The organism is Streptomyces sp. NPDC005820 (assembly GCF_040630255.1).
Taxonomy (GTDB): Bacteria; Actinomycetota; Actinomycetes; order Streptomycetales; family Streptomycetaceae; genus Streptomyces.
In genome coordinates, this window is record NZ_JBEXXE010000016.1 from 1 (window position 1) to 54,925 (window position 54,925).

Below are 54,925 nucleotides of genomic sequence, written 5' to 3' on the forward strand. Positions count from 1 at the left end.
TCGAGCGCAGCCGAGAGTGGGGGAGTCGTCAACCGACGACAACGCCGCAGACGCGCGTGCCACACCCCGCGACGCGCGGCATGATCCAAACGACAGGCCCTAGGCTGCGAGCGGGCATCTGCGCCCTGTCCCGAGGGTGCGGTCCGGCTGTCCTGGCAGTCCGCCCGCTACCTTCCTCCCATGGATCGGGCCACCATGATGAGCAGCCTCGTCGCGAGCGGAAACGACACGCCCTCGCAGCAGGTCGCCGAACTTGCCGCCGAACTGGGCCTGCCGGCCGCCGACCTTCTCGTTGTCGCAGGCCACCCCGTGCCGGCACAGCTCCTTCCCCCGGAGCGCGACGCCAGGGTCATGAGGCAGTTCGCCTACCGGGTCAGCTACTGCGACCACGCGCAGCTCGCCGCGCTGGAGGCCTTCGTCCGCTCGCTGCCCCGCCTCGCCGCCCCGGAGCCGCCCTCCGTGCCGCCGGCGTGGCCGGGCCGACGGCCCGCCGAGACCAGGCTGGCCGCTGTGCTCGGCGCGCTGATCCGCAATCGCGGCTTCGGTATCCGCGAACTGCCGTTCATGGGGCTGTCCCTCAGCACCCTGTACGGGATGGTGTGGCGCTGTGATCCGGGTCCGCACCGTCGGCAGCAGCTGTCCGCCCTGGCAGGCCCGCTGGGCTGGCCGCTGCCCGATCTCTTCGCGGTGGCCGGTGAGCCGTACTCGCAGGCCCGATGCTGCACTGCCACCACCTCGGGCGGGTCTTCACCGCGGCCGTCCCCCTGACCACCGCTCAGCTGATCGAGATTGCGGAGGAAGCGGATCGGCTGAGCGTGCGGGAGGACCACGGCATATGGCAGCCCGTCTCGCAGGGCTTTGCCGGACAGTGCCCGGATTTCCCCTGACGGCAGGCCGCCTCGGTGCCGGCCGGCACGGCCGGGGGCCTTCGCGCGGCGTGCGGTGCCCGACCGGTCGGGCGGGGCGGCGCCGTCATGCCGGGCATGGGTGTACCCCGGTGTCAGTCCACCGCCAGGCGGCGCGACAGGCGGCCCGCGCCGAGAGTGACCGCCGCCGCGACGGTCAGGACGACGACGCCCACCAGCGCGAAGTAGACGGACAGCGGCAGCACCGCGGTGAGGCGGTAGAGCTGGCCGCCGATCACCACGCCCACCGCGCCGAACAGGCCGTTCACGGCCAGGAAGCGGCTGGTGCTGCCGGGCGGGGCGACCGCGGCGGCGAGTGCGAGACCGGCCGGGGCGAGCGCGATCTCGCCGCAGGAGTAGAGCAGGTAGACCAGGACCAGCCACGAGGGGCCGACCGGTCCGTCCTCGGCCAGCCGGGCGGCCACGGCCATCAGTACGAAGCTGGTGCCCGCGGCGGCCAGCGCCCCCGCGAACTTCGCCGGCGTCCCGACGCGTTGCCAGGCGCCCGCCCGCAGGCGCGCGAGGAACGGGGCGACCAGCAGCACGAACAGCGGGTGCAGCGACTGGAACCAGCTCGCCGGGACCTCGAAGCCGAACAGATCGCGGTCGGTGTGACGGTCGGCGAAGAGGCTCAGCGCCGAGCCGCCCTGCGCGAAGATCATCCAGAAGGCGGCGGAGGCCGCCATCATGGCGGTGAACGCCCCGAGCCGGGCGCGCGGCCCGGGATCCGTCGGCCCTCCGTCACCGGCCGCCGCGCCGGTCTTCCCCGGCGCGGTCCCGCCACGGCGGCCGGGCTCGTCCCGGACGTCCTGCGCGGCCCCGGTGAGGTGGCCGTCCGCCGGGAGGCGTCGCAGCGCGCGGAGGTAGGCGAACGGCAGGCCGACCGTGGCCAGTCCCAGGACGGCGAGCACCGCGTTGACGGGCAGGACGCCGAGCACCGCAGGCGGGACCGTGACCGCGCCGGCCGCGGCGGCGACGACGCAGACCCGGCGCAGCACCGCCCGGAGCTCGGCCCGGTCGACGGGACGGGGCGGACGTACGCCCACGTCCCCAAAGGCGCGCATCCCCAGCGTGAACTGGAGGAGTCCGGCCAGCATGCCGGCGGCGGCCGCCGCGAAGCCGAGATGCCAGGCGATGCGCTCCGCGAGCAGACCGGTGACGACGGGCGCCACCAGCGCGCTCACCTGGATGCACACGTAGAAGAGCGAGAAGGCCGCCTCCCTGCGGCCCGGTCCGGCACCGCTGATCTCGGCCACCATCGCCGCCATCGCCGGTTTGACCAGGCCGGTGCCCGCCACGACCAGCAGGAGGCCGGGGTAGAGCGTGCCCGCCCAGGGCGCCGCCAGCACCAGGTGCCCGCAGCCGATGAGCGATCCGCCGAGCAGCACGGCGCGGCGGGCGCCCAGCACCCGGTCGGCGAGCCAGCCGCCGGGCAGCCCGGCCATGAAGCTCAGCGACATGTACGCCGCGAAGACCGCGGCCGCCGACTGGGGCGCCATGTCCATGCCGCCGCGGGCACGGGGCGCGGTCAGGTACAGGACGAGGATCGCCGCCATGCCGAAGAAGCTGAAACGCTCCCACAGGTCGACCGCGAGCAGCGTGCCGAAACCGCGGCGCCCGCCGGGACCCGTGGTGCGGGTCCCGGCCGGCGCCGACGGCGCCGTGAGCGAGGTGTCCATCCGGCTCACCCAGCCGGCTTGATCGCCACTCCGGCCAGCATGGCGAGTTCCGGATCGGGCTGCTCCCCCGGCTCGGGGCGCCACAGCGGGGCGCGCAGCACCCCGGGCGGAAGCAGGTCGAAGCCCTCGAACAGCGCGTCGACCTCGTCCCTGCTGCGCCAGATGACCTGGCTGACCGCGCCCCGGTACTGCTCGGCCGCCTCCGGGGCCGCCTGCGGCACCTCGTCCGCCCCGGCGTGGGAGACGACCAGCGCGCTGCCCGGCGCCAGCGGCTCGGTGTACTGCCGGATCAGCTCGCGCGGATCGTCGCCGTCCGGTACGAAGTGCAGGACGGCGGCGAGGATCAGCGCCACCGGGCGGTCGAAGTCGATGAGCCGGCGGGTGTCGTCCGCGGTCAGGATCTCCCGCGACTTGTACAGGTCTCCCTGGAACACGGCGGCCCGGGGCTCGTCCGCGAGCAGGGCCCGGCCGTGCGCGACCGCGACGGGATCGATGTCGACGTACACCACCGTGCTGTCGGGGTGGGCGCCGAGCGCGACGTCGTGCACATTGCCCTCGGCGGGGATGCCGGAGCCGATGTCCAGGAACTGGCGTATGCCGAGCGCCGACAGTTCCCGTACCGCGCGGCGCAGGAAGGCGCGGTTCGCGCGCAGGGTGGCGACGATGTCGGGGTTGCCCGCCGAGACCCGGTGGGCGAGTTCCCGGTCGACGGGGAAGTTGTGGGTGCCGCCGATCCAGTAGTCGTACACCCGGGCGATGCTCGGGGTGTCGATGTCCACTTCCGGCGGCGCCCAGCCGGGGCGTTCGGTGTCCAGTCGTTCCACGTGTCTCTCCTGAGGTCTCGGATGGCGTGCGGCGGGGGGTGTCGCGGCGTTCGGCGGTCTCAGGCCGGGTGGTCCCCGGTGGTCACCGGGAGCCGTTCCAGACCGCGCATCATCAGGCTGCTGCGCCAGCGCAGTTCGGCGGGGTCCACGGCGAGCCGCAGCCCGGGGAAGCGGGCGAAGAGACGGCTCAGGACGAGCTGTCCCTCCAGGCGGGCGAGCGGGGCGCCCAGGCAGTGGTGGATGCCGTGGCCGAAGGCGACCGAGGCGCTGTGGGCACGGGTGATGTCGAGCCGGTCGGGGTCGGGGTAGCGCGCCGGGTCGCGGCCCGCCGCGCCGAGCGAGATCGTCACGAACTCCCCCTGCGGGATGACCACCGAGCCGACCTCGACGGGCTCGGTGGTGAAGCGCCAGGTGGCGTTGGTGACGGGCCCGTCGTAGCGCAGGAACTCCTCGACGGCCGCGGGCCACAGCGAGGGGTCGGCGTCGAGCTGCTTGCGCACCTCGGTGTGGCCGAGGACCGCGAGCGTGCCGTTGCCGATGAGGTTGACCGTCGTCTCATGGCCGGCGACCAGCAGCAGGAACGCCATGGAGATCAGCTCGTCGGCCGACAGCTGGTCGCCCTGCTCGCCGGCGTGGACGAGATCACTCAGCAGATCGTCGGCGGGCTCGGCGCGCTTGGCGTCGATCAGCGCCCGTAGATAGGCGATCATCTCGACGCTGGCGTCCCGTACCTCGTCGGTGCCCGCTCCCGAGACCAGCAGATTGGACCAGCCGCGGAACCGGGCCCGGTCGTCCGGCGGCACGCCGAGCAGCCAGCAGATGACGGTGAACGGCACGGGGAAGGCCAGTTCCTCCATCAGGTCCAGCGGCTCGCCGGCGGCCGCGATGCCGTCCAGGAGCTCGTCGGTGAGCCCGATGATCCTCGGCCGCAGCGATTCCACCCGGCGGGCGGTGAACGCCCGCCCGACCAGGCGGCGCAGCCGGGTGTGGTCCGGCGGGTCGCTGTCCAGCATGTGCACGCTGAGCACGTGCGGGAACTGGCTGCGCTCCCCCGACTCGGCGAGGAACGCCCGCTGCTTCTCGGGGTCGGCGAAGTTTTGCGGGATGAGGTCCTTGCCCACCCGCATGTCCTTGCTGAGGCGGGCGTCGGCGAGCAGTGCCCTGGCGTGCTCGTACCCGGTGACCAGCCAGGTGCGCAGGCCGTTCGGGGTGATGACGGCGACGGCCGGGGCCTGCTCGCGCAGTTCGGCCAGCGCCCGGTGCGGGTCCTGCTGGAAGGCCGGGGTGAACAGGTCGACCGGCGGCGTGGCCGCGGGGCGGGCGGCGCTCATCGTCGGGCTCCTTCCGCGGCGGGCGCCGGGTGGCCGCTCTCGTAGTGGGCGACTTCCCGGTAGATCTCGAACGGCCGGTCCCGCTCCAGGTCGCGGAACGGCCTCAGCGGGGCGGTCTGCTCCTTGTGGGCGGCGCCGCGCTCCCAGGCCTCGAAGGCCTCCCAGTCGCTCCACCGGCTCACCACGACCAGCGCGCGCGGGTCGCCCACGGCGTGCAGCAGCCGGTTGCCGAGGAGTCCCGGCGTACCCGCCATCCGGCGGCTGGCCTCGTGGTAGGCGCGCTCCACCTGCCGGACGTCGTCGCTGAGGTGGTGCAGCACCACTTCGACGGGGGCGGCGCTCACCGTGCGGCTCCGGCCGCGCCGCTGAGGGCGGCGACGACGTGCATCGTCGTCATGGAGCCCCCGCTGCGGTACGGGTGGAGTTTGCGGCGGTGCTGGACATGGCTCTCGCCCGTCTCGAACGCGCGGAACAGCGGCTCGCTCACCCAGTCGCTGACGATGTAGTAGATGCCGTTCTCGTCGATGCTGCGGGACAGCCACTGGCCCAGGTTGGCCGGGTGGCCGGTGACCGAGTCGCCGACCTCCAGCCAGACCTTTTCGAACTCTTCCTCCATGCCGGGCTTGATCTCCATCCGGAGCATGACGCGGAAGACGCTGTCGGCCATGTCAGATACCTCCGTCGACGTTGAGCGTCTCGCCCGTGATGTACGCGGAGTGCTCGCTGAGCAGGAAGAGGACGGGGCCGGCCAGTTCGTCGACGGTGCCGAGCCGGGCGAGCGCCGTCTTCTGCGCGTAGGTGGCACGCAGGCCGGCGGCGCGCTCGGCGGGCATGGCGTCGAAGGCCTCGGTCTCGATGACGCCGGGCGCGACGACGTTCACCCGGACTCCGCGCGGGCCGAGTTCCTTGGCGAGGGAACGGGTCAGGCCGGTCATCGCGGCCTTAGCGGCGGTGTAGTGGGCACGCAGCGGGATGCCCGCGGCGGCGCCGCGCGAGCCGACGTTGACGACCGACGAGCCGGCGCCGAGCAGGGGCAGCGCCTGGTGGATGACCCGGTAGGCGGCGGTGAGGTTGGTGTCGATGATCCTCGACCACTCGTCCGCGGGCAGTTCACCGAACGGGATGTGGCTGATCACACCCGCGTTGTTGACGACGCCGTGCAGCTGCCCGAAGCGGTCGGCGGCCTCCTGGACCAGCCGGTCGACCTCGGCGATCTCGCCGACGTCGGCGCGCACCACGTGATGGTCGCCCGCGGTCTCCTTCAGCGCCGCGGTCAGGGTGTCGACCGCCTCGCTCTCCTGCCGGTAGCAGGTGAGGACGTCGGCGCCGGCGCGGGCGGCGGCGAGCACGATGCCGCGCCCGATGCCCCGGGTGCCGCCGGTGACGAGCAGCTTCTTGCCGTGCAGTGCGAATTCCACTGGGTGTCCCTCCGTTGCTGGGCTGCGGGTCACACGCAGCCGTCGACGTGGATGTTCTGGCCGGTGATGTATGCGGCGTGGTCGCTGACGAGGAACAGCACGGTGCGGGCGATGTCGTCGACGGTGCCGAGCCGGCCGAGCGCGGTGAACGACGAGAACATGCGGCGCTCGCGCTCGGCCGCCTCCGCGGGCTGTTCGTCGAGTGCCTCGGTGGCGATCCGGCCGGGCGAGACGGTGTTGACGCGGATGCCCTGCGGGCCCAGTTCACGGGCCAGCGACCGGGTCATGCCGACCAGCGCCGACTTCACCGCGGTGTAGTGGACCCCGCCCGCCATGCCGAGGAAGGCCACCGTGGAGCCGATGTTGACGATGCTGGAGCCCGCGCCGAGCAGCGGCAGGGTGCGCCGGGTCACCAGGTGCGCGGCGGTGAGGTTGCCCCGCAGCGTGGCGTCCCACTCCTCGGGCTCCAGCTCCGCGTACGGCCTGGGCAGGAAGGAGCCCGCGTTGTTGACCACCGCGTCCAGCCCGTCGAGGCTGGCCTCGCACTCGGCGACCAGCCGGTTCACCTCCGCCGGATCGGCGGCGTCGGCCCGCACCACCTGGTGCTTGCCCGGGGTCCGGGCCAGCTCCTGCTCCAGGGAGGCGACGGCCTCGCCGGGCGTGCGGTAGCAGGTGACGACGTCGGCGCCGGCCCGGGCGGCGGCGAGCACGATGCCGCGCCCGATGCCCCGGCTGCCGCCGGTGACCAGCAGCCGCTTGCCGAGCAGCGTCCGCCCGGCCCGGGCCGCCTCCTCCACCTTGGCCTTGATCAGCCGCATCTGGACGGCGGTGTTGCGGTTGAGGCGCTCGGTCATCGCCGCGTCGTCGACCGGGGCGTCCGGTTTCATCGCGAAGTCCTGGATCCAGCGCATCCGTACCCCGCCGGGCTGCTCCTCGTACTCCCAGCGGATGTTCATGTGCGCGAAGGGCCCGGTCTCCACCCGCCGGGCCCGCACGGTACGGGTGGCGGCATCCGGTGTGCGCTCGGAGACCCAGCTCCAGACCGTGCCGTTCTCGTCGGGGTGCAGCGCGAGCCGGAAGGTGACGGTGTCCCCGTCGCGGCCGAGGATCTCCGCGGACGCGTACTCGCTGAACAGCGTGGGCCAGGAGGCCACGTCGTTGGTCATCGACCACACCAGGTCCATGGGGGCGTCGATGACGATCGCGTTGTCGGTGTGCCCGGCCATCAGACGCGGGCCTCCGTGAGTCGGGCCTGGACGTAGGCGAGGACCTCGCGGGGCGTCTGGGTGTGCGTCAGGTCGCCGTCGGGGATCTGGATGCCGTACTCGCGCTCGAGGCGGTTGACGAGCTCCAGCAGGGCGAGGGAGTCGTATCCGTGGTCGGCGAACGCGGTGGTGGCGAAGTCCTCGCCGTCCAGGTCCGACTGTTCGTCGACGCCCCCGCTCGCGCGCAGCAGCCGTTTGATGTCGTCGAGGGTGAACTCTGCCATGGTGTACCGCCTTTCGGTCGTCGTGCGGTCGTCGTGCGGTGGTGGTGCGGTGGTGGTCGGCCGGTCATGGGTCTGCGGCTAGGCGCCGAGCGGGCTCCGGTCGCCGGCGCCGACCACCAGCGCGGAGGTGAATCCGCCGTGTCCGCGGGCCAGGACCAGGGCGGTGCGCGGATCGGTCTGGCGCGGACGGTCGAGTACGAGGTCGATCTCGCAGCCGTCGGCGGTGCGTCCGAGGCCCGCGGTGTGCGGGACGACGCCGGCCTGCAGGGCGAGCAGCGCGGTCGCCACGTCCAGCGCGGCCCCGCCCGCGTACAGCCGGCCGGTGAGCGTCTTCGGCGCGGTCACCGGGACCTTGCCCGCGCCGAAGACGTCGGTGATCGCCCGGGCCTCGGCGAGGTCCTCGGCGGGCACCCCGGAGGCGTCCGCGAAGACCGCGTCGATCCCGCCGGGGTCCAGCCGGGCGTCGGCGAGCGCCCGCCGGATGACGTTCACCAGCACGGGGGGCCTTCCGGCGCGCTCCTGCTCGGGTGTGTCCGGGTCGAAGCCGGCCGCGTAGCCCAGCAGTTCGCCGTAGTACGGGACACCGCGCCCCTGTGCCGACTCGGCGCTCTCCACGACGAGCATGGCGCCGCCCTCGCCGGGGACGAAGCCGGAGGCGGCCGCGTCGAAGGGCAGATAGGCGCGGGCCGGGTCGTCCTCGGTGGACAGCTTCCCCGAGGACAGCTGGGCGACCAGCCCGTACGGGCACAGGGAGGCGTCGGTGCCGCCGCTGAGCACCAGCCGGGAGCCGCTGTTCAGCAGCCGGCGGGACTGGCCGAGGGCGTCGAGGCCGCCGGCCTGCTCGCAGCAGATCACCCCGCAGGGACCGCGCATGCCGTGCCGGATGGAGACCTGGCCGGTGGTGGCCGCGTAGAACCAGGCGATCGACTGGTAGGCGCCCACCCAGGACGAGCCCTGCCGGTAGAGGTTCTCCATCTCGTGCTGCCCGAACTCGGTGCCGCCGGAGGAGGCGGCGGTGACCACCGCCATCTCGTACTCGGGCAGCGTCGCCGGGTCGGCCGCCGCGTCGGCCAGGGCCGCCTGGGCGGCGGCCAGGGCGAAGTGCGTGAAGCGGTCGGTCTGCGGGACCAGCCGCCCGGGTACCTGCTCCTCGGCCCGGAAGCCCGGCACCTCGCCCGCGATCCGGACGGGGTAGCCGGTGGGGTCGAAGCGGGTGATACGGCCGAGGCCGCTCTTGCCCGCGAGGACCGACTCCCAGTGCCGGTGCGCGCCGATGCCGGTCGGCGCGACGACGCCCAGCCCGGTGACCACCGCCCGGCCCGGGTTCCCCGGACGGATCCCGGAGGCGCTCATGCCGCCTTCTTCCGGGCGGGCGCGCCGGGTCCGGCCGGCCGGGAGGCCTTCGTGGCCCGGCGGGGGCCGGACCTCACCTCCGTGGGCAGGCCCAGCACCATCGCCGTCTGGAAGCCGCCGAAGCCGCTGCCCACGCTGAGCACCCGGTCCATACGGTGCTCACGCGCCGTCACCGGCACATAGTCGAGGTCGCACTCGGGGTCGGCGACGGACAGGTTGGCGGTGGGCGGGACGACCTGGTGGCGCAGGGCGAGCGCGCAGGCCGCGATCTCCAGCGAGCCGATCGCGCCCAGGGAGTGACCGATCATCGACTTGATCGAGCTGACGGGCACCTCGTGGGCGCGCTGCCCGAGGCTGCGCTTGAACGCGGCGGTCTCGTGCCGGTCGTTCTGCTTGGTGCCGGAGCCGTGCGCGTTGATGTAGTCGATGTCCCCGGGGTCGGTCCGGGCGCGGTCGAGGGCGACCCTGATGGCCTCCGCCATCTCCCGGCCGTCGGGCTTGAGTCCGGTCATGTGGAAGGCGTTGCTGCGTCCGGCGAAGCCGAGGATCTCGGCGTAGACCCGGGCGCCGCGACGCCTCGCGGACTCGGCCTCCTCGATCACCAGCACGGCGGAGCCCTCACCGAGGACGAACCCGTCGCGCCGGCCGTCGAAGGGGCGCGAGGCGTGCTCGGGGTCGTCGTTGTTGGCCGTGGTGGCCTTGATGGCGTCGAAGCAGGCGGAGGTGATCGGTGACAGGGGTGCGTCGGTCGCGCCGGCGAGGACGGCGTCGACGCTGCCCTCCTCGATCAGCTGGACTCCGTGCCCGATGGCGTCGAGGCCCGAGGTGCAGCCGGTGGAGATCAGCGCGACCGGTCCCTCCGCGCCGGCCTGCCGGGCCACCTCGACGGCGAGGGTGCTGGGCACCATGTGGCCGTACAGGTGGGGCACTCCGTAGCTGTGGTCGACCAGCCAGTGCCGGCCGGCGTCGGAGAGCACCGCGTACTCCTCCTCGAGGCCCATCGTGCAGCCGACGGCGCTGCCGATGCTCACCCCGACCCGGCCGGGGTCGGCCCCCGGCAGGTCGAGGCCGCTGTCCTCGACCGCCTCGCGGGCGGCGACGACCGCGAACTGACCGGCCCGGTCCATCCGGCGGACCTCCTGCGGCGTCAGCCCCGCGGCGAGCGGGTCGAAGTCGCACTCGGCGGCCACCCGGGAGCGGAACCCGGAGGAGTCGAACAGGCTGATCCGGCGGGTGGCCGTGCGCCCGGCCGTGAGGAGTTCCCAGTAGGCGTCGCGGCCGTGGCCGCCGGGGGCGACGGCCCCCACTCCGGTGATGACCGCCCGGCGTCGTGGTCCGCTCATCGGGCCTCTCCGACGTCCGGGTTGCCGGCCGCGGCGTTGAGCGGCTGCTCCGTGTCGATGTGGCCGAGCTCGGGGCGCGGGGCCAGCGGCGAGAGGTGGAAGACCACCTCCGCGGGCACGGTTCCGGTGTTCACCAGGCGGTGGCGCACCCCGATCGGCACCAGCAGCGCGTCTCCCGGGCCGAGCTCGACGGGGGCTCCGTCCAGGCTCATCTCCAGCCGTCCCTGCACCACGTGCAGGAACTCCTCGGAGTACGGGTGGAGGTGCTCGGTGACGTACTCGCCGGGCGCCAGCCGCAGGGTCCCGCCGAAACCGGAGGTGCAGCCCACCGTCTTCGGACTGAGCGTGACGCGGATGTCGCCGCCGCGCTTGGTGTTGGCGGCGACCGCGTCCACGTGCACCTTGGGGGTCGTGGGGGCGCTCATCGGCCACCGCCGAGGTTCGCGGCGGTCGGCGCGGTGACGGTGGGGCCCTGCTGCGGGGTCCAGGAGTAGAAGGGCACGGCCATCGCGTCCTTCGGCTCCCGCCAGTTCGGGTCGTAGGGCGAGATGAACTCGCCGAGGCGGGTGTTGATCTCGTTGTAGAGGGGGTGGCTGCGCGCCTTGTACAGGTTCGGCGCGATGTCCTGCTCCGCCTCCACCAGGTGGAAGTAGAGGTTGTGGAACGCGAACAGCGTCCGCCTCGACACCCCGACCAGGTGGGGGAGTTCGGTGCTGTCGGAGTCGGCGAAGACCTGCGCGACGCCCTCGGCGTCGGCGAGGTCCATCCTCGCCACGATCAGCGTTCGGTGCACGATGTCCTCCCGGGCTTGTCGCTTGTGCGCTCACCCTGTTCGGCACGGGTCGAGGCCGTCTCGAAGGCCCCTGGAGAACCACTGACGCGCCGGCCCTGCCGGCAATTCGGGGGGACGGAATCCAGGGTTCCGAAATGCACCGAGCCCCGGAACCCACCGGGCCGAGAGGCGTCGGCCAGGTGGGTTCCGGGGTCGGATGTTCGGGGAGAGTGCGTCGGTCGCGTGGTCGTCGGTGGCTGGGGTGCGCAGTCGGCCGGGATCGGCGGACGTCCCGGCCGGGACGAGGGGCGGTGTGGGGGCGCGCGGCCGGGCCCGGTCGCCGTGGGGTGGAGGCGGCGTCACGGGAGTGCGGGCGGGTTCTGGTCGCCGGGGAGGCCGTCCGGGGCGACCGTGCGTCGTCCCGGGGCCGTGGGGGCCGGGCCGTGCGGACGGGTGCGGTCGGGTGGAGACGGCTGACCGCTCCGGCCCGGTGAACAAGGTGAGCTTTCGCCTCGTTCACCGGGCCGGAGCGGTCCGGGGTGTCGGGGACCTCGGCCGCCTCCGCACAGGCGGCGGACGTCCGCGACGGGCTCGGCGTCCCGCGACGGGCTCGGCGTCCCGGGGCTGGGTCAGGAGGCCCGGCGCGGGGCCTTGATCTTCACCAGCACCACGTCTCCCCGGGGGCGGTCGACGGTGTCGTCCGGACGGTCCGCGTGGACGCCGTCGGGCAGCAGCTGGAGCAGCGCCTGCCGGGTGAGCGTCGGGACCGTGTAGACCGGATCGGTGCCCGACGGGGTGGTCTCCTCCACCAGGTGGACGTCCACCAGGTACTCCAGGAGCGTCTCCATGTCTCCGGCGCGCCCGCGCATCAGCGCCCGCAGCTCGCCGATGCGCCAGCGTGGCCTGCTCAGCCCGAGCAGGGTGTGCAGCAAGTCCCTGGAGGGCTTGGGCAGATGCCGGTAGCTGGAGGCCACCGTGCTCATCAGCGACTGGGTTCCGGCGGGGAGTTCCAGCAGCAGCCGCTGGTTGCCCCGGAGCCGGTCGACCAGACGCCCGGCCGACCAGGAGGGCCTGGCGGCCACCCGTCCGGCCACCGCCCGCACCGCCAGCGGAAGCCCCTCGCACATGTGGATCAGTTCCCGCACGGCCGCCCGGTCCTTCGCCGACGAACTGTCGTCGGCGACCCGGTCGTACAGCTGGAGGGCCTCGTCGGCGGAGAGGGTGGGCAGGGTGATCTTGCGTCCGGTGGACAGGCTGTGCGCCCGGTAGCGGTTGGTGGCGACCACCGCGCAGCCCGCGCCGCCCGGCATGACGGCGCGCAGCTGGGAGGCGGTGAGTACGTCGTCGACCACCACGAGCACCCTGCGGTCCGCGGTCCAGCTGCGGAACAGCCGGCTGAGCTCGTCGAGGCCCGTGGGCTGCTTCTCCCGTTCGATCCCGCAGGCGCTGAGGCAGGCGGACAGCACGTCGGTGAGCTGTTGCGAGCCGTCGCCGACCGTGGAGAGGTCGATGAACAGCTGCCCGTCGGGGAACCGGGGGCGCAGCCGGTGCGCGGCGCGGATGGCGAAGGCGCTCTTGCCGACGCCGGGCGGGCCGTGCACCTCCACGACCCGCATGCCCGTGCAGGCCCGGTTGCCGCCGAGGAAGGCCTCGAGTTGGGCCAGTTCGTCCTCCCGTCCGACGAAGTCGCCTATGTCGGCCGGGAGTTGGGCGGGCGCCGGTGAGTTGGGCCGAACGCCGGGGCCGGCCGGCCCGCCGGTCCTGGCCGTCCGTGCGACGGCCGCCGTGGGCGGGCGGCGGTCCGCCAGCACCTCCTGGTGGAGCCGCTGCAGCTGGAGCGACGGCTCCAGGCCGAGCTCGTCCACCAGATGGCCGCGCAGGGTGCGGAAGACCTCGAGCGCGTCGGGCCTGCGGCCGCACCGGTGCAGGGCCTTCATCAGCTGTCCGGCGAATGCCTCGTGGGTCGGATGGTCGCGGAACGCCCCCGCGAGCTCGTCCAGGACGGCGTGGTGCCGGCCGAGTTCGAGCTCCAAGGAGAATCGTTGCTCCTGAACGTTCTTGCGGCGTCCCTCCAGTTGCGTCGACCAGGCCGAGAGACGGCGGCCGGCGCTGACGTCGACCAGGGCCGGGCCCCGCCACACGTCGAGGGCCTCCGCCAGGGTGCGCGCCGCCTCCTCGCGGGCGCCGCCCCGTTCCTCCGCCTTGCCACGCTCGACCAGTCGCTCGAAACGGTAGGCGTCCACCGCCTGCTTGTCCTGCAGTCGGAGTTCGTAACCGCTGACGCGGGTGAGCAGGGCGGGGGTTCCGTGCGGCGGACGGGACCCGAAGGGGGCACCCTGTTGTCCGGTGGCCAGAAGCAGTCTGCGCCGCAGCTGATAAATGTAGGTTTGCAGGGTGGTCAATGCGCTGAACGGCGGGTGGTCCTCCCACAGCTCTTCACACAACTGGTCGACGCTGACCAGCGAATTCGCATTGAGCACCAGTAGGGCCAGCACCCGACGCAGCTTCGGGGCGGACGGGGTGACGTCCTCTCCGTTCCTGCGTACGCGCAGTGAACCCAGCAGACCGATCTCAATCACTAAGTCCCCCTGATTTAGCCGCGGTATGAGCGGCGGCCATCGTCGAGCTCGGTACCCGCGGAAGTCTGCCAGCCATTCACCTCCCTGGGCCAGAATGCTTTCGGCAAATGCACCCCGCGAAATCCGGTCGACCTGCGACGATCGTAAAATGCGGGCAAAACTTCCGCCATCCCATCGGGTCGAATGGAAATCCAGCGCGGCAAGCGCTTCATTCAATTCGCGGACGACAGCGGAAAGCTAAAGGAGGGGTGAGGGATTTCAGCGCGAAAGCGCTTGAAGCGTCTACGGGCTCGAGCCGTGACGCGGACCGGATACCGCCAAACTGTGTACCCAGGCGCATCGTATTGCCACGCACACATGGATGACAAGTGACACACGTCTCAGCCCCTGTCGACCCCGCGCACGGGTTCTCACAACCGCAGCTCGACCCCGTACTCGGTCAGCCAGGTGTCGAGCTGGAGCACCATCTCCATGCTGGCCCGCTCCACCCACGCGAAGGCGCCGCTGGGGGCTCCCGCGGTGTCCAGCGCCGCGCTCGTCGCCTCGGTGTCCAGCAGCGGGGCGACCGCCGCCGTGCCGTCCTTCGCCAGCTCGGCGAAGCGGCGCCGCACGAACTCCCCGTAGGCCGCCTCCTGCACGGTCGGGTAGGCGCTCTTGGGCCGCTTCAGCACCTGCTCCGGCAGCAGATCGGCCACCGCCGCCCGCAGCAGGCTCTTCTCCTGGCCGTTCACCCGCTTCAGCTCGGCCGGCACGTTGTACACGTACTCCACCAGCGCCCGGTCGCAGAACGGCGGACGCAGCTGGACGCCGTGCGCCATGCTCATCCGGTCCGCCCGGTCGAGATGGGTGGGCGCCCAACGGGTCAGCGCCAGATAGGTGATCTCCCGCGCCCTGCGCTCCGCGGGCCCCTCCCCCGCCACCTGCGGAACCTCCGCCAGCGCGTCACGGTAGTGCTGGTCGGCGTACTCCATGAAGTCCAGTTCGAGGCGCAGGCCCCGGTCCACCAGCGAGCAGCCGAGGCCCCCGGCTGCGGCGTCGTGACCGCGCTCGAAGGAGACCCAGGGGAACGTCGTGGAGTTGCTGTGGCGGGGGTCGTACGACCAGAAATAGCCGTTGAACACCTCGTCGGCGGTCTCTCCCGAGAGGACGGCCGTGGCTCCCGCGCCGCGCAGCGCCTCGAAGAACAGCAGCAGCGAGACGTCCATGTCGCCGAGCGGGGACGGCGCGTCCTGGCTGCGCAGGGCGGCGGCGTGCGCCCGCGGATCGGCGAGCGCCGCGGTGTCCAGCAGGATCTCCGTGTGGTCGGTGCCGATGTGCCGGGACGCCAGAGCCGCGTACGGCGCGTCGGGGGTGGCGCGCATGGTGGGGTGCGGTTCGAAGTTCTCCGCGTACCCGGTGAAGTTGACCGAGAACGACCGCAGCCGGCCCCGGCCCGACTCGGACACCGACCGCGCGGCGAGCGCCGTGAGCGCGCTGGAGTCGATGCCCCCGGAGAGCATCGCGCCGACCGGGACGTCCGCCCGCAGATGCGAGGCGACCGCCTCGGCCAGCAGCCGGCGCACCGTGGCCACGGTGGTCTCCGGCGTGTCCTCGTGCGGCCGGGCGGGCAGGGACCAGTAGCGCCGCAGGCCGGTGCCTGCCCGGCGCACGGTCATCGCATGGCCCGGCAGCACCTCGCGCATCCCGTGGAACACGCCCGTGCCGGGCTTGCGGCTGTGCGCGAACAGCTCGCGCAGCCCGTCGGCGTCCACCACCGGCCGCACGGCGGGGTGCGCCAGCAGGGCCTTCGGCTCGGAGCCGAACAGCACGCCCGAGGGGGTCAGGACGTAGGCCAGCGGCTTGACCCCGAGCCGGTCACGGACCAGGAGCAGCTCCTGGCGCCTGACGTCCCACACCGCGAGGGCGAACAGTCCCTCCAGCCGCGCCGGGAAGTCCGCGCCCCACTCCAGGAACGCCCGCACCACGACCTCGGCGTCGCCGTGACCGGTGAACCGGTGTCCCCGGCCCACCAGTTCGCGCCGGAGCTCCGCGGAGTTCGTGACCGCGCCGTCGAGGACGGCCACGGCCGCCGGACGGCCGCCGTCCGCCGCGCCCACCGCGGGCTGCTGCCCGTGCTCGGGGTCGAGCAGCGCGAGCCGCCGGTGGGCCAGCGCCGCATGGCCCTCGATCCACTCGCCCGAGCCGTCCGGCCCGCGGTGGGACAGGGTGTCCGCCATGGCCCGTACCGTGGGGGCCTCGGGCACCAGATCCCGCTCGAAGTCCACCCAGCCGACCAGTCCGCTCATCGTGGAGTCCTCTCGTTCGCCGTGTCGTTCGCCTCGGACGGTCCGGGCGAGACCGTCACCAGGGACAGGCCGTGCCGCGCCACCGCGTCACGGAAATCGGCGAGGCCGGGATTCCCCTCGCCGCGCACCGCGATGCCCAGCCGACGGGGCGCCGCGTCCTCGTACCGCCGGTACAGCTCCAGGTAGCCGCGGGCCACCCGCGCCTCGTCGGTCACCAGCTCGAAGCGGACCGGGCGGTGTTCGCCGCGCCAGGTCAGGGCGCCGTCCGCGCCGCCCGCGAAATTCAGCCGCCAGGTGCTGCCGGTCGCGACGACCAGCTCCCCGTCGAGGGTGTGCACCCCGGCCGGCACCGTGTAGGCCCGTCGGCTGCGGCGTCCCGTGAAATGCAGCAGCGCGACCCGGGCGGCCACGGGTCCGGGGTCGGGCCGGGAGAGCAGCTCCCGCATCCGGGCGTCGGCGGCCGTGCGCTCCTCGCCGTCCGGCAGGTCGCGTACGACGACCGGGCTCACGACAGCACCACCGCGGCCGCCGTGAGCGCGCAGCCGGCCACCGCGCAGCAGGTGCGCACCAGGTGCCAGTCCCGCCAGGCCGGCCGCGGGTCCCGCCAGTCGGGGCCCAGGTCCTGCGGGCGGGTCCGCTTGACGATTCTGTTCATGGGGACGTTCCGCGTCTGCGACACCACCGCCACCGCGGCCATGCACAGCGCGGCGATCGCGAACAGCAGCCGGTCCGTGCCCGTGGCGCGGATCGCGAAGCCCACGTCGATGGCGATGGAACCGGTGACGATGAACGGCATGATCCGGTCGTAGCGCCGGCCCAGCAGCCGGTGCGTGTCCACATACCGTTCCGGGGTCATCGCGATCAGCGCGGGCATCACGCTCAGCGCGACCGCGAACAGCACTCCCGCCACCAGGCCGGTGCCCAGCAGCACCAGCACACTCAACGCCTCCACCATGTCCGGTCCTCCCTCCTGATGAACCCTTGGGCCGTCGCGTCGGGCTCGGCCGGCTCGAACCTCGCAGCCGGGCCTCGGACACCACTCGAATCCGCCTGGGAGCATTCCGTCTCCCGGCCGCCCGGCTCGGGCGGGGCACGAGTCCACCTCGAGGAGAGGGGTGTTGCATCGGCCCGCTCCGTGTCCGAGCACATCCGCACTCATCCGGGAGCCGGAATGGCAGAAGAGACGACCGACGTACTGATCGTGGGCGGCAGCATGGTGGGACTGGCCCAGGCGCTGTTCCTGGCCCGGCAGGGCATCCGTGCGGTCCTGGTGGAACGCCACCCGGAGATATCGGCCCATCCGCGCGCCCAGGCGGCCAGCCCGCGCACCATGGAGCTGATGCGGGCGCTGGGGCTCGAGGACGCCGTACGCGCCCAGGAGAACCCGTACGCGCAGTACGGGGACATCCTCCAGGCGGAGTCGCTCGCGGGCGCCGAACTGGGCCGGTTCGACGGGCCGTTCCGGCACGACCCGAACGAGGTGGGCACCACCGGCTGGACCCTGATCGGGCAGGACCGCTTCGAGCCGGTGCTGCGGGCGCGGGCCGAGGAGCTGGGGGCGGACGTACGCTTCGCCACCGAGATGACCGGGTTCGAGCAGGACGAGGACGGGGTCACCGCCGTCCTGCGCGACCTGCGGCCGGACGGCGGGCGGGGCGAGTACCGGGTGCGCGCCCGCTACCTGGTCGCCGCGGACGGCTCACGTGCGCCGGTGCGGGAGACGCTGGGCATCGGCCGGCATGGGCAGGGCGTCTTCGGCGGCCAGATGAACGTGATCTTCCACGCCGATCTCGACCCGTATGTCGCGGGACGCACCTTCTTCCTCTGCTTCGTCAACAACGACCGTGTCAAGGGGGTGCTCGGCAAGCTGGGCGGCGACGACTCCGACCGGTGGGTGCTGGCGCCGAGCCTGCCGCCCGGGGCCAGCCACCGGGAGTTCGCCGCCGAGGACTGCGTGCGGCTGGTGCGGGACGCGGTCGGCGTGGCCGATCTGCCGGTCGAGGTGGAGACGGCGACGAGCTGGGAGATCGCCGCGTGGGTCGCCGACCGCTTCCGCTCCGGCCGGGTGCTGCTGGCCGGCGACAGCGCGCACGTCATGCCGCCCACCGGCGGCTTCGGCGGCAACATGGGCGTCCAGGACGCGCACAACCTGGCGTGGAAGCTCGCCCTGGTGCTGCGCGGGCACGCCGGGCCGGAGCTGCTGGACAGTTACGAGCTCGAGCGGGCGCCGGTCGCCGAGTTCACCGTCGACCAGGGCGTGATCCGCTACCTGCAGCGCAGTGGTCTGGACGAGGCGGCAGCCGCCCGGCACCGGCCGGAGACGACCGTGCTCTTCGGCCATGTGTACCGCTCGGGGGCCGTACTCGGTGAGGGCGGCCCCGACGACGGCGCGCCCGTCGAGGACCCCACCGTCCCGTCGGGGCGGCCGGGCACCCGCGCTCCCCACCTGCCGCTGGTCCGGGCGGGCAAGGAGACGCCGCTGCACGATCTGCTCGACGGCGACTTCTGGCTGCTGGCCGGGCCGGAGGGCGCGCAGTGGGAGGCGGCCTGCACGGCGGCGGGCGGTGCGCCCGCCGTCTCCTTCCACCGCGTCGGCGCCGACGAACCGCGCGGGACGGCCGAGGCCTTCCTCTCCCGGTACGGGGTCGAAGCCTCCGGCGCCGTGCTGATCCGCCCCGACGGCTTCATCGCCTGGCGCGCGCGGGAACTCCCGTCCCAGCCGGCCACGGCCCTGTCGACCGCCCTCGACACGATCCTCTCCCGCACCCGGGCCTGAACCCACCCTGCCCCGGCATACGTCCGCGGTGTGATCCTCTTCGGGGATCACACCGCGGTGGTGTGTAGGGGTGCCGGGCGCAGGGGTACTGGGACGTCGGTGTGCAGGGGCGCCGGACGGCCGGGGGGCAGGCGGCGCTCGTCAGCAGGGCGAACGCTGCTCGATGCTAGGAACGGTCGACGGCGTCGACGGCGTGTTCCTTGAGGAAAGCCCCCGCGTGGGCTGCTGCTTCTTCCGCGGTCGCGTGGCGCGTCCCATCGGTGACCGCGGCGGACGCTCCATCAGCGCCCACGCCTGTCCAACTCCAGTCGCCGGAAGGCGCCTGCACCAGTTCGGCAGTCCCCCCGAAGAGCGCGAGCGTGCGCCTGCCCGCGGGCGCTGAGCGGCTGACGGCGTCGGGCCATTTCTTACGAGCACCCTGCCGGGTGATGCCCCAGACAGCCCCCATCTGCTCGTAACTGGCGCCGTAGGAGCCGGCGGTGGCTGCCGCGTGCGCGGTCAACCGCCTGACCTCGGCATCCATCACCTTCCAAGCAGCCAGGACGGACAGTGCCACGTCGATGGGATCCGCCTCCCACATACGGTCCGCGGGCAGCCCGGTCTGTCGGGAACGAATCGCCGAGGCCAGCGGATTCAAGGCGTCGTACAGCGCCTTGTCGAGTTCTGCCTGCTCTTCCGGGGGGATCTGAGAGACCATCATGCGACAACTATAGTTTCCGAATCGGCAGATGGAAACTAAAGTTTCCACATCTGGCTGTTGGCCGCCCCCTTTGGGGGGGCGAGCCGGAACAGTCGTTCTCAGGGCCTTGTTGGCCGGGGGGTGGCTACAGGCGGTCCAGGAGGGTTCGGAGGGCCTGGGATGCCTTGCGGTCGTGTGGGACCGGGGACTCGTCGGTGGTGCGCCAGGCGACGAATCCGTCGGGGCGGACCAGCACGGCGCCGCCGGGGCGGACACCGTAGCGCCGCTGGAACGCGCCCTCGGGGTCCCGCAGATGCCCGTCGGGGCCGACACGGACCACCTTGAGGCTGACACCGAGCGCCTCGGCCTCGCCCTCGACGGCCGCCGGCCAGGCGTCCGCCGTCCCGTCGACGAGGAGCGTGAACCCGTCGCCGTAGAGGTCGATCACGGACTGCGGGCCGTCGCGGCCGTCCAGGACCAGGTGCGGGGCGCGGGCGCCGGGGCGGGCGCTCGGCTGTTCCGGGTCCTCGACCAGCGCGCCCGGCTCGCCGTCCTCGGCCGTGAACGCGCCGGACGGATAACGGTAGCCGAACGTCATGGCCGCCTCGCTGAGCAGATCGGCGGCGACGTCCTGGTACTGCTTGCCGTCGCGTACGGCGAACCGCAGCATCGCCTGTCGTACGGTCTCCTCCGCCACCGGACGCCGTTCCGCGTCATAGCTCGCCAGCAGCCCGGGGCCGGCCGCGCCGGACAGCACCAGGGCCAGCTTCCACGCCAGGTTGTACGCGTCCTGGATGCCGGTGCTGGCACCGAACGCGCCGGTCGGCGGCATCACGTGCGCGGCGTCCCCGGCGACGAAGACCCGGCGGGTGGCGAAGGAGTCCGCCACCCGTGCGGAGATGTCCCACGCGGGCATGTCCACCGACTCGATCTTCAGCTGGAGGTCCGGGACACCGACCGCCGCCCGGACCAGCGCGACGCAGCGCTCCTCGGTGAAGTCCTCGGCGCTCTGCCCCTGTTCCGGGAAGAAGGACACGTTGATGACCCAGCGCCGGTCGTTGTCGATGGGGATGATCGTGCCGCGCACCTCGGGGTTGTTCACATACGCGGCGATGATCTTCCGCCCGCGCAGCGCCTCGTCGAGGTCGGCCTCGAAGAAGAAGCTGATCAGGTTGGTGATGGTGCCGCGACCGTGGCCGCCGATGCCGAGCATCTCGCGCAGCGGGCTGCGGCTGCCGTCCGCCGCGATCACGTACGCGGCACGGATCTCCGTCTCGGTGTCCGAGGCCAGGTCCCTGACCCGCACCAGGACGCCCTCGTCGTCCTCCTGGACCGCTTCGACCCGGGAGCGGAAGCGGACGTCCGCGCCGGCCTCCACAGCCCGTTCGCGCAGGATCGGCTCCAGCTGGTTCTGGTCGATGAGCGTCCACTGGGTCGGGCTGATGCGGCCGATGTCCTCGGGCGAGGCGTTCGGCATCCGCACCCGCTCCTGGCCCGCCAGTGTCTCCACGTGCACCAGGTCGGTGTTGCCGGAGATGGGCGACCGTCCGGCCCGTACCCGCTCCTCCATGCCGACCGCGCGGTACAGCTCCATGGTGCGCGGGTTGATCGCGCGCGCCTTGGGGTGGGAGGAGGTGTCGGCGTGCCGCTCCACGAGCGTGGCGCGCACCCCGTGCCGGGCCAGGAAGACGGCGGCCGAGAGTCCGGTCAGCCCGCCGCCGACGATGAGGACGGGCGTCTGCTCCTGCTTCATGCTGCTGCCTCCTTGTGAGCCGTCACGAGTGTGTGGGTGCCGAGAAGCGGCTCGGCGGCGCCGTCGGTGAACCCGGCCTCGCGCAGCCAGTCCCGGCAGTCGGCGACCCGGTACTCGGACCCGTCGGGGCTGACGAGCCGCATGTGCAGGCTGCTCAGGAGCCGCTCGGGGTCGCTGCGGTCGTCGTCGATCATGCGGTCGTAGACGACGACGGTGCCCCCCGGGTTGAGCGCGTCGAAGACCCGGCGGAGGAGGGTGCGCCGCCGTTCGGTGTCGAAGCCGTGCAGGATGTGCCCGAGCACGAACACGTCCGACTGGGGCAGCTCGTCGGCGAAGAAGTCCCCGCCGACGAAGGCCACGCGGTCGCCGAGCGCCAGGCCCGAGATGTGCTCGGTGAACAGCGGCCGGGTGCGCTCCAGGTCGAAGCAGGTGGCCCGCAGGTGGGGGTGCGCCTGGGCGAGGACGGCGGCGAGGTTGCCGCGGGCGCCGCCGAGGTCGGTGAACGAGGTGTGCCGGCGCCAGTCGACGCGGCGGGCGAGCTCGGCGCCCATGCGGTCGCTGTAGGCGTCGAGACCGGCCAGGAAGCGCTTCATCTTCGCGGGGTCCTGGTGCCGGTCCCCGACGAATCCGCCCTTGTCGGGGTCCAGGTGCTGGGGTTCGCCGGTGCGCAGCGCCTCGGTGAGGCGGCCCCAGGTTCCGTACAGGGTCTCGTTGGTGAGTTCGACGAATCCGCCGAGGTAGGAGGTCGAGTCCGGCACGAGATAGGCCTGCGCGAGGAGGGAGTTGCGGTAGCGGCCGTCCGTGCGCTCCAGGAGGCCCAGCCCGGCCAGGGCGTCCAGGAAGTCGGGGGCCATACGGGAGTGGATGCCGGTGCGCCGGGACACGTGGGCGGCGTCGCGGGGGCCCTCGGCGAGCGCGGCGAAGACGCCGAGCGTCACGGCGCTGTGCAGCACCTTGGCAGCGCAGTCGGCGATGGTCAGTTTGATGAGCGGGCCCGGGTCGACCGCCGCTGCCGTGGTGGTGGGGTCTTCGGTCGTCGTCACACAAGCCTCCTGGTCGCCCTTGGTGTCTGCGTGGGTGCGGTGCTGCCGACGATGTCCTCGGCGGGTCCAGCGGGGCTCGAAGAGCGCTGAAGCCCTCCGGGCCGGGGCGCCGACGACCTCGCCCAGGGCGGGTTGTGGCGGGCGGCCGAGGAACGACGGGCGGCGGACGGCGGACGGTGAGCGGCCGCCGCACGGGGAGCGGCGGCCGCAGGCCCGGCGGCAAGCGGGGCGTGGCGAGTGACGAGTGCGCAGAACTGACGGACGAGCCGTCGACGCACGGGAGACGGTGAACGCAGGCCTGGCGGCAAGCCGCGCGTGGCGAGCAGCGAGCGCCTGAACTGACGGACGAGGCTCCGACTGACGGCGAACGGCGTCCGCGAAACCGGCGGTTGACGGCGGTCGCGGGCGCCGTCGCGGAACGGCAGGCCGGAACGGGTCTGGATAGGGGAAATCACGTGTGCCATGGAAGCGACGCGCGCCGAGGCCGGGACCGGCACTCCGCGTGGATGCGCCGCGGTCGGCGCCTCCCTGGCCGACAGGGCCCGTGGTACGAGCCTGCGGCCGGAGCCGGGCGGACGGCGGACGGCGGACGGCGGACGGCGGACGGCGGACGGCGGGCGGCGGGCGGCGGACGGCTGAAGTCGAAGATCTGCGGCCCGGTGTCGGCCGGGTGTCGGCCACCGACATCAGAACGTGCTGCCGGCGGCCCGCACCACACAACCGCCGCCGACATCAGGAACGAGTGCCGGCAGCCCGCACCACGGATCCGCCGCCGACATCAGGAACGAGTGCCGGCAGCCCGCACCACACAACCTCCGTCAGCGTCGGGGTCGGGGGCAGGCGGGCGGGGCCGAGGGCGGATCGGCGGGCCACGGTGGGTCGGGGAGCATGGGAAGGCCGCCCTGCCCCGTCGCGTTGGCGCGTTCGGGTAGGGCGGCCGGTGGAAGGGGTGGGTCAGTGGTCCGCGGGCTGGTGCTCGCGGGCCTGCTCGCCGCCGGCGTCCCCGTGGTCGCCGTGGCCCCCGTGGTCCCACGTCTTCAGCGCCAGGTTCTTCATCCGCAGGGCGAGGGCGAGGCCGACGATCAGCACCGGCACCGCGGCGAGGAAGACGGGGTTGAGGGCGGCCACATAGGCCTGTTCGACCGCGTCGCGCACGGGTGCGGCGAGGCTGTCGAGGACCTCGTGCGAGGAGAGCGCGTCCTGGTCGATGCCGGTGAGGGCGCCGGCCGGGACGCGGTCGGCGAGTTCGCCGGTGAGACGGTCGTAGAAGAGGGAGGCGAACACCGAGATGCCGAGGGTGCTGCCGAGCTGGCGGGAGAAGGAGACCGTGGCGTGGACGGCGCCGATGTCGTCGCGAGGGGCGGTGTTCTGCGCGGCCATCGTGAGGACCTGCATGTTGAGGCCCGCGGCGATGCCGAACAGCAGCATGTACGCGATGACGACGGCCCGCGGGGTGTCGACGTCCATGGTGGAGAAGAGCAGCGCGCCGACGATGCCCAGGGCCATGCTGAGCACCGGGTACCACTTGTAGCGGCCGGTCTGGGTGATGATGCGGCCGCTCACCACCGAGGAGGCGACGAGTCCGAACATCATGGGCAGCAGCACCACCCCGGACATGGTGGGCGTGGCGCCGGTGACCACCTGCACGTACAGGGCGAGGAAGTTGACCGCGCCGAGGAAGACGACGCCCGCCACGAAGCTGACGGCCGCGCTGATGCTGAAGGTGGAGTCGCGGAACAGGTGCAGCGGGATGACCGGTTCGGCGGCCCGCCGCTCCGCGGCCACGAACAGCACGCCCATGACGACGGCCACCGCGCCGAGTCCGAGGGTCTGCGGCGAGATCCAGTCGTACTTCACCCCGCCCCAGCTGCCGAGCAGCGTCAGGGCGACGATGGCGAGGCTCAGGGAGATGAACCCCGGATAGTCGATCTGCGCACGCCGTGCCTTGGGCGGCAGGTGCAGGAAGCCGACGATCAGGACCAGGACGACCAGGCCCAGGGGCAGGTTGATCAGGAAGACCCAGTGCCAGCTGAGGAGGTCGGTGAGGAGTCCGCCGACCGCCGGTCCGGCGAGGGCGGCCGCGGCGAAGACGATACCGAAGAGGTTGAAGTACTTGGCGCCCTCGCGCGGGCTGAACAGCTCGCCGATGATGGCGAGCACGGAGACGAACAGGCCGCCTGCTCCGATGCCCTGGAAGACGCGGAAGACGATGAGCTGTTCCATGGACTGTGCGGCGCCGGCGGCGACGGAGCCCGCCAGGAACAGCACGATGGCGACCACGAAGACCTTCTTGCGGCCGTACAGGTCGCCGAGTTTGCCGTAGATCGGTGTGGTCACGCTGCTGGCGATGATGTACGCCGTGGTCACCCAGGCGAACAGGTCGAGGTCGCCCAGGTCGCCGACGATGCGGGGCAGGGCGGTGGCGATGATCTGTGCGTCGAGCATCGCGAGGAAGATCGTGAGCATGCAGGCGGCGATCACGATCTTGATGCGGGTGTCGGGCGCGGCGCCCGCTCCCGGGTGGTGCGATTCGGTCGGCGGCGATGACATGGCAGTGGCCTTTCGGGTGAGGGATCAGGTGTCCCGCGTGGGGCGCGCGCCCCTACGTGTGGTGTTCCGTCCCCGTCCCACCGGCTCCTTCGGGAGGGCCGGCGTCATGCGCTGTCCGAAAAGGGGATCTTCACGTCGTGGTGCGGGTGGAGGTGGGGTGGCCGGCCGCAGCGGGGGATGATGCGGCCGGCCACGTCCGGCGGGAGGTGGCCGATGGCGCGGCCGGTCAGGGAACCAGGACGACCTTGCCGAGCTGGGCCCGTGCCTCCATCAGTTCGTGCGCCTTGACGGCGTCGACGAGGGGGAGCCGCTCGTGCACGACCGGCCGCACCTTGCCGGTGCCGATCATGTCGAGCAGGTCCCGCTGACCCGCGGCGATGGCCTCGGGCCTGTTGTAGAGCATCGCGTAGAGCGCGAAGCCGGCGATGGTCTTCATCCGGCTGAGCATCAGCGGGTTGACCGACTGGATGTCGCCGCTGGCCGACCCGTAGAAGACCAGCCGCCCGAACTGCGCGGTCAGGGCGACGCTCTTGATGAGGATGTCGCCGCCGACCGTCTCCAGGACGACGTCCGCGCCACGGCCGTCGGTGGCGGCCATGACCTGGTCGGCCCAGTCCTCGTCGGTGTAGTTGACGGTGACGTCCGCGCCCAGTCCCCGGACGAAGTCCAGCTTGGCCTGGGTGCTGGCGGTCGCGATGACCTTGCCGGCGCCCATCGCCTTGGCGATCTGCACGGCGAGGTGGCCGACGCCACCGGATGCGGCGTCGATCAACACGGTCTCGCCGGGCTGGAGTTGGCCGGACTCCTTCAGCGCGTGGTACGCGGTCTGAGCCGGGCTGGGCAGCAGGGTCGCCTCGGCGGCGTCCATCGAGTCGGGGATGCGGATGGCCCAGGCGGCGTCGGCGACGACGTAGTCGGCGTAGGCACTGTGGTCCACGTCGACGACGACACGCTGGCCGACGGCGAGGTCGGTGACGCCCTCGCCGAGGGCCTCGACGGTACCGGCGACATCGCCGCCGGGAGCGCCGGGCAGATTGGCGTGGCCGCCGATCGGGATGCCCTGGCGCCGCTGGACCTCGGCGAAGGTGACGCCGACGGCCTCGGTGCGGATCAGCACTTCGCCCGGTCCGGGCTGCGGCTTCTCCGCCTCTTCGACACGCAGCACCGAAGGGCCGCCGTGCTCGTAGTGGCGGATGATTCGCATGGTTTTCTCCCAACTAGGAAGTGTGTCGAGCCGCGGAGGACCGCGGCTCCGCCCAGGAGTCCGGGTTACTACTTACATGATGTCACACATTTACATGCTGGTCCACACATTATTCGGAGCGATGTGAGTGCCCGTCAGGGGACGAGGACGACCCGTCCGAGCTGGGAGCGCGCCTCCATCAACTCGTGGGCGGCGGCGGCCTCCTCGAGCGGCAGCTCGGCGTGCACGACGGGCCGGACGGTGCCGGCGGCCACCATGTCCAGCAGCTCCCGTGCGCCCCGGGCCATGGCGTCGGGCCGGTGGCGCATCACGCCCCACATGCTGAACCCGACGACGGCGCGGTTGTCGAAGATGTCGCCGACCTCGATCGCGGGAACGTCGCCGCCGGCCGTGCCGTAGACCACGGTCCGGCCGAAGGCGGCGGTGAGGTTGACGCTCTTGGTGAGGACGTCGCCGCCGACCGTTTCCAGGACGAGGTCGACGCCCTGGCCACCGGTGGCGGCCCGCACCTTCTCCTCCCAGCCGTCCTGGCTGTAGTCGACCGTGAAGTCGGCGCCGAGGGAGGCGGCGAAGTCCAGCTTGGCCTGGCTGCTCGCGGCGGCCAGCACCTGGCCGGCGCCCAGCGCCCGTGCCATCTGGACCAGCAGGTGACCGATGCCGCCCGCCGCCGCCGTGACGAGGACCGACTCCCCCTTCTGCAGCCGGCCGGCCGTGACGATCACGTGGTAGGCGGTCTGCGCGGGGATCGGCAGTGAGGTGGCCTGTCCGGCGTCGATCCCCTCGGGGATGGCGAACAGCCAGTCGGCGCGGGTGACGACGTACTCGGCGTACCCGTCGGTGCCGACGCCGGTGACCACCCGGTCCCCGATTCGCACTCCGGTGACGCCCTCGCCGAACGCCTCGACGGTGCCGGCCACGTCGCCGCCCGGGGAGCCGGGGAGGGTGGCGGGGCCGCCGACCGGGATGCCCTGACGGCGTTGGCACTCGGCGAAGTTGACGCCGATCGCCTCGGCCCGGATCAGTACCTCACCGGGCCCCGGCGAGGGTTTCTCCGCCTCTTCGACGCGCAGTACCGAGGGGGCGCCGAACTCGTGATGACGGACGATACGCATGGAACTTGCTCCTCTTGCTGGTGTGGGGGGTTGCTGATGTGTGCGATGTGCCGGTGCGTGGGGCTTGGTGATCGACGAGCCCGGCACGGCGTGGGCCGAGCCGGGAGTGTCGGTCGGGTCGGACCGAGTCGGGGGTGTCAGGGCTTGGTGAACTCGGCCAGGGAGCGGACCGGGCCCAGGGGGACCACCCGGCGCAGGGACAGGCCCGCCTCGGCCGCGAGTCGGGCCAGTTCGTCGGTGGTGCGCATCTGTCCGCCGAGGTAGACGAGCATCCGCAGGTCGAGATCGGTCTGGTCGGTCTGCACGTCGAGCAGGCCTTCCACGACCATGACCCGTCCGCCCTCGGCGACGGCCTCGGCACAGCGGCGCAGGATGGCGGTGGCCTGCTCGTCCGGCCAGTTGAGCAGGACGTTGGCCAGCAGATGGACGTCGGCCCCGGCCGGCAGCGGGTCGAAGAAGCTGCCGACGACCGCCTCGCAGCGGTCCGCCAGGCCCGCCGAGGCGAACTCCGGTCCCGCCGCCGCGACGGGCCGTTCGAGGTCGACGAGCGTGCCCCGGGCGCCGGGGGTCGCGGCGACGACGGCTGCGAGCAGCGCTCCGCTGCCGCCGCCGACGTCGACGACATGCCGTACGCCCTGCCACTCCCCCCGTGCGAGGAGCGTGGGAAGAACCCACCGCATGCTCGCCGCCATCCGCGCGGCGAAGGCCTCCGCGAGCGCCGGGTGCGCCTCGACGTCCTCCCAGAAGTCCCTTCCGTGCAGGGAGGAGTAGACGGGGCTGTTGTCGCGGACGGCGTCGAGCAGCCGGAGGAAGGCGAGTTCGCCCCGGCCGGTCGGCCCGTCCAGGCCGAGCCAGTCACGGCCCGACCCCTCGACGTCGCCGCGCAGCATGTCGCCGAGCGGGGTCGGCTCGTACTCGCCCTCGGCCACGACCCGGTAGAGCCCCGCCGTCACGAGGTGGTTGAGGAGGCGGCGCAGCGCCGCGGGGTGCACGTCGGCCGCCTTGGCCAGGACTTCGACGGTGCCCGCGCCGTCCGCCATGTGGTCGGACAGCCGCAGGGTGGCGGCCACCCGGATGGCCATCGGCGTGATCAGGTCGCTCTTCGCCAGCAGTTCTCGGGACCAGGGTGGTGCGCTCACGCGTCTCCTCGCATCAAGTGGGGGGCGGGGCCGTTCGCCGGGCGGCCGGTCAGACGGTGCCGAACCAGGTGGCGAGCGCGGTGGCCAGGGACTCGCGGACCTCCGGTTCCGAGGCGTCCCGGTCCACGGCCCAGGCGACGTAGCCGTCGGGGCGGACCAGCAGGCCGGCCAGCTCGGGTTCGCCGGCGCACCGCGCCCGCACGTGACGGACCCGCCCGGCCCAGGAGACGCCCGCGCCCCACTTCTCGTAGGTCTGGGCGATCTCCGGGCGGCCGGCCAGGTCCAGCAGCACGCCGGTGCCCCGCTTCAGGTAGCCGGGGAGGGTCTTCTCGCCCTCCTCCGTGTCGAGGACGAGGTCGCGGGCGAAGTCGCCCAGCATGCGGTGGGCGGGGCCGTCGAGCGCGTAGCGGACGGTGACGCCGCTGAGCATCTCGGCGAGGTACAGGTTCACCTGGTCCCTGCGCATCAGGTCGGTGAAGAGCTCGCGCAGCGGGGTGACGTACGGGTCCGGGTTCATCAGCGCGATCTGGGCGCGGGTGTTGGCCAGCACCTTGCGGGCCGGTGCCTGGCGCTCCGCGTCATAGGTGTCGAGCAGCCCGTCGGGCGCCCAGCCGTGGACGGAGGCGGCGAGCTTCCAGCCGAGGTTGAAGGCGTCCTGGAGGCCGAGGTTGACGCCCTGGCCGCCCACGGGGAAGTGGGTGTGGGCGGCGTCGCCCGCGATGAGGACGCGGCCCTCGCGGTAGCGGTCGGCCTGGCAGGCGGAGTCGGTGAAGACGGACAGCCAGCGCGGGTCGTGGGCGCCGAGGTCGCTGCCCCAGATCTCGCGCAGGCTCGTGAGGAACTCGTCCAGGGTGAGCTCGGCGCCGGCCTCGCGCTCGGCGGCGAAGTCGAAGGTGGACACCCGGTGGTAGGTGTCGTCGAGCGGCACGCAGAAGAGCAGGCCGCGCTCGGTGCGCTCCATGCCCATCGGGGCGTTCTCCCGGTCGGCGAGCTTCACGTCGGCGAGGCGGGCGGTGACCCGGCCGCCGGTGCCGGGGAAGTCGATGCCGGCCTCCCGGCGGACCAGGCTGCGGCCGCCGTCGCATCCCACGACGTACCGGGCGCGCAGGGTGTAGGCGCCGTCGGGGCCGGTGACGTCGGCCTCGACGCCGTCGGCGTCCTGGCGGATCGCCGTCACCTCGTGGCCGCGCCGGATCTCGGTGCCCACCTCGGCGGCGCGCTCCTCCAGCAGGCGCTCGGTCCGGGTCTGCTCGGACAGCAGGGCGTAGGCGTGGCTGCTGTCCAGGGCGGAGAAGTCGACCCATTCGTCGAGTCCCGCGAAGTGGCCGTTGTTCCAGGACCGGGCCCCGGCGCGGAACCGCTCGACCAGGCCGCGCCGGTCGAGGGACTCCAGCGAGCGGGCGTGCAGCCCGAAGGCCTTGGAGTGCGGGGTGCGCTCGGGCAGGCGCTCGAGCACCACCGCGCGGACGCGGGAGATGCGCAGCTCCGCGGCGAGCAGCATGCCGACGGGGCCACCGCCGACGATGAGCACGTCTATTTCTTCCGGTCCGATGTCGTCCGGTCCGGTCGTCCCGGGTGTCTGCTGGGTTGTCATGGCAGGTTCCTCCGCGTCCGTGTCCACGTCCTCCCCGTGAGCGAAGGACAATTATGTGTCGGCTGACAGATATGTGTTTGATTGCATGCAGTGGATTGACAGCATACAGATGCTCGTCTGCCGTAATCAACTCGCCTAGACTGTGGTCATGGAGACTTCGACCCAGAGCCAGCCGCGAGCGGCCGAATTGCTCGATGCCGTCGGCCCCGCCTTCTCGCGACTGCGGCGCACCCAGGCGCTGAGTGTCGAGCAGCAGGTGTCCCGTAAGGACATGACCCGCACGCTGGTGCTCAACCTCGTCCAGGACGGACCGGAGCACGAGGGGCAGGAGATCACCGTCGGCGTGGTCGGCGAGCGGCTCGCCGTGGACCCGTCGGTGGCGAGCCGCATGGTCACCGACTGCATCGGCGCCGGCTATCTGGTGCGGGCCGCCTCGCAGCGCGACGGCCGCAGGACGATCCTCCAGCTCACCCCGGAGGGCGAGGAGATGCTGGTCCGCTTCCGCAGCCACCAGCGCTCGGCGTTCGAGCGCATCACCCAGAGCTGGCCCGAGGAGGACCGGCTGGAGTTCGCGCGGCTGCTCATCAAGTACGTCGACTCCATCGGCGAGTTGCAGCACGAGGCCGCCGACCCGTCCTGACCGGCGGCGCCCCGGCGTCCGGGCCGGGAGCCGCGGTTGTCCTGCCGCGGATCCCGGCCCGTCCCGTCAGCCGCGGGCGAGCACCGTGCGCAGCACCGCCGTCAGAGCGGTCCGCTCCCGGCCGGCGGGTTCCGCCCCGCGCGCTCGCCAGGCGACGACCCCGTCGGGCCGTACCAGCACCGCGCCCTCGGCCGTGAGACCGCCGTACCGCTCGGCCCAGCGGCCGTCCGGGTCGGCCAGGGTGCCCGCCCCGCCGCCCGCGCCCGGCACCACGCGCCGCGCGGTGAGCTGCACGCCCAGCTCGGCGGCGGCCCCGACGGCCGCCGACATCCACTCCCCGCCCCGCTCCCCGGCCAGCAGGACGAAGCCGCCGCCGAACAGGTCGAGGGTGGACAGGGGACCACCGTCCCGCGACAGCACCGCGTAGGGCGCGCGGGTGCCCGGCGCGCCGCGCAGCGTCCGCGGATCGGCCGGGGCGGGAAGCGCCTCGTCGCCCGGCTCCGGGACCACCGCGGCCGACCGGTAGGCCTGCCCCATGGTGACCGTCAGCGCGTCCGCGGCGGCCGCCCGCTGCTCGTCGGTGGCGCTGCCGGAGCGCACCGCGAGCTGGAGGGAGCCCTGTCCGGCCGTGTACGCGGCCACCGGACGGCGCTCCGCGTCGTACGTCTCGAGCAGCCCCTCCCCCGCGACCCCGCCGACCACCAGCGCCAGCTTCCAGGCCAGGTTGTGCGCGTCGGCGATCCCGGTGTTCGCGCCGTAGCCGCCGGTCGGCGGGATCACGTGCGCCGCGTCGCCGGCCAGCAGCACCCGCCCGTGGACGAAGCCCTCGGCGACCTGCTCCGCCATGTCCCAGGGGAAGCGGGAGCGGACGGTGACCTCGGTGCCGGGCGAGCCGATCGCCGCGCTCACCAGCTCGGCGCAGCGGGCGTCGGTGAAGTCGTCGAGGCTCTCGCCGTCCTCGGGGCGGTAGCCGACGATGAGGGTGCCGCCGGTCAGCGTGTCGTCGTGCACGAGGATCCCGGTGACCTCGGGGTTCTTCACGTGGACCACGCTGTAGCGGCGGGCGCCGAGCACCGGGCGCAGATCCGCGGCGAAGGCGATGCTGACGTGGTGCGACAGCACGCCACGCCCGTGACGGGGCACCTTGAGCGCCTCTCGGACGGTGCTGCGCGGCCCGTCGCAGGCCACCAGGTGGCCGCTGCGGAAGGTGCTGGTGCCGTCGCCGTCCCCGAGTACGGCGGTGACCCCTTCCGGATCCTCCGCGAAGGAGAGGAGTTCGGTGCCGAAGCGCAGATCGGCGCCCAGCTGTTCGGCCCGGGCGCGCAGCAGCGGCTCCAGCCGGTCCTGCGGCAGCAGGAGCAGCCGGGACGGGGTGAGGTCGCCGAGTTCGTCGTCGCCCTCCAGCTCCTCCTTGCTGAACAGCACCTCCCCCGCCAGGGAGGTCACCCCGGCCCGCGTGCGGTGGGTCTCGAAGCCCGCGGCCTCCCGCAGGGCGGCGTCCTCGACGCCCGCCTGGCGCAGCAGTTCGGCGGTGCGCGGGTAGTAGCCGACCGCCCTCGGATGGACGGAGGTGCTCGGGTGGCGCTCCACCAGGGTGCAGCGCACCCCGTGGTGGGCGAGGAACACGGCGGCGGACAGCCCGACCAGGCTGCCGCCGACGATCAGTACGGGTGCGTCACCGGAACGCGTCGAGGACATCGCGTAACCCCTCTCTCGTGGAATGGACGGCGGCGGCGCTCACGGGGTGGGCAGTCCGGCCCGGCGCAGCGCCAGGTAGTCGACGACCTCCCAGTGCTCGGCCACCTTGCCGTGCTCGATGCGGAACTGGTCGCAGGTACGCATCCGCAGCGGGCGGTCCGAGGGGCCGCCGCCGCTCCACGCGCCGGTGAGGGTGCCGGTCCAGGTCACGAAGACCATCACCCGGTCCCCGGCGGCGACGATGTGGTCGACGGTGGTCACCAGGTCGGGGAAGGCCGCGATGTTGTCCGCGAAGAACGCCTTGAACGCCTCGAGTCCGTCCGGCACCGCGTCGGTGCGCATGTTGTGGTGGCGGTAGTCCTGGTGGTAGTAGGCGTCGGCGCGGTCCAGCTTGTGCTCGCTGAAGACCTCGCGGTAGGCGCCGAGCACCAGGTCGGCGTTGGCCTTCTCGGCCGCGCTGTGCGGGCCGTGCAGTCCGGGCGCGGCCGGCTGCTCGCCGTCGCCCTCCAGCCCGCCCACGCCGTGCGCGTCGAGCACGTCCCGGTCGGTCACGTTCCAGTGCTCGGCGATCCGGCCGTCGTGGGTGCGGTACAGCTCGGCGGTGTGCAGGCGGAGGTCCTCGCCCGAGCGGGTGCGTCCGGTCCAGGTGACGAACAGCATCACCCGGTCGTGGTCGGCGACCAGGTGGTCGATGTCCGCGCGCAGCTGCGGGAAGTGCCCGGTCAGCGACCTGAAGTGGCCGACGAGGCCGCCCCCGGCAAACCCGGCCGTCGGGTCGTGGTCGATGTGGTCGGGGTGCAGGAACCGGCCTGCCTCCTCGAACCGGTGCTCGCGGTACAGCACGTCGTACAGGGCGCCGACGAGTTCGGCGTTGCGCTCGCGCTGCCCGGCGGGGCTGACAGTGGTCATGGGGTCCTCTCGGAAGTGCGCAAAGGCGGGATCGGCTCGGGGTCGGTGCGCGGTCGGTGCGGCGGCGCGGGGACGGTCTGCCGGGCGCTCAGACCTTGAGGGCGTACGTCGTCCAGTGCGAGTCGGCCTCGAAGCCGAGCCTCCTGTTGAGCGCGACGACGGCGGTGTTGTCGACGTCGTTGAAGACCTGGACCAGCGCGAGGTGGCCGTTCTCGCGCACCGCCCGCAGCAGCAGTTCCGCCTTCACCCATGCGCCCAGGCCCCGCCGGCGGTGTCCCGGCAGGACCAGCGTCTCGCCCGCGTCCGCCATCGGGCTGTCCCGGACGAACAGCGTGCTGTAGGCGACGATGCCGCCGCCGTCCTCGGCGATCGCCGCCGTCACCAGGGGCCGGTGCCCGGCGCGGGCGGCCTCCGCCTCACGCGCCCGTACGTCGGCGACCGCCGGACGGCGCACCCGGGCCTGGCCGTTGACCCGCTCGTCCAGGGCGCTCCAGGCGCGGGCGTAGGACTCGACGAGGTCGTCGGGGCAGGCGCCGTCCCAGTGCGCGAGGCGGTGGCCGGGCACCGGCCGGGCCGCCGCGGCCTCGAGCAGCGCGCGGGCGGGACCGGCCGGCCGCAGCCGGTTGCGTACGGTCTCGCCGGTGCGGTCGGCGCCGACGACGTCGGCGAAGCGCTCGGCCGCCTGTCCCTTGGGGGCGTCCACGAGCAGCGGGCCGCACCCCAGCTCGCGCAGGGCCGTCCGGCCGGCCGCGGCCAGGGCCCGGCCCGCGCCGCGGCGGCGGAAGCCGGGGAACACCCAGAGCGAGCCGTGTCCCGGGCCCGTGGGATCGCCCAGGTCCAGACCGAGTTTCAGCACCCCCGCCGGCTCGCCCTCGGCGAAGGCGGCGAGGACGATCCGCGTCGTTCCGTGGCGGCGCTGGAACAGCCGCGCGAGCAGCGCCTGGGTCACCGGCGGATCCGCGGGCAGTTCCAGGCGCATGGTCTCCCGGAAGCCGGGGAGCAGGGCGGCGATGGTCGCCGGGTCGTCACCGTCGAGGCTGCGAATCTCCATGGCCGAACCCTGTCCCGCCGTTCTCGAAGCACCGTCGAGGACGCCTCGACCCCGGCGCCGTGCGAACGGCGGGACCGGCGGGACCTGCCTGCCCGCACGGCGGCGGGTCAGTCCTCGTGCACGGTGATGGCCTGGACGGGGCAGGCCCTGGCCGCCTCGCGGACCGGGAAGTTCCGGGCGTGCTGGGGTCCGTCGGGCAGCAGTCGGCTCACTCCGTCGTCGTCCTGGGTGAACACCTCCGGCGCGGTCATCGCGCACAGGGCGGCGCCGATGCAGCGATCCGTCGCGATGGTGATGTTCATCCCCCGGTCCTCGCTCACCACTCGACCGGGAGTTCGGCGACGCCCTGGAGCACGTACGGGGCGTTGAGCGGCAGCTGGTCGGCGCGCACCGGTACCCGCAGGCCGGGGACGCGCCGGAAGAGGGTGCGGAAGGCGATCTCCATCTCCGCCCGGGCCAGGTTCTGGCCGATGCACTGGTGGATGCCGTATCCGAAGGCGACGTGCCGGCCGGCGGAGCGCCGGATGTCGAAGGCGTCCGGGTCGTCCCAGGCGTGCGGGTCGCGGTTCATCAGCATGGTGGACATGGCGACGCCGTCGCCCGCCCGGATGGTCTGCCCGGCGATCTCGATGTCCTCGGCCGCCACCCGCATCAGCACGTCGCCGATCGAGGTGAAACGCATCAACTCCTCCACCGCGCCCGGCAGCAGGCTGTCGTCCGCCTTCAGGAGCGCCAGCTGCTCGGGGTGTTCGAGCAGGGTGACCGTGCCCAGCGCGATCATGTTGGCGGTGGTCTCGTGTCCGGAGACGAGCAACAGCGAGCAGATCATGGCCAGTTCGTTGTGATCGACCGAACCGTCCTCGAGCTGGTGGGCGATCAGCTCGTCGATCAGACCGTCGCCCGGCTGCTTCTCCTTCTTGCGGATCAGCTCGTGCAGATAGCCGAGGATCTCGGTGAAGGCCGTACGGGCGAGCTCGGCCTCACCCTCCCCGGAGGAGGACAGCACGTGCCGGGAACGCTCGTCGAAGTAGCCGCGGTCCTCGAACGGCACGCCGAGCAGCGCGCAGATCGCCGCCGACGGCAGCGGAAGGGCGTAGTCGGCCAGCAGTTCGGCGGGGCTGCCGCGGTCGAGCATCTCGTCGACGAGCCCTTCGGCGATGCGCTCGATCTCGGGACGCAGCGCCGCGACGCGCCGGATGCCGAAGCCGGGGATCACCATGCGCCGCTGCCGCCCGTGCTCGGGATCGTCCACGCCCACCAGCGGCGGTGCGGCCCGCTGCTGGGTCTGGGCGGCGATACGGGGAGCCAGGAAGGGATAGTTCGGGTGCAGCACGTCGGAGGAGAGCCGCGGGTCGGGGAACAGGGTCCGGCCGACCTCGTTCCCGGTGACCAGCCACACCTGGCGACCGTCGTACAGGGTGACCTTCGAGAGCGGGCCGCGCTCGCGCAACTCCTCGTAGCCCACGGGCATCTGGTAGGGGCAGCGCCTGGTCATCGGATAGGCCGGCGCCTGGCTCCCGGCGGGTGGGCTGGTGGTCTCCGTCATGTCGTGCCTCCTGAGTCGATTCCCGACGCACGCCATTGAGCCCCGCCGTTCTCGAGGGGGCTTGGAAGATCCCTCGAGAACGGCGGGGCTCGTCGGGCGGCGAACGGGTCACGCCCCGCCCGTGACCCGGAGGGTTTCGCCGTTGCTGTTGCCGTTGGCGGCGGAGCCGAGGAAGACCACCGCGTTGGCCACGTCCTGCGGCTCGGACATCCGCCCGGAGGGAAGGCTCTTGCCCTTCTCCTCCAGGAAGGAGGCGGGCACGTTGGCCCGCACCGTCTCGGTGGCCGTCTGGCCGGGCACCACCATGTTGACCAGGATCCCCTCGGGACCCAGCTCCCAGGCCAGGCTGCGCATCAGGCCGAACAGCGCGGACTTGCCCGCGCCGTAGGCTCCGGCGCCCGGTTTGCCGGCGTCCGCCAGGCCCGCGCCGATCAGCACGATCCGGCCCCAGTCGCGTCCCCGCATGACCGGCAGAACGGCCTGGACGGTGTGGAAGACCGCCTCGACGGAGGTGTGCAGCACCTCCTGCCACTGCTTCGGCGGGACGTCCTCGAAGCGCGGTACGGGCCGGCCGGGGCGTGGGATCGCCTCGCTCCAGACCACCGCGTTGGCCACCAGGACGTCGAGGCCGCCCCACTCCTCGGCGACCCTGCCGACGGCGTCCCGTACGGACTGCTCGTCGGCGAGGTCGTAGCGCACCACGAGCGGTGTGCCGCCCGCCTCGGCCACCAGCCGGGCCGTCTCCCGGGCGCCTGCCTCGTTGGTGTGGTAGGTGATCGCGACCCGGGCCCGTTCGGCGCCGTAGGTCACGGCCGTCGCGCGGCCGATGCCCGAGGAGGCGCCGGTGACGAGCACCACCTTGTCGTGCAGATCCGTCTTCATGAAGCCGCCTTGGTCGTCGGGGGCCGGCCGCCGATGCTCTGCGCGTGCCGGAAGAAGTCGTCCGGGTCGTACGCCCGCTTGACCTCCCTCAGGCGGGCGCGGTTCTCGCCGAAGCAGTCGGTCTCCCAGTCCTCGCTCACCCGGGAACTGGGGAAGTTGATGTACGAGCCGCAGGCCAGCGGGGCGAGGGCCGCGGCCGCCCGGTCGGCCCAGGCGGTGAGGCGGCCGGGCGCGTCCGGGTCCGCCGCCGGGTCGCGGCAGGCCATCTGATAGCCGATCAGGAACTGGGCGTCCCGGTGCGCGTACGCGGTCGCGGTCGCGGGCACCCGGTTCGCGGCGCCGCCGACCGCGATGCACAGCAGGTAGCGTTCCCGGCCGTCCTGGTCCAGTGCCGGGTCCCAGGCGTCCAGCAGGGACGCCGACTCCGCCCGGGTGGCGGCGCGTCCGGTCAGCCGGTAGCTCTGCCGGGTGTAGGGGTGGCGGTGGCCCTGTGCCTCCTCGCTCGTGCCGGTGCGGTGGCACTGGGCCACGGTCTGCGATCCGCAGAGCGCTTCGTGCATCACGTCGGAGTAGGCGCCCCGGGCGCCGACGGTCCGGCTGAGCGGCTTGGCCGCGGCGAGCTCGGTCAGGGCGTCGAGTTCCGCCTCCAGCTGTGCGGGCGGCCCCAGGTGCACGCCCCACACCCGGACCACGGGACGCCCGCCGGGGCCGAACATGCCGGGCAGCACGACCAGGGAGGTGCCCAGCTCGTCCGGCCCGTTGACGCACCACTCCTGCCAGGCGGTCAGGACGTCCACCGCGTCCTCGTACGCCCAGAGCGTCTCGAAGGAGGTCAGGGCCGGGGCGTCGACGGGCAGCACCTCGAACTCCGTGACCACGCCGAAGCTGCCTCCCCCGCCGCCGCGCAGCGCCCAGTACAGGTCGGGCTCCTCGGTCGGGGAGCACCGCACGACGCGCCCGTCGGCCAGCACCACCCGGGCGGCGGCGATCCGGTCGCTGCCCGTGCCGAACCTGCGGGTCTGCCAGCCGATGCCGCCGCCGGTCAGGAATCCGCCCACGCTCACCGTGGGGAAGGTGCCGGTGACGATCTGGCGGCCCTGCGGTTTCAGGGCGGCCAGCGCGTCGAGGGACTGGACGCCCGCGCCGAGCCGTACGTGCGGTCCGTCGGCCACGGCGTGGTTCATCCGGGACAGGTCGACGACCAGCCCTTCGCCGGTCGACCAGCCGTTCATGCTGTGGCCGTTGCCCCGGATGTGCACCCGCAGTCCGTGCTCGCGCGCATGGCGGAGGCAGGCCACCACGTCGTCCTCCGCGGCGCAGTAGGCGACGGCGTACGGCCGGACGGTGTCGTACTCGGTGTTCTGCAGCTGTCTGGCCAGGGCGAAGCCGGGGTCGGACGGCTCGACCAGTTCGCCCCGGATGCGGTCGCGCAGCATCAGTCGTCGACGCCGAACTTGTCGGCGGTCACCTTGGAGCCGGAGTGGCCGCGCAGTTCGGTGCCCTGCGGGTCGTAGAACTTGGCGCCGCCGGAGCCCTGCCAGCGGGTGTCGGAGACGAACTCGCCCTCCACCCGGACATGGGCCTCGCCCACGTGGTTGCCCTCGGGGTCCGCCGCGAGGATGTGGAACCCGTACTCGAAGGTGCCGGGGCCGGTGGAGCGCCAGGTGCCCAGTCCGATGTTCTTGGTGTTCAGCTGGGTCGAGACGACCCCGCCGTCGGCCGAGAAGGAGACCAGGCCGGGAACGGCCTTGCCGTCGTCGTCCAGCTGGGTGGTCCAGGTGCCGACCAGTCGTTCATCGCTCATCGCAACTCTCCTCGGGAGGATCGGGAGGGGGTGTCAGCGCCAGGCTTCCGGTCCGCTCTGGAGCGGTGCTCGAGACGTTCTGTAGGGCAGGCTGTCGTCGTGGGCGAGGGCGCCTTCGGACGGCTCGTCGGACGCGTAGGGCGCGGGACCGAGGTCGGGGTGCCAGTAGGGGACCACGTGGATGCTTCCGTAGGCGATCAGCGAGCGCAGCACGGGTCGCAGGCAGTACCGGACCAGCGCCTCGCGCACGGTTCCCGGCGCCATCAGCGCTCCTCGGTGTGACGGCGGGCGCGCCGGGCGGCCCGGTGGTGGATCAGCCGGAGCAGGTCGAGGGTGCTGGTGATCGCGGCCGGGTCCCGGCCCGGCGGCGCGTCGTACGGGGTGGCGTGGAGGTCGCCGGTCGGACGGGGGCGCCCCTCGGCGAGGGACTGCGGTACGGCAGGGCTGGACACATCGCTCCTCTCGGTCGCGCTGGGTACGGTGGGCGGGCGGGCCGGCGGTTCAGGAGGCGCGGACGGCCATCTCCACGCCGGCGCCGAAGGGCAGGGGCAGCGACACGTAGTCGCCGCCGCGCGGCCGGACGTACGCCAGGAACTCCGCGCACCGTGCGGCGAACCGGCGCACGCCGTACGCCAGGACCACCGCGCCCGGCAGCATGCGGGGCTCCAGCAGCCGGAGCAGCGGCAGATGCGACTCCGGCACACCGCCGAGCAGCAGCAGGTCGACCGGCCCCGGCACGGCCGGCAGCACCCGCTCGGGGCTGCCGGCCCGCATCTGCGCGTACGGGGTCAGACCCGCCCGCTCGATCGCCGCGGCCGCTCTCTGCGACCGGGCGGTGTCCGCGTCGCAGCACATGACCCGGCCCCGCCCGTTCTCGCTGAGCGCCGCCGCGAGCTGGACGGCGGAGGACTCGTACGGGCAGCCGGCCTGGAGCACGTTGAGCGGCCCGACGGCCAGGACCAACTGGCGCAGGAGGGTGCCCAGGGCGGCTTCCTCGCCCTCGTTCGCCGGGTCGGCGCCAAGGGGGAGGTGGACGGACAACGCGGAGTGGGGCATGCGGAACTCCCTCTCAAGGGGTCTTCGAGACACCGGCGACGGTGTCTCCTGGTCCGCTGGATCTCCGGTCGAGCGTTGCAGACCCGGGCACCGGGGGGCCACGGCCGTGGACGACCGCCCGAGGCAGAATCCAGCCCTCCTCCAGAGCGGCCCGCGCGGGCCCACTGATCAGCCGGCCCCGGCGCGGGGCGCTGTGCCGGGTGCCGGCAGGCCGTCCCAGTGGTGCCTGCGCCGGCTTTGACGTGGAGGTCATGAGCACCAAGGACGAGGTGTGGGAGTTCCTGATCTCCCGGCGCGCGAACATCACCCCCGAGCAGGCGGGCATTCCCGACCGCGGCGCGGAGCGGCGTGTGCGGGGCTGCCTGCGGCGGGAGGTCGCGAAGGCGCTGCGCATGACCGACGTCGAGCGGAAGCACCTGTTCGCCGCTCGTTCCTGGTCTTCAACGTCATCGGCGGCGTCCTGTGGGGCGCGGGCGTGACCCTCCTCGGCTCCTGGCTCGGCAACATCGAGTTCGTCAAGAAGAACTGTTGAGTTCCCGAGGGCCCGCTCCCAGGCCGAGAAGGACCCGGCCGCCACGCCACGCCGGGGGCGTCCTACCAACCGGTGACCGAGTGGTCGGGCGTGGGCTGCTCGGGACGGCCGGCCGCGTTGCGGCGGCCGCTCACCAGGCCGCCGGCCGCGCCCAGCGCGACCAGGCCCATACCGGCGGCGGTCGCGATGCCCTTGGCGCCGTCCATGGTGAGGTAGGAGACCACAGCGACGCCGCCGTTGAACAGGAACAGGAACCACAGCACCGGCCGCGTCGACAGAAACGCCTTGATCTTCGGCTTCTTCGCGATGCGCGAGCCCGCCAACAGCGAGACGGCCATCCCGACGATCGTCGCCGCGTTCTTCTCCGTGCCGTCGAGGACGGCGCCCGCACCGGCGCCGGCGGCCAGGCCGGCGACGAAGAACGTCCAGAGCAGCAGGTCGGCGACGAACGACTTCACCACGGCGAGAGGCGACTTCGGCTTCATGGAGGTTCCTTCGGTACGGGGGGCTCGTGGCGCCCGGGATGTCTGCCCTCCACGATCCCGTCGCCGCCGCGCCGCCACGAGGCAGCGCGCTCCCCGACCCGTGGTGTAGCCCGCTACACCCCCGAGAGGGGGCGCACCCGACCGCTGTCGGAACCCCGATCGTCTAGCGTTTTTCCCATGGGGAAGACGGTACGGCGCGCCTGGCGGGCCACGGTCCACCTCGCCCTGGCCGCGGCGATGGCCTTCGGGATGTGGATCTTCATCACCGTGCTGCTGATCACCGCCGTCGGCACGGTGGTGGTCGTCGGGGCCTGGCTGCTGCCCGAGACGGTGCTGCTGCTCCGGCGGATCGCGGGTGCCAAGCGGAACCTGACCGCCGCGTGGACCGGGGTGCGGATCCCCGAGGTGTACCGGCCGCTGACCGGCACGATCCGCGAGCGGGTGGTGAAGGCCGTGCGCGATCCCGGCACCCGCACGGACGCGCGCTGGATGGTCGCCTACTGGGGGTACGGCGCGCTGCTCGCCGTCGCGCTGCCGCTGTGGCCGGTGGGGCTGGTCGTCGACGGCGTGCGGTGCGGACCGCTGCGCCGCGAGGCGGTCGTCCTGCCGCTGATCGTGCGCCTCGCGGATCTGGAGGCCGACTGGTCGACCGCGTTGCTCAAGCCGTCCCCGCAGGTCCGGCTGACCGCGCGGGTGGAGGAGCTGGCCTCGACCCGGGCCGAGGCGATCTCCGCGCACGGCGCCGAACTGCGCCGTATCGAGCGGGATCTGCACGACGGAACACAGGCGCGCCTGGTGGCGTTGTCCCTGCGGATCGGAATCGCCAAGCGCGCTCTCGCCCGTGATCCGCAGACCGCTCTGCGGCTGCTGGACGAGGCACAGGAGCAGGCGGAGAAGGCGCTGGCGGAGCTGCGGCAGGTCGTGCGCGGCATCCACCCCCCGATCCTGAGCGACCGCGGCCTCGTCGGCGCGGTGCGAGCACTGGCGGCGAGCTGGGGGACTCCCCGGTCGGGAGAAGCCGGGAGCGGGGAAGGTCTGGACGTGGCGGTGGATGTCGTGGGCATGGACGGGGAGGTACGGGCGCCCGCGGCGGTGGAGGCGGCCGCCTACTTCGTGGTGGCCGAGTCGCTCACCAACGTCGCCAAGTACAGCGGGGTTTCCCATGCCGAGGTCCGGCTGGTGCGGGTCCGGCGGGGTCTGCGCGTACGGGTCGCGGACGAGGGATGCGGCGGCGCCGCCGACGCCGGCGGCTCGGGACTGCTCGGCATGCGGCGACGGGTGGCCGCGCTGGACGGGACGATGGCGGTCGTCAGCCCCGCCGGAGGGCCGACCGTGATCGAGGTCGAACTGCCGTGCGTGTGGTGACGGCCGGGAGCGGGGCGCCGGTGCGCCCGGCCCGCGTTTCAGTCCTGCAGCAGGGCGAGCTGGTGCTCGACGGCCTCGGTGAGCCGTTTCTCGTCGTCCGTGGCGAGGAGGTCGAGCAGGGCGCCCCGCAGTACGGCCAGGGCCAGGGTGCGGCGAGCGGCGCCGTCCGCGCCGTCCCGTTCGGACGGCGGCTGGCAGTCGGCCAGGACGCCGAGCCAGTCCTCCACCGTCGTACGGGCGAAACCGGCCCAGGCCCCGTCGGACTCGACGAGGGAGCGCGCGTACGCCTCGGCCCACAGCCGCAGCAGGGGCCGGTGCTCCTGCGCGGCGAGCCACGCCCAGACCCGCTCGACGGCCGGGACCAGCCCGGCGGGGCGGTCGGGCTGCCCGACCCGGTCCAGGAGCGCCAGCTCGTCGGCGCGGGCACGTGCCAGCACCGCCCGCAGCAGGCCGTCCTTGCTTCCGAAGAGGAAGAGCAGGACCCGCGGGCTGGAGCCGATGGCCTCGGCCAGCGGGCGCAGTGACAGGTCGGTCAGGCCGTGGGCGAGGGCGTACCGGTACGCCGCCTCCAGCAGCTCGGTCTGCCGGGCGGAGGGTGTTGGCGTTTCCTGGGGCACGGGGCTAGCCTAACGCAACTGAAACAACTGTTTCAGTCGATGGGGGCACGATCACGGGGCCAGGAGTCCAGCTCATGTCGCAGCAGGTTCAGCAGCAAGTCGTCGTGCGTCGCGCGGACCGTCCCGGCGACCTGGGATGGGTGGTGATGGCCCATGGCGAGGTCTACGCCCAGCAGTTCGGCTGGACCACCGACTTCGAGGTCCTGGTCGCCAAGATCGTCGCCGACTACGGCGCCACACACGACCCGGCCCGTGAGGCGGCCTGGATCGCCGAGGTCGACGGCCGGCGCGTGGGCTGCGTCTTCCTGGTGGCCGGCGACCGGCCGAAGGTGGCCAAGCTGCGGATCCTGCTGGTCACTCCGGAGGGCAGGGGTCTTCGCCTCGGGTCACGCCTGGTCGCGACGTGCCTGGCCTTCGCCCGTGAGGCGGGCTACGAGCGGGTGACGCTGTGGACCAACGACGTACTGGTGGCGGCGCGCAGGATCTACCAGGGCTTCGGCTTCACCCTCGCCGACGAGGAACGCCACCACAGCTTCGGCCACGACCTCGTCGGCCAGAACTGGACCCTCGACCTGCACGCCGACGCGGCGGACGGCGACAACTGACCGAAGCGGCCCGTGTCCTGCCGGGATCGCCCGGGCGACACGGGAAGCCACCGGCCTACGCGACCAGGCAGGCCGTCACCGGCGGACCGCCCGTCCACATCGCCGCCCGCATCCTCCTTGGACGAGCACCCATGGTCGAGCTCAACGGCCTCAAGCGGGCTCCGAGCGACGGCGAAGGCTGCGGAACACCTTGGGGGTCGCCCATCCGCGCAGCGTGGCGTGGATCGTCGAGGAGAACGCGGCCTCTGCCGTGGGGGCGTCGAGGGCGCCGGCGAGTTCAAGTGCCACAAGCCCGTGCAGGGTCACCCAGAGCGAGAGCGCGATCGACGTCGCCCGGCCGTCGAGGACGGACTCCGTCACGGCCCGGTCGATTGCCGCGATGAGCGGTCGAACGGGGTCACCCGTACCGACCGCCCCCGACGGCTCGAAGGACTGCACCCCACCGAACAGCACGGAGTACAGGTGGCTGTGTTCCCGCCCCCATCGTCGGTACGCCACCGCCAGCGAGTAGATGTCGGCGAGGGGGTCCTCGGAAGTCGGCACCGCCGTCAGGGACTGGAACAGGCCGGTGACGGCTTCGTCGCGTACCGCTTCGATCAGCCCGTCCTTGCCGCCGAACAGCGAGTACACGGCCGCCGTCGACGTCCCGGCGGCCGTGGCCACGGCGCGGACGGTGACCGACTCCTGCGGACGGGTGGCGAGCAACTCGGTCGCGCACTCCACCAGTCGCTCCTTGACGGTCTCGTCGTTCGTTCTCGGCCTACCCATGACGAGGAGCCTACCCTCTTTGGTAACGTCGTTTTGAAACAGCGTTTGGAAACCTCGGAGGACTACCGTGCCCACGTTCGCCCCATGCCTTGCCCGCCTCACCGGCCGCTTACTGCTGACCCTGGCCGCCGTCGCGGCGCTGATCGGCGTCTTTCTCGTCCTGATCGTCCTCACGGACGGGGCGGGCTCAGGGCTCGGCGCATGGTTGCCGGCCCTTGGAGTCGGGACCGTCGTCGCACTGTGGCGGGGTCGGCGTCGCACCCGGGCGGCGCGGCTCGTGCCCTTCCTGCCCGTGGTCGTCGCGGCAGCGTTGACGGCGTCGGTCTGTGTCCCGACGGTGCCCACGGCCCGGAGGTACCCGCCCGCCCTGCCCTTCGTGGCGACGCAGCACTGGAGTCTGGCCACGGGCAGCCGGGTCGCCGTGTATCACTACCCGCCCGCAGAGCGCGGCCCCCGGCATCCCCTCCCGTTCGTGTACCTCAACGGCGGACCGGTCCGCGGTATCTCACTGCTCGACCACCGGTTCCTGCAGCTTCTGGCACGCAAGGGCTACGACGTCTACGCCTACGAACAGGCCGGCGGCGGACGCAGCGACCTGCTCCCCATGGGCCAGTACACGATCTCCAGGTCGGTCCGCGACCTCGCCGCCTTCATCGACCGCCTGGGCAGGGGCAGGGTCGACATCCTCGGATTCTCCGCAGGCGGGGCCGTGCTCACCCGAGCCCTGGCCGACCCGAGCGTCGCCGCACGCCTGCACCGGGCGATCATCGCCGAGCCCGGCCCCATGGACGGCCCCACCGCACACATCAACGGGCACAAGGGCCGAAAATCCGCACGGGGCCTCGCGCCGGCCATGACCGGACCGCGATCGACACACGTCCCCCGGTACGCCGCGGCATTCGGCCTCATGCGACTCGGACTCCTCACCCCCGACACCGGACTGATCGGACAGGCCGAAGGCGACAACGCGTTCACCGCCGCCGACCTCGGCAGCGACACGGCATCCGCCTACTGTGCGCGTGACGCCCACCGGATCCCGGCCGAGGACACCGCACAGAACTTCTCCTTCAGCCCCGCCGCCAGTCTCCGCGTCCAGCAGACGGTCAAGGACTCACCCTCCATCGCTCCGCGACTGAGGCGCTCCCGGATCCCCGCGATGCTGATGATCGCCGAATGCTCCTCCCAGGTCCGTCAATGGGCGACCACCGTCCTCGCCCATGACTCCGCCATCCAGCGCACGCAGTACATGCCCGGAGTCGGGCACCACATGTGGAACGGCCTGGACGACAACAACGACCGCGCCGCCGCCGTCATCACCGCGTTCCTTCAGAGCGAGCCCGCGCCCCTGCCGAACTACCCGACCCGCGACGAGATCCCCACCTTCCTGCGTGACCACACATAGCCGCCCGGGCCCTGCACCAGGTACGGCCGAGGAGGTCCTGTTGGTCCGGAAAGGTCATACGGGAGAGAACTACGGGCTGTCTTCCGTACTATCGCTACGACACAGATGTGCGTCTGTAACTGCCACTCCTCGCGTGGCAGCAGCCGAGACAGCATGAACGTTCGACTTCGCGTACGCCATGGGCTCGCCGCCCATCGGCCGCGGCCTCCAGGAAGGGTGTGAGCATCATGTCCCAAACCACCGCCCCCGTCACCGAGTTGACCTCCCAGTACAGCGCCCAGGTGACCGGCGACCTGGAACGCAATCTCAAGGAGCAGGAACGCCTCAGCGGTGAGATCGAAGCGCTGCAGGAGCAACTGGCCGCGGTACGGCACGATCACACGGTTCTGGTGAACCTCCAGCAGGCCCTCGGTGTCCCGGCGGCGTCCGTCGCGCCTGCGGCCGAGCCGGTCAAGGCGGTGCCCGCTCCCCGCAAGAAGTCCGCGGCGTCGTCCGGCGCGGCCAAGCGGACGAAGGCCAAGCAGCCCGCCCCGGCGAAGGAGCGCGCCGGCAAGAAGACCACCGCCGAGGCACCGGCCCCGCAGCCTGCCCTGCCCAAGCTGGTGGACCTCGTACGGAACCACCTCGCCGACCAGGAAGAGCCCCGGTCGGCCGCCGAGATCACCACCGCCCTGGGACAGCAGCATCCCGAGCGCGCGATGAAGACCACGGTGGTGCGTACGACACTCGAAGGGCTCGTCGCCAAGAACCAGGCCCAGCGCAGCAAGCAGGGCACGTCCGTGTACTACACCGCCCCCGACCCGGCCGAGCCGGCCGCATCCGCCGAGCAGACCTCCCAGCAGTCCGGCTGACGGTCCGCGCACCCCGCCTCACCGACCGGGAGTCGGTCTGCCGCGCGGTGAACCTGTTCTGCATCACCGAGACGACGGACCACATCACCGAGCAGACCCTCACCCGACGTCCGGCGCTCGCGTCGACCCGCTCGGCCGGGCGTGCGCTGCCCGGCCGGCACCTGTACGTGACCGCCCCGGCCGGACGGCTGCTGCCGCCCGGCATGGCGGGTGAGATCTGCGTCGGCGGCCCCGGTGTCGCACTCGGCTGCCTCGGCCGGGAGGAGTTGCCCCCCACGGCGCTTCGTTCCCGACCCCTTCACCGGCGGCGCCATGTACCGCAGCGGCGACCTGGGACGCCTGCGCCCGGACGACCGCCTCGCACACCTCGGGCGGATCGACGGCCAGGTCAAGATCCGGCGGCTTCCGGATCGGGCCGGACGAGATCCGCGCGGTGCTGCTGGAGGACCCCGACGTACGGGCGGCGGCCGTCGTGGTCCGCCGCGACGACCCGGGCGACGCCACGACCGCCAGGATCGACACCTGTGTGAGGCCGGGAGGCTGCCCGCTGCGCTGCCTCATGGATGTCGCGCATCCAGGGCGCGCAGCCCCGCGTTGACCAGCATCCTGACGGCAACGGTCGCCGCGGCGGTGGTCAGCGACATCCACGACGGAGCCGCGGCCAGCCGGATCAGGCCCGCCGCCAGGAGGAAGTCGGTCAGCAGAGCGACCGTGGGCTGGACCCGGCGCAGGCGGAGGGCGGCGCAGCCGGCGGAGAGCAACCCCAGCAGTGTCACCAGCAGGGCCACCTGGTGCAGCACCGTCGTCATGACGGGACCGCCGGACTCATCGCGGGCTCCCCGCCGGGCACCCGCTCGACCTCCTCGCGCTCCTTCTCGATCTCCTTGCCCAGGAAATAGTTCAGGACGGTACGGATAGCCGCGATCGCCGCCAGCTGCCCGATCTCCGTGAACGTCGGGGCGATGGCCGTGCGCAGGATGTCCCCGGCCAACTGGAACTCAAGTCCCAGCGTGAGAAACCGCCCCAGGGAGAGCCGTATCCGGTTGAACTCCCAACGCGGCTCCCGCGCACCGCCCTTGTCGGCCCGTCCCCATGGCACCGCACCCCTCAGGAGCTGCACGAACGCCCAGAGCGCGCCGACGAAAATGACCAGCGCACCGGCGAACTCCACCAGGTGCACCATCGTGTCGACGACGTTCTTCAGCGTCGACTCCGGGAGCAGATCCGCATGCAGGAAAGCACTGCCACCGTCTCGCATCGCAACCACCACACCAGTCGGTCAGCGCCAGTAGTCGTTGGCGGCCGCGATGGTGGCGAACTCGACCGCCACCACATGTCCGACGGCGATCAGTGAGTCGGGGTTCTCGGCGTACACCGGGCGCAGCCTGCCGCGCACCTCGTCGTCCGGCTGCGTCGCCTTGATCACCAGACGGGCCATCTTCAGAGCCAGCTCCCGGCCTTCCTCAGGCGAGGCCGTGATCAGGCTGTTGTTCGGTACAAGTGCCATGTGATTGCTCCGTACTTGTGCGGCGGGCCGTCGGATGACTCGACGGCGTGGGCTGTGGTCGGTCAGGCGACTGGTGCGACGTAGGGGAAGGCGCCGGTCGGGCGGGCGGTGACACAGTCCTTGGTCAGGCCGATGTCGAAGGGGGTGTTGGTGGCGAGGCTGAACATCACGTCGACGACGTTGTCGGTGAGGGTGCGGCCGTTGCATCCGGCGAAGCCGTACCCGGCGGGGCTGCCGACGCGGTAGGGCAGTACGTCGGGGAAGAGGAAGGCGGTCACCGTCTCCCCGTAGGCGCGCGCGTCGTCCGCGGTGTCGTAGGCGGCCACGACGTCGGCGATCCGGCCGGCGATCAGGTCGGTGTACAGCTCGCGGTCCTGGTCGGGCCGGGTGGTGTTGTAGCGGTCGCCGAGGTCCGGGTCGTGCTGGCTGAAGATCGGGTGGAACATCGGGTGGCCGGCGCGCTGGATCTGCCGCCAGCCTCCGGCGTCGGTGGCCAGGATGCTCACCGCCCAGGTGCCCAGGGCCAAAGCGCCGCCGGTGTGCCGGAGCAGTTCCTCGTCGGAGACCTCGAGGACGAGGGAGTGGACGGTCTGTCCGGCGAACACGTTGGTGGCCTTGCTCCGGTCCCAGCCGGACAGGTCCACGCGCTCGCCGTGGCCGAACGCCTCGCCGACGGCGACCAGGACGTCGTGGTCGATCCAGAACGGGTCGCCGGCCCGCCCGGCCCAGATCCGCTCTCCCGCGCTTCCGGCGGTCTCCTCGCCGGTGACGCCGGTGGCGACCTCGGTGCCGGTGGCGGTGTCGTCGCGGGACTGGTCGCCGGTCAGCCGGTGCAGGGTCCAGCGCTGCCCGCCGTCCGGGCCGGGTTCGCCGAAGGTGAAGCGGTAGGCGAGGTCCTGGCGGGCGTCGGCGTCGGTGTCGATCCGGAACTCGTAGCGGCCCTCGTGGTGGAAGCCCTGCGGGGCCTCGGGGCCGGTGATGGAGTTGTTGACGTTCAGGACGAACACGGTGCCGCGCTCGCCGCGGAAGACGTAGAAGTCGGTGATGTCGAGCCGGACGTCCTGGCGGGCGGCGGGCGAGTCGAGGTGGTGCGACATGCGGGTTCCTTCGCTGGTGAGGCCCGGACCGGAGCGCCCGGGCTGCTGATGGAGGGCCGGATCCCGGGGGTGGTCGGGGTCAGTGGCCGGGGATGCGGAGGTCGCCCTCGACGTACTGGGCGCGGCCGTCGGCGAACGACCAGTCCTCGGGACCGTTTTCGAAGTAGCTGATGAACAGGTCCTTGCCGTCCACGCCCGCGGCGGCGAGCCGTTCGGCGAGCCTCTGGTACAGGTCCTGCTTGACCTCGGTGGAACGGCCGCGCTGGGTGAAGATGTGGACGATGACGGTGCCGGGTGTACGCCGGAAGCCGAGTCCGGCGTCCAGGGCGATGATCTCGTCGGGGTCGTGCTGGGTGATGATCTGGAACCGGTCGCGCTCGGGGATGTGCAGCACGTCGATGAGGGACTGCTGGACGGCGTCGGCGACAGCGCGGACGGACTCGGGGTCGCGGCCGCGGATCATGTCGATGCGGGCCATGGGCATGGCGGAACTCCTGTTCGGTGCAACCGAGGGGTCAGGGCTGTCGGGGCAGCCGGATGCCCTGGTCGGCGGTGCTTGGCGGCGGCTGTCAGTGGTGTGCCGCGGAGGCCGTCCCAGCCGCCGCAGTGTCTGCCCTGTCCGGCCCGATGCAGGGGCGAGAGCCCGGGATGCCGTGAGGGCGTGCGGGGAACATGTGGGGGCCTTCCGGTCGGGCTGCGGGCGCGGGGATCCTGCTGACAGCGGGTCCGTCACGCGAGGACACGGCGCTGGTGAAGCGCCATGTCACAAGCCTCGACCGGGGGCGGCCCCCAGGTCGTGAGTAGTTCTGCGCAATGAGTACCTACTTCGCGGCCCACCAGGCGGCGATCTGGGCACGGGAGGAGAAGCCGAGTTTGGTCAGGATGCGGTTGACGTGGTTGTCGACGGTACGGGGGGACAGCACCAGTTCGGCGGCGATCCTGCGGTTGGTCATGCCCCGGGCGACGAGTGCGGCGACCTCCTCCTCCCGGCGGGTCAGCCCGCTCGTGGCAGCCGGCGAGGCGGCCGACCCGGTGCCGGTGTCGCCCGTGCCGGTGTCGAGCGCGTAGGCGATGACCTGGTCGGCGCCGGCGATCGCGGCGCCGGCCGCCAGTGCCTGTTCGTGGCCGGCGGGGCCCAGGGCGTTCCGGACCTGGGCCGTGCACCGGTCGTGGTCCTCCTCGTGGTGCGGGTTGCCCGCGGCGACGGTGATACCGACGGCCTCTCGCAGCGCCCGGGCCGCGCCCAGCAACCGGCCGGCCCGTTCATGGTCACCTGTCGATGCGGTGATCCAGGCGAGCTGCTCGGCCATGCGCGCCACGCCGATGGTGTCGCTGAAGCCCTGCAGTGTGGCGAGCGCGGACAGGGTGCGTTCCTTGGCCTCGGTCTGCTCGCCCAGCCCCCAGGCGCGTCGGCCGAGCACCATCAGCAGACGTGCGCGGGTCCACCGCTCCCCGTGCCTCTCGGTGTCGGCCAGCGCCTGCGCGCTGGTCCCGGGCGCGCGCGGGTCTCCGCACAGGGTCTGGGCGATGGCGAGCCCGCAGCGCCAGCCGACCTCGCCGAACCGGTCGCCGAGCGCGGAATGCGCGGCCACCGCCTGCTCGAAGTGGGTGACGGCGTCCTCCGTACGCCCCTCGCGCAGCGCCAGTGCACCGCGGTGCCCCCGTGCGTGCGCGCCGGCCACGGCGTCCCCGAGCCGTGCGGTGAGCTCCTCGGCCTCCTCCAGAAACCGGCGCGCCGCCCCGAGGTCGGCCTGGGTGTACGCGACATGGGTGGCGACCAGCAGTGCGCGCGCCCGGGCCGCGGTGGGCTCCGGCGCCGCGGCCAGGGCCCGTTCCAGATACCGCCGCCCCTCGCTGAGGCACCCGCCCGCGATCCAGTGGAAGACCAGCGCGGCGGGCAGCGCCAGCGCGGCCTGCCGGTCCTCACCCTGCTCCGGCCGGGGGCCGCCGTCCGGACCGGGCTCCGCCGCCTCCCGGTACTCCAGGGCCGCCATCAGATTGCCGTGGTCCGCGTGCAGCCGGGCCAGGGTCTCCGCCTGTCCGGGGCCGAACCAGTCCTGGTGACAGCGCTCGGCGAGGGCGAGGAAGAAGTCGCGGTGACGTCGCCGGACCTCCTGGACCTCGCCGCGGTCCGTCAGGTGTTCCCACCCGTACTGACGGATCGTCTCCAGCAAGCGGTAGCGGGGCCGCCGATCGGTGCCGGCGTGCTCGACCAGGGACTGGGCCACCAGCCGGTCCAACACGTCCAGCACCTCGTCCGCCCCGAGGCCCTCGCCCGAGCCGACGCCCTCGGCCGCCTCGAGGGTGAAGCTGCCGGCGAACACCGACAGCCGGCTCCACAGCAGCCGCTCCGCGGGGGTGCACAGCTCCCAGCTCCAGTCGATCGCGGCGCGCAGTGTGCGCTGGTGCGGCCTGGCGGCGCGACTGCCGGCCGTCAGCAACGCGAAGCGGTCCGCCAACCGTTCGATGGCCGGCTCCACCGCCAAGGTGCGCAGTCGGGAGGCGGCCAGCTCGATCGCCAGCGGCAGCCCGTCCAGGTCGGCGCACAACCGGTGCACCGCCTCCCGGTTCTCCTCCGTGAGCCGGAAACCCGGCCGTACGGCGGCCGCCCGCTGCACCAGCAGCTCGACCGCCTCCTCCGGGACCATCGGCGCGACGGCGACGACATGCTCCCCCGTCACCTGCAACGTCTCCCGGCTCGTGGCCAGGATCAGCACCTCGGGGGCGGCGGCCAGCAGGCTCTGCGCCAGCTGCGCGCATGCCTCGACCTGGTGCTCGCAGTTGTCCAGGACCATGAGCAGCCGCCGCCCCGACACATGCGCCGCCAGCAGCTCCGGCACCGGCCGGGTGCCCTGATCCACCACCCCCAGCGTCACCGCCGCCGCCTCCGCCACCACCGCCGGGTCACGCACGGGGGCCAGATCCACCAGCCACACCCCACCCGGGAACGCCCGGGCCGACGCCGCGGCCGCCTCCAGCGCCAGCCGCGTCTTGCCCACCCCGCCGGCACCGGTCAAGGTCACCAGTCGCGCACTGCCGAGAAGACGGCGCACCTCGGCCATCTCGCGCTGCCGTCCCACGAAACTGGTGAAGGCAGCAGGCAGACCACCCACCACACCCATCACGCTGGTCACGTCCGCCCCATCCATCCCGTATCTCTCACGCGGCAACCGCCTGCACCGGGGACTCCGCAGTCGCTCCGCCGGCACGCGTCGACCATGGATCAAGTCTTGGAGCTACCAGCGGGTACACCAAAAGAGGCCCTTCGCCCCGAGCTGCCCGCAACGCCCACCAAGACCCACCCGCGGCGACTGCGGCGAGGCGCTGTCGGATCCTGTGAGAACTCTGTCACAGCCGCCGTACGGGTCCCTCATCCGGACCAACCACCCCACCGCTCCGCACGACGCGTTCCCGGTGATCCGGCGGACCCGGGCGGCCGACCGGTCGTCGACCGGCTCGCCGCCTTCCTGACCCGGCGCGACGCGCTGCTCGTCCTCGACAACCGCGAGCACCTCGTCGTCGCGTGCGCCGAGCCGGCCCATGCTCTGCTGTCGGCCTCGCCCGGCCTGCGCATCCCGGCGACGAGCCGCGGGGCGCCACACGAGCATCGAGACGGCCGACCGAACCTCGCCTCGGCCTGCTCCACCAACGCCAGGTGGCCAGCACAGATACGTCTCGTACAGCAAGAGGCATGGCCTGATATCTCTAGGCGTATGGAGCGCCCCGAACTCCCCCTGCAGCAGGTGCACGCCTTCGTCGTGCTCGCCGAAGAACTCCACTTCGGCCACGCGGCCGCCCGCCTGGGCATCGCCCAGCCACCGCTGAGCCAGCAGATCCGCCGTCTGGAAGACAGAGTCGGCCACGCCCTGTTCCACCGTGAGCCGGGACGCGTCACGCTCACCCCGGCGGGCCGGGAACTCCTGCCCGCCGCGCGGCGGGTGCTCGCCGATCTCGCGGACGGCCTGGCCGCGGCCCGGGCCGTCGGCAGCGGCCGGGCCGGGCGCCTGCGGATCGGCTTCGCCGCCTCCCTCGCGCTGACCGTTCTACCCGGCCTGCTGCGCACCTTCCGGGATCGGTACCCCGGCGTGCGCCTGGACATCCGCGAGATGACGAGCGCGCCGCAGATCGCCGCCCTGCACGACAGGACCATCGACATCGGCCTGCTGCGCGAACCCCCCACCGACGAGACGGAGCTCGGCTTCCGGACGGTCCTCAGCGAGCCGTTCGTGGCCGTGCTGCCGCCCAACCATCCGCTGGCCGCCCAACGGACCGTGCAGCTTGCGCAGTTGGCGGACTCCCCCTTCGTGCTGCTGCCCCGCGCGGCCGGCCCGCAGTTCCACGACCAGATCATCGGGCTGTGCACCGCGGCGGGATTCACCCCGCGGATCACACAGCACGCGGTGGAGTGGCAGACCGTGTGCGCCCTGGTGGAGACCGGTCTGGGCGTCTCCCTGGCTCCGGCGAGCATCCGGCGCATCCGTCTCAAAGGCGTCGCCTTCCGCAGGATCACGCCGGACACCGCCCGCACGCGCGTCGCCGTCGCCTGGCGCAGGAACGACCGGAACCCCCTGGTCGACCATCTGCTGACGACGGTCAGCCAAGACCCTCCGAAGCTCAGCCGCCGGGCACCGTGACGGTGTGCGCCTCGGTGAAGGCCAGCAGACCGTCGGGTCCCATCTCGCGGCCGATGCCGCTCTGCCGGAAACCGCCGAACGGGGCCCGGTCGTCACACGCGACCGCGTTGGCGTGGTTGATCCAGGTGGTGCCGGTGCGCAGCCGCTCCGCGAGGGCGGACGCACGGACGGGGTCGGCGCTCCAGACGGAGGAACACAGCCCCGACCAGTCGCCGTTGACGTGGTCCAGTACGGAGTCGAGGTCGTCGTAGGGCAGGATCGGCAGGGCGGGGCCGAACTGTTCCTCGGTGACGATCCGCAGCCGCGGGTCGGGGTCGAGGACAAGCGTCGGACGCAGGAAGTGGCCACCGGAGGAGGCGACAGCGGCGTCCAGCGTGCCCAGTTCGCGGATCTCGGCCCCGGCATCGGCCGCCTCGGCCAGCAGGGCGAGCACCTTCTCCCGCTGGGCCGCGCTGTTGAGCGGGCCCAGGGTGGAGGCGGGGTCGGCGCCCGGGCCCACCCGGTGGACGTCGAGTGCGGCGGACAGCTTGCCGACGAGTTCCTCGTAGCGCGAGCGGTGGACGTACACCCGCTTGACCGCCATGCACACCTGACCGCTCGTCAGAAATGCGCCCTGGGCCAGACGGCCGATGTGATCCTCGGTCAGATCGGCGTCGTCCAGGACGATCGCGGGATCGTTGCCGCCGAGTTCCAGGGTCACCGCGGCCAGGTTCTGCGCGGCGGCGGCCATGACGGTCCGGCCGGCGGCGGTGCTGCCGGTGAACACGATCTTCCGTACCCGTGGATCGGTGAGCACCGGGGCGACCGCGTCGTTGTCGCCGGTGACGACGTTCAGCACACCGGCCGGCAGTCCTGCGGCGAAGAGCTCCAGGGTGCGCACCATCGCCAGCGGCACGGTGGGCGGGGGCTTGACGACGGCGGTGTTCCCGGCGAGCAGCGCGTACGGCAGGCTCGCTCCGAGGATCGCGATCGGCCAGTTGAACGGCACGATGACCGTGACCACGCCGATGGGCAGCCGGTGGACGCGTGAGGTCAGCGGCGGGCCGTCGAGGTGCCGTACCCGGTCCAGGGTGTCGACCAGGCCGAGCGCCGCCCGTGTGCGGGCGACGAAGACCCCCATCTCCACCTGGCTCTCGAAGGAGATCTTGCCGTTCTCGCGGGTCATCAGGGCCGCCCGCTCCGCCGCACTGTCGTCGAGCAGGCCGAGCGCCTCCTCGATGATCTCCGCGCGCCGCCGGGCGGACAGGGCGGCCCAGCCGGGGAAGGCCGCGTCGGCGGCGGCGACCGCCGCGCGGGCCTGCTCCCGGGTCGCCGCGGCGGCGTACCCGACGATCCGGTCCGGGGCGGCGGGATCGTGTACGGCGGTGTGGGCATCGGTCTCGACGGTTTTGCCGTCGATGAGCAGGCCGGTCCGCACGGGGTCGGGCGGGAGTCTGTCGGGGCTGGTGCCCGTCTCTGGGGGCATGCGGCTCTCCTGGGCGTGTCAGATGTTTCCGATGGCTTCGAGGTCGAGCGGTGTGGGCCTGAACTCCTGCAACCGCTCCCCGTACGCGCCGGCGAACAGCTCGCTCACCGTCTCGGTGGTCCAGCCTCCCGGGCGCAGCCGCTCCGCGACCTCGCCGGGGTGCGTCCACAGGGCGATCCGGTC

General features: G+C 72.7%; 56 protein-coding genes and 2 pseudogenes (1 of these 58 cut by a window edge). 11 read left to right on the plus strand and 47 right to left on the minus strand.

Annotated elements, in window-relative coordinates:
* Positions 1–180: 180 nt before the first annotated feature.
* Positions 181–768 (plus strand): hypothetical protein, encoded by a 588-nt coding sequence (locus tag ABZ464_RS20710; RefSeq protein ID WP_359279022.1) that lies wholly within the window; start codon positions 181–183, stop codon positions 766–768.
* A gap of 232 nt (positions 769–1,000) precedes the next feature.
* Here ABZ464_RS20710 and ABZ464_RS20715 read toward each other — a convergent pair whose 3' ends face one another.
* From ABZ464_RS20715 to ABZ464_RS20795, 17 genes and pseudogenes are all read right to left on the minus strand, one after another.
* Positions 1,001–2,584: an oligopeptide:H+ symporter gene (locus ABZ464_RS20715; RefSeq protein WP_359279024.1), complete on the minus strand. Its 1,584-nt coding sequence runs from the start codon at positions 2,582–2,584 to the stop codon at positions 1,001–1,003.
* A gap of 5 nt (positions 2,585–2,589) precedes the next feature.
* Entirely contained in the window at positions 2,590–3,408 is an 819-nt protein-coding gene (locus ABZ464_RS20720) for an SAM-dependent methyltransferase (RefSeq protein ID WP_359279026.1), read from the minus strand.
* 59 nt (positions 3,409–3,467) lie between these two features.
* Positions 3,468–4,739: a cytochrome P450 gene (locus tag ABZ464_RS20725; RefSeq protein ID WP_359279028.1), complete on the minus strand. Its 1,272-nt coding sequence runs from the start codon at positions 4,737–4,739 to the stop codon at positions 3,468–3,470.
* Complete coding sequence (locus ABZ464_RS20730) at positions 4,736–5,083, minus strand: antibiotic biosynthesis monooxygenase (protein WP_359279030.1); 348 nt, start codon at positions 5,081–5,083, stop codon at positions 4,736–4,738. Before ABZ464_RS20730 ends, ABZ464_RS20725 begins: the two co-directional genes overlap by 4 nt.
* Positions 5,080–5,406: an antibiotic biosynthesis monooxygenase family protein gene (locus ABZ464_RS20735; protein ID WP_359279032.1), complete on the minus strand. Its 327-nt coding sequence runs from the start codon at positions 5,404–5,406 to the stop codon at positions 5,080–5,082. The genes ABZ464_RS20730 and ABZ464_RS20735 overlap by 4 nt, the downstream gene beginning before the upstream one ends.
* Position 5,407: 1 nt before the next feature.
* On the minus strand, positions 5,408–6,157 hold the full coding sequence (locus ABZ464_RS20740) for an SDR family NAD(P)-dependent oxidoreductase (RefSeq protein WP_359279034.1): 750 nt from the start codon (positions 6,155–6,157) through the stop codon (positions 5,408–5,410).
* A 29-nt stretch (positions 6,158–6,186) separates the two neighbouring features.
* Complete coding sequence (locus ABZ464_RS20745; protein WP_359279233.1) at positions 6,187–6,954, minus strand: SDR family oxidoreductase; 768 nt, start codon at positions 6,952–6,954, stop codon at positions 6,187–6,189.
* Positions 6,937–7,383 (minus strand): annotated as a pseudogene (locus ABZ464_RS20750) (SRPBCC family protein); the annotation flags it as partial. The pseudogene ABZ464_RS20750 and the gene ABZ464_RS20745, both read right to left, overlap by 18 nt.
* Entirely contained in the window at positions 7,383–7,646 is a 264-nt protein-coding gene (locus ABZ464_RS20755) for an acyl carrier protein (RefSeq protein ID WP_359279036.1), read from the minus strand. The pseudogene ABZ464_RS20750 and the gene ABZ464_RS20755, both read right to left, overlap by 1 nt.
* A 78-nt stretch (positions 7,647–7,724) precedes the next feature.
* Complete coding sequence (locus tag ABZ464_RS20760) at positions 7,725–8,999, minus strand: ketosynthase chain-length factor (RefSeq protein ID WP_359279038.1); 1,275 nt, start codon at positions 8,997–8,999, stop codon at positions 7,725–7,727.
* Positions 8,996–10,342: a beta-ketoacyl-[acyl-carrier-protein] synthase family protein gene (locus tag ABZ464_RS20765; protein WP_359279040.1), complete on the minus strand. Its 1,347-nt coding sequence runs from the start codon at positions 10,340–10,342 to the stop codon at positions 8,996–8,998. Before ABZ464_RS20765 ends, ABZ464_RS20760 begins: the two co-directional genes overlap by 4 nt.
* The gene (locus ABZ464_RS20770; RefSeq protein ID WP_359279042.1) at positions 10,339–10,767 is read right to left on the minus strand and encodes a cupin domain-containing protein; all 429 of its coding nucleotides are present in this window, start codon (positions 10,765–10,767) and stop codon (positions 10,339–10,341) included. Before ABZ464_RS20770 ends, ABZ464_RS20765 begins: the two co-directional genes overlap by 4 nt.
* Entirely contained in the window at positions 10,764–11,135 is a 372-nt protein-coding gene (locus tag ABZ464_RS20775; protein ID WP_359279043.1) for a TcmI family type II polyketide cyclase, read from the minus strand. Before ABZ464_RS20775 ends, ABZ464_RS20770 begins: the two co-directional genes overlap by 4 nt.
* 608 nt (positions 11,136–11,743) lie before the next feature.
* Positions 11,744–13,693 (minus strand): BTAD domain-containing putative transcriptional regulator, encoded by a 1,950-nt coding sequence (locus ABZ464_RS20780; protein ID WP_359279045.1) that lies wholly within the window; start codon positions 13,691–13,693, stop codon positions 11,744–11,746.
* A 410-nt stretch (positions 13,694–14,103) separates the two neighbouring features.
* Positions 14,104–15,978 carry an asparagine synthase (glutamine-hydrolyzing) gene (asnB, locus tag ABZ464_RS20785; RefSeq protein WP_359279047.1) on the minus strand — a complete coding sequence of 625 codons (1,875 nt, stop codon included), beginning with the start codon at positions 15,976–15,978 and terminating at the stop codon, positions 14,104–14,106.
* Positions 15,975–16,487 (minus strand): hypothetical protein, encoded by a 513-nt coding sequence (locus tag ABZ464_RS20790; RefSeq protein WP_359279049.1) that lies wholly within the window; start codon positions 16,485–16,487, stop codon positions 15,975–15,977. Before ABZ464_RS20790 ends, asnB begins: the two co-directional genes overlap by 4 nt.
* Entirely contained in the window at positions 16,484–16,933 is a 450-nt protein-coding gene (locus ABZ464_RS20795; protein ID WP_359279051.1) for a DUF1772 domain-containing protein, read from the minus strand. The genes ABZ464_RS20790 and ABZ464_RS20795 overlap by 4 nt, the downstream gene beginning before the upstream one ends.
* 216 nt (positions 16,934–17,149) lie before the next feature.
* Here ABZ464_RS20795 and ABZ464_RS20800 point away from each other — a divergent pair, with 216 nt between their 5' ends.
* The gene (locus ABZ464_RS20800; RefSeq protein WP_359279053.1) at positions 17,150–18,754 is read left to right on the plus strand and encodes an FAD-dependent monooxygenase; all 1,605 of its coding nucleotides are present in this window, start codon (positions 17,150–17,152) and stop codon (positions 18,752–18,754) included.
* 166 nt (positions 18,755–18,920) lie between these two features.
* Here the strand turns inward: ABZ464_RS20800 and ABZ464_RS20805 are convergent, their stop codons facing one another.
* From ABZ464_RS20805 to ABZ464_RS20815, 3 genes are all read right to left on the minus strand, one after another.
* Positions 18,921–19,454 (minus strand): hypothetical protein, encoded by a 534-nt coding sequence (locus ABZ464_RS20805; protein ID WP_359279055.1) that lies wholly within the window; start codon positions 19,452–19,454, stop codon positions 18,921–18,923.
* A 124-nt stretch (positions 19,455–19,578) separates the two neighbouring features.
* Positions 19,579–21,186, minus strand: a complete 1,608-nt coding sequence (locus ABZ464_RS20810) for an FAD-dependent oxidoreductase (RefSeq protein ID WP_359279056.1) — start codon at positions 21,184–21,186, stop codon at positions 19,579–19,581.
* Positions 21,183–22,229: a methyltransferase gene (locus ABZ464_RS20815; RefSeq protein ID WP_359279058.1), complete on the minus strand. Its 1,047-nt coding sequence runs from the start codon at positions 22,227–22,229 to the stop codon at positions 21,183–21,185. Before ABZ464_RS20815 ends, ABZ464_RS20810 begins: the two co-directional genes overlap by 4 nt.
* A gap of 462 nt (positions 22,230–22,691) precedes the next feature.
* On the opposite strand from ABZ464_RS20815, the gene ABZ464_RS20820 reads away from it, so the two are divergent.
* Positions 22,692–22,868: a hypothetical protein gene (locus tag ABZ464_RS20820; RefSeq protein ID WP_359279060.1), complete on the plus strand. Its 177-nt coding sequence runs from the start codon at positions 22,692–22,694 to the stop codon at positions 22,866–22,868.
* Between the two features lie 315 nt (positions 22,869–23,183).
* Here ABZ464_RS20820 and ABZ464_RS20825 read toward each other — a convergent pair whose 3' ends face one another.
* From ABZ464_RS20825 to ABZ464_RS20845, 5 genes are all read right to left on the minus strand, one after another.
* Entirely contained in the window at positions 23,184–24,779 is a 1,596-nt protein-coding gene (locus ABZ464_RS20825) for an MDR family MFS transporter (RefSeq protein ID WP_359279062.1), read from the minus strand.
* A 226-nt stretch (positions 24,780–25,005) separates the two neighbouring features.
* Positions 25,006–25,983 carry a zinc-binding dehydrogenase gene (locus ABZ464_RS20830; RefSeq protein ID WP_359279064.1) on the minus strand — a complete coding sequence of 326 codons (978 nt, stop codon included), beginning with the start codon at positions 25,981–25,983 and terminating at the stop codon, positions 25,006–25,008.
* Between the two features lie 134 nt (positions 25,984–26,117).
* On the minus strand, positions 26,118–27,095 hold the full coding sequence (locus ABZ464_RS20835; RefSeq protein WP_359279066.1) for a zinc-binding dehydrogenase: 978 nt from the start codon (positions 27,093–27,095) through the stop codon (positions 26,118–26,120).
* Positions 27,096–27,232: 137 nt separating this feature from the next.
* On the minus strand, positions 27,233–28,234 hold the full coding sequence (locus tag ABZ464_RS20840) for a methyltransferase (RefSeq protein WP_359279067.1): 1,002 nt from the start codon (positions 28,232–28,234) through the stop codon (positions 27,233–27,235).
* A gap of 49 nt (positions 28,235–28,283) precedes the next feature.
* The gene (locus tag ABZ464_RS20845) at positions 28,284–29,828 is read right to left on the minus strand and encodes an FAD-dependent monooxygenase (RefSeq protein WP_359279069.1); all 1,545 of its coding nucleotides are present in this window, start codon (positions 29,826–29,828) and stop codon (positions 28,284–28,286) included.
* A 148-nt stretch (positions 29,829–29,976) separates the two neighbouring features.
* Here ABZ464_RS20845 and ABZ464_RS20850 point away from each other — a divergent pair, with 148 nt between their 5' ends.
* Positions 29,977–30,468, plus strand: coding sequence for a MarR family winged helix-turn-helix transcriptional regulator (locus tag ABZ464_RS20850; protein ID WP_359279071.1), 492 nt, complete (start codon positions 29,977–29,979; stop codon positions 30,466–30,468).
* Between the two features lie 66 nt (positions 30,469–30,534).
* Here the strand turns inward: ABZ464_RS20850 and ABZ464_RS20855 are convergent, their stop codons facing one another.
* The 11 genes from ABZ464_RS20855 to ABZ464_RS20905 form a co-directional block, all read right to left on the minus strand.
* A complete protein-coding gene (locus ABZ464_RS20855) occupies positions 30,535–32,166 on the minus strand; it encodes an FAD-dependent oxidoreductase (protein ID WP_359279073.1) in 1,632 nt (543 codons plus the stop codon).
* A gap of 39 nt (positions 32,167–32,205) precedes the next feature.
* On the minus strand, positions 32,206–33,075 hold the full coding sequence (locus tag ABZ464_RS20860) for an ester cyclase family protein (RefSeq protein WP_359279075.1): 870 nt from the start codon (positions 33,073–33,075) through the stop codon (positions 32,206–32,208).
* Between the two features lie 88 nt (positions 33,076–33,163).
* Entirely contained in the window at positions 33,164–34,126 is a 963-nt protein-coding gene (locus ABZ464_RS20865) for a GNAT family N-acetyltransferase (RefSeq protein ID WP_359279077.1), read from the minus strand.
* Between the two features lie 107 nt (positions 34,127–34,233).
* Complete coding sequence (locus ABZ464_RS20870; RefSeq protein ID WP_359279079.1) at positions 34,234–34,428, minus strand: ferredoxin; 195 nt, start codon at positions 34,426–34,428, stop codon at positions 34,234–34,236.
* 14 nt (positions 34,429–34,442) lie between these two features.
* A complete protein-coding gene (locus ABZ464_RS20875; RefSeq protein WP_359279081.1) occupies positions 34,443–35,672 on the minus strand; it encodes a cytochrome P450 in 1,230 nt (409 codons plus the stop codon).
* A gap of 108 nt (positions 35,673–35,780) precedes the next feature.
* The gene (locus ABZ464_RS20880; protein WP_359279083.1) at positions 35,781–36,554 is read right to left on the minus strand and encodes an SDR family oxidoreductase; all 774 of its coding nucleotides are present in this window, start codon (positions 36,552–36,554) and stop codon (positions 35,781–35,783) included.
* On the minus strand, positions 36,551–37,990 hold the full coding sequence (locus ABZ464_RS20885) for an FAD-dependent oxidoreductase (RefSeq protein WP_359279084.1): 1,440 nt from the start codon (positions 37,988–37,990) through the stop codon (positions 36,551–36,553). Before ABZ464_RS20885 ends, ABZ464_RS20880 begins: the two co-directional genes overlap by 4 nt.
* A complete protein-coding gene (locus tag ABZ464_RS20890) occupies positions 37,990–38,358 on the minus strand; it encodes a hypothetical protein (RefSeq protein WP_359279086.1) in 369 nt (122 codons plus the stop codon). Before ABZ464_RS20890 ends, ABZ464_RS20885 begins: the two co-directional genes overlap by 1 nt.
* A gap of 33 nt (positions 38,359–38,391) precedes the next feature.
* Positions 38,392–38,622: a hypothetical protein gene (locus ABZ464_RS20895; RefSeq protein WP_359279088.1), complete on the minus strand. Its 231-nt coding sequence runs from the start codon at positions 38,620–38,622 to the stop codon at positions 38,392–38,394.
* Positions 38,622–38,810, minus strand: coding sequence for a hypothetical protein (locus ABZ464_RS20900; RefSeq protein WP_359279090.1), 189 nt, complete (start codon positions 38,808–38,810; stop codon positions 38,622–38,624). The genes ABZ464_RS20895 and ABZ464_RS20900 overlap by 1 nt, the downstream gene beginning before the upstream one ends.
* Positions 38,811–38,859: 49 nt before the next feature.
* Positions 38,860–39,414, minus strand: a complete 555-nt coding sequence (locus tag ABZ464_RS20905; RefSeq protein ID WP_359279092.1) for a class I SAM-dependent methyltransferase — start codon at positions 39,412–39,414, stop codon at positions 38,860–38,862.
* A 251-nt stretch (positions 39,415–39,665) separates the two neighbouring features.
* On the opposite strand from ABZ464_RS20905, the gene ABZ464_RS20910 reads away from it, so the two are divergent.
* Positions 39,666–39,893, plus strand: a complete 228-nt coding sequence (locus tag ABZ464_RS20910) for a hypothetical protein (RefSeq protein WP_359279237.1) — start codon at positions 39,666–39,668, stop codon at positions 39,891–39,893.
* A gap of 115 nt (positions 39,894–40,008) precedes the next feature.
* Here the strand turns inward: ABZ464_RS20910 and ABZ464_RS20915 are convergent, their stop codons facing one another.
* The gene (locus tag ABZ464_RS20915) at positions 40,009–40,431 is read right to left on the minus strand and encodes a hypothetical protein (RefSeq protein ID WP_359279094.1); all 423 of its coding nucleotides are present in this window, start codon (positions 40,429–40,431) and stop codon (positions 40,009–40,011) included.
* Positions 40,432–40,608: 177 nt separating this feature from the next.
* Between ABZ464_RS20915 and ABZ464_RS20920 the strand changes: the two genes are divergently transcribed.
* Entirely contained in the window at positions 40,609–41,796 is a 1,188-nt protein-coding gene (locus ABZ464_RS20920; RefSeq protein ID WP_359279096.1) for a histidine kinase, read from the plus strand.
* A gap of 38 nt (positions 41,797–41,834) precedes the next feature.
* On the opposite strand, the gene ABZ464_RS20925 is transcribed toward ABZ464_RS20920, so the two are convergent.
* Positions 41,835–42,413: a TetR family transcriptional regulator gene (locus ABZ464_RS20925; protein WP_359279098.1), complete on the minus strand. Its 579-nt coding sequence runs from the start codon at positions 42,411–42,413 to the stop codon at positions 41,835–41,837.
* 74 nt (positions 42,414–42,487) lie between these two features.
* On the opposite strand from ABZ464_RS20925, the gene ABZ464_RS20930 reads away from it, so the two are divergent.
* Positions 42,488–43,018: a GNAT family N-acetyltransferase gene (locus tag ABZ464_RS20930; protein WP_359279100.1), complete on the plus strand. Its 531-nt coding sequence runs from the start codon at positions 42,488–42,490 to the stop codon at positions 43,016–43,018.
* Between the two features lie 150 nt (positions 43,019–43,168).
* Here ABZ464_RS20930 and ABZ464_RS20935 read toward each other — a convergent pair whose 3' ends face one another.
* The gene (locus tag ABZ464_RS20935; protein ID WP_359279102.1) at positions 43,169–43,786 is read right to left on the minus strand and encodes a TetR-like C-terminal domain-containing protein; all 618 of its coding nucleotides are present in this window, start codon (positions 43,784–43,786) and stop codon (positions 43,169–43,171) included.
* Between the two features lie 67 nt (positions 43,787–43,853).
* Here ABZ464_RS20935 and ABZ464_RS20940 point away from each other — a divergent pair, with 67 nt between their 5' ends.
* The 3 genes and pseudogenes from ABZ464_RS20940 to ABZ464_RS20950 form a co-directional block, all read left to right on the plus strand.
* Positions 43,854–45,188, plus strand: coding sequence for an alpha/beta hydrolase (locus ABZ464_RS20940; protein WP_359279104.1), 1,335 nt, complete (start codon positions 43,854–43,856; stop codon positions 45,186–45,188).
* Between the two features lie 227 nt (positions 45,189–45,415).
* A complete protein-coding gene (locus ABZ464_RS20945) occupies positions 45,416–46,039 on the plus strand; it encodes a hypothetical protein (protein ID WP_359279106.1) in 624 nt (207 codons plus the stop codon).
* A gap of 38 nt (positions 46,040–46,077) precedes the next feature.
* Positions 46,078–46,559: pseudogene (locus ABZ464_RS20950) on the plus strand (AMP-binding protein); the annotation flags it as partial.
* Positions 46,560–46,596: 37 nt separating this feature from the next.
* Here ABZ464_RS20950 and ABZ464_RS20955 read toward each other — a convergent pair.
* The 6 genes from ABZ464_RS20955 to ABZ464_RS20980 all read right to left on the minus strand — a co-directional run bounded on the left by ABZ464_RS20955 (position 46,597) and on the right by ABZ464_RS20980 (position 51,777).
* Entirely contained in the window at positions 46,597–46,848 is a 252-nt protein-coding gene (locus ABZ464_RS20955; protein WP_359279108.1) for a hypothetical protein, read from the minus strand.
* Positions 46,845–47,297: a DUF1622 domain-containing protein gene (locus ABZ464_RS20960; protein WP_359279110.1), complete on the minus strand. Its 453-nt coding sequence runs from the start codon at positions 47,295–47,297 to the stop codon at positions 46,845–46,847. Before ABZ464_RS20960 ends, ABZ464_RS20955 begins: the two co-directional genes overlap by 4 nt.
* Positions 47,298–47,318: 21 nt before the next feature.
* Entirely contained in the window at positions 47,319–47,546 is a 228-nt protein-coding gene (locus ABZ464_RS20965) for a hexameric tyrosine-coordinated heme protein (protein ID WP_359279112.1), read from the minus strand.
* A gap of 62 nt (positions 47,547–47,608) precedes the next feature.
* Positions 47,609–48,643, minus strand: a complete 1,035-nt coding sequence (locus tag ABZ464_RS20970; protein WP_359279113.1) for a DUF4331 family protein — start codon at positions 48,641–48,643, stop codon at positions 47,609–47,611.
* 79 nt (positions 48,644–48,722) lie between these two features.
* A complete protein-coding gene (locus ABZ464_RS20975) occupies positions 48,723–49,127 on the minus strand; it encodes a tautomerase family protein (protein WP_359279114.1) in 405 nt (134 codons plus the stop codon).
* Positions 49,128–49,464: 337 nt separating this feature from the next.
* A complete protein-coding gene (locus ABZ464_RS20980) occupies positions 49,465–51,777 on the minus strand; it encodes a LuxR C-terminal-related transcriptional regulator (protein WP_359279115.1) in 2,313 nt (770 codons plus the stop codon).
* Between the two features lie 579 nt (positions 51,778–52,356).
* On the opposite strand from ABZ464_RS20980, the gene ABZ464_RS20985 reads away from it, so the two are divergent.
* Positions 52,357–53,277, plus strand: coding sequence for a LysR family transcriptional regulator (locus ABZ464_RS20985; RefSeq protein ID WP_359279116.1), 921 nt, complete (start codon positions 52,357–52,359; stop codon positions 53,275–53,277).
* Here ABZ464_RS20985 and ABZ464_RS20990 read toward each other — a convergent pair.
* Positions 53,258–54,742, minus strand: a complete 1,485-nt coding sequence (locus ABZ464_RS20990) for an aldehyde dehydrogenase family protein (RefSeq protein ID WP_359279117.1) — start codon at positions 54,740–54,742, stop codon at positions 53,258–53,260. The genes ABZ464_RS20985 and ABZ464_RS20990 overlap by 20 nt on opposite strands.
* 18 nt (positions 54,743–54,760) lie before the next feature.
* Positions 54,761–54,925, minus strand: partial view of an SDR family NAD(P)-dependent oxidoreductase gene (locus ABZ464_RS20995; protein WP_359279118.1) — the end only. Its footprint extends 747 nt past the window's final position; 165 of the gene's 912 nt are visible here — the last part of the coding sequence; its start codon lies off the right edge, out of view; the stop codon is at positions 54,761–54,763.

Excerpts from the sequence above, each read along its gene's own strand:
- ABZ464_RS20710 (WP_359279022.1), top strand. The coding sequence starts at position 181 with ATGGATCGGGCCACCATGATGAGCAGCCTCGTCGCGAGCGGAAACGAC.
- ABZ464_RS20715 (WP_359279024.1), bottom strand. The coding sequence starts at position 2,584 with ATGGACACCTCGCTCACGGCGCCGTCGGCGCCGGCCGGGACCCGCACC.
- ABZ464_RS20725 (WP_359279028.1), bottom strand. The coding sequence starts at position 4,739 with ATGAGCGCCGCCCGCCCCGCGGCCACGCCGCCGGTCGACCTGTTCACC.
- ABZ464_RS20735 (WP_359279032.1), bottom strand. The coding sequence starts at position 5,406 with ATGGCCGACAGCGTCTTCCGCGTCATGCTCCGGATGGAGATCAAGCCC.
- ABZ464_RS20755 (WP_359279036.1), bottom strand. The coding sequence starts at position 7,646 with ATGGCAGAGTTCACCCTCGACGACATCAAACGGCTGCTGCGCGCGAGC.
- ABZ464_RS20760 (WP_359279038.1), bottom strand. The coding sequence starts at position 8,999 with ATGAGCGCCTCCGGGATCCGTCCGGGGAACCCGGGCCGGGCGGTGGTC.
- ABZ464_RS20765 (WP_359279040.1), bottom strand. The coding sequence starts at position 10,342 with ATGAGCGGACCACGACGCCGGGCGGTCATCACCGGAGTGGGGGCCGTC.
- ABZ464_RS20770 (WP_359279042.1), bottom strand. The coding sequence starts at position 10,767 with ATGAGCGCCCCCACGACCCCCAAGGTGCACGTGGACGCGGTCGCCGCC.
- asnB (WP_359279047.1), bottom strand. The coding sequence starts at position 15,978 with ATGAGCGGACTGGTCGGCTGGGTGGACTTCGAGCGGGATCTGGTGCCC.
- ABZ464_RS20795 (WP_359279051.1), bottom strand. The coding sequence starts at position 16,933 with ATGGTGGAGGCGTTGAGTGTGCTGGTGCTGCTGGGCACCGGCCTGGTG.
- ABZ464_RS20800 (WP_359279053.1), top strand. The coding sequence starts at position 17,150 with ATGGCAGAAGAGACGACCGACGTACTGATCGTGGGCGGCAGCATGGTG.
- ABZ464_RS20805 (WP_359279055.1), bottom strand. The coding sequence starts at position 19,454 with ATGATGGTCTCTCAGATCCCCCCGGAAGAGCAGGCAGAACTCGACAAG.
- ABZ464_RS20810 (WP_359279056.1), bottom strand. The coding sequence starts at position 21,186 with ATGAAGCAGGAGCAGACGCCCGTCCTCATCGTCGGCGGCGGGCTGACC.
- ABZ464_RS20820 (WP_359279060.1), top strand. The coding sequence starts at position 22,692 with ATGGAAGCGACGCGCGCCGAGGCCGGGACCGGCACTCCGCGTGGATGC.
- ABZ464_RS20825 (WP_359279062.1), bottom strand. The coding sequence starts at position 24,779 with ATGTCATCGCCGCCGACCGAATCGCACCACCCGGGAGCGGGCGCCGCG.
- ABZ464_RS20830 (WP_359279064.1), bottom strand. The coding sequence starts at position 25,983 with ATGCGAATCATCCGCCACTACGAGCACGGCGGCCCTTCGGTGCTGCGT.
- ABZ464_RS20835 (WP_359279066.1), bottom strand. The coding sequence starts at position 27,095 with ATGCGTATCGTCCGTCATCACGAGTTCGGCGCCCCCTCGGTACTGCGC.
- ABZ464_RS20845 (WP_359279069.1), bottom strand. The coding sequence starts at position 29,828 with ATGACAACCCAGCAGACACCCGGGACGACCGGACCGGACGACATCGGA.
- ABZ464_RS20850 (WP_359279071.1), top strand. The coding sequence starts at position 29,977 with ATGGAGACTTCGACCCAGAGCCAGCCGCGAGCGGCCGAATTGCTCGAT.
- ABZ464_RS20855 (WP_359279073.1), bottom strand. The coding sequence starts at position 32,166 with ATGTCCTCGACGCGTTCCGGTGACGCACCCGTACTGATCGTCGGCGGC.
- ABZ464_RS20860 (WP_359279075.1), bottom strand. The coding sequence starts at position 33,075 with ATGACCACTGTCAGCCCCGCCGGGCAGCGCGAGCGCAACGCCGAACTC.
- ABZ464_RS20865 (WP_359279077.1), bottom strand. The coding sequence starts at position 34,126 with ATGGAGATTCGCAGCCTCGACGGTGACGACCCGGCGACCATCGCCGCC.
- ABZ464_RS20870 (WP_359279079.1), bottom strand. The coding sequence starts at position 34,428 with ATGAACATCACCATCGCGACGGATCGCTGCATCGGCGCCGCCCTGTGC.
- ABZ464_RS20875 (WP_359279081.1), bottom strand. The coding sequence starts at position 35,672 with ATGACGGAGACCACCAGCCCACCCGCCGGGAGCCAGGCGCCGGCCTAT.
- ABZ464_RS20880 (WP_359279083.1), bottom strand. The coding sequence starts at position 36,554 with ATGAAGACGGATCTGCACGACAAGGTGGTGCTCGTCACCGGCGCCTCC.
- ABZ464_RS20885 (WP_359279084.1), bottom strand. The coding sequence starts at position 37,990 with ATGCTGCGCGACCGCATCCGGGGCGAACTGGTCGAGCCGTCCGACCCC.
- ABZ464_RS20890 (WP_359279086.1), bottom strand. The coding sequence starts at position 38,358 with ATGAGCGATGAACGACTGGTCGGCACCTGGACCACCCAGCTGGACGAC.
- ABZ464_RS20895 (WP_359279088.1), bottom strand. The coding sequence starts at position 38,622 with ATGGCGCCGGGAACCGTGCGCGAGGCGCTGGTCCGGTACTGCCTGCGA.
- ABZ464_RS20905 (WP_359279092.1), bottom strand. The coding sequence starts at position 39,414 with ATGCCCCACTCCGCGTTGTCCGTCCACCTCCCCCTTGGCGCCGACCCG.
- ABZ464_RS20910 (WP_359279237.1), top strand. The coding sequence starts at position 39,666 with ATGAGCACCAAGGACGAGGTGTGGGAGTTCCTGATCTCCCGGCGCGCG.
- ABZ464_RS20915 (WP_359279094.1), bottom strand. The coding sequence starts at position 40,431 with ATGAAGCCGAAGTCGCCTCTCGCCGTGGTGAAGTCGTTCGTCGCCGAC.
- ABZ464_RS20920 (WP_359279096.1), top strand. The coding sequence starts at position 40,609 with ATGGGGAAGACGGTACGGCGCGCCTGGCGGGCCACGGTCCACCTCGCC.
- ABZ464_RS20930 (WP_359279100.1), top strand. The coding sequence starts at position 42,488 with ATGTCGCAGCAGGTTCAGCAGCAAGTCGTCGTGCGTCGCGCGGACCGT.
- ABZ464_RS20935 (WP_359279102.1), bottom strand. The coding sequence starts at position 43,786 with ATGGGTAGGCCGAGAACGAACGACGAGACCGTCAAGGAGCGACTGGTG.
- ABZ464_RS20945 (WP_359279106.1), top strand. The coding sequence starts at position 45,416 with ATGTCCCAAACCACCGCCCCCGTCACCGAGTTGACCTCCCAGTACAGC.
- ABZ464_RS20955 (WP_359279108.1), bottom strand. The coding sequence starts at position 46,848 with ATGACGACGGTGCTGCACCAGGTGGCCCTGCTGGTGACACTGCTGGGG.
- ABZ464_RS20960 (WP_359279110.1), bottom strand. The coding sequence starts at position 47,297 with ATGCGAGACGGTGGCAGTGCTTTCCTGCATGCGGATCTGCTCCCGGAG.
- ABZ464_RS20965 (WP_359279112.1), bottom strand. The coding sequence starts at position 47,546 with ATGGCACTTGTACCGAACAACAGCCTGATCACGGCCTCGCCTGAGGAA.
- ABZ464_RS20970 (WP_359279113.1), bottom strand. The coding sequence starts at position 48,643 with ATGTCGCACCACCTCGACTCGCCCGCCGCCCGCCAGGACGTCCGGCTC.
- ABZ464_RS20975 (WP_359279114.1), bottom strand. The coding sequence starts at position 49,127 with ATGCCCATGGCCCGCATCGACATGATCCGCGGCCGCGACCCCGAGTCC.
- ABZ464_RS20985 (WP_359279116.1), top strand. The coding sequence starts at position 52,357 with ATGGAGCGCCCCGAACTCCCCCTGCAGCAGGTGCACGCCTTCGTCGTG.
- ABZ464_RS20990 (WP_359279117.1), bottom strand. The coding sequence starts at position 54,742 with ATGCCCCCAGAGACGGGCACCAGCCCCGACAGACTCCCGCCCGACCCC.